Source organism: Salipiger sp. PrR003, assembly GCF_010500785.1.
Lineage (GTDB): Bacteria > Pseudomonadota > Alphaproteobacteria > Rhodobacterales > Rhodobacteraceae > Salipiger > Salipiger pacificus_A.
Map to the genome: position 1 here is coordinate 55,538 of NZ_JAAGOV010000031.1, position 55,196 is coordinate 110,733.

A 55,196-nucleotide genomic window follows, 5' to 3' on the forward strand; every position below is an offset into this window, starting at 1 on the left:
AGATTTGCGGTTGATATAGGGCCAGATTTCCGGATCCCGCGCGCCGCACGGAAAACGGGCCAAGGATAACGGGATTTTCTCGCGGCGCAGTGCCCGCGAATTGTGCAGCTTACCCCACTGCCCCCCGTGTACCTGCTGCATCCGCAGGCATCGCCCATTGCTGGAACGTGTCTTTTCCGCTCCGATCGACGGCGAGCCGGGCGCCTGACGTGACGGCCAAGCAAAAGCTCCGCAGACCATGACGGGGCAGCAGAACGGGAGAGACAAGATGACGATCAAGAAACGCCTGATGGGCGCGGCGGCTGCCGTGGCGCTGCTGGCCGGTGCCGCAAGCGCCGAAAGCATCACCGTGGGCTATTTCCTCGAATGGCCGATGCCCTTCGAATATGCCAAGGCCGAAGGCATGTATGAAGAGGCCATGGGCGTCGATATCAACTGGGTGAGCTTCGACACCGGCACCGCCATGTCGGCAGCGATGGCCTCTGGCGATGTGCAGCTCTCGGTCAGCCAGGGCGTGCCGCCCTTCGTGGTCGCCGCCTCGGCGGGGCAGGACCTGCAGGCACTCGACGTGGCGGTGAGCTACGCCGACAACGACAACTGCGTGGTCCGCTCGGAGTTGGAAATCGACAAGGACAGCGCCGGAGAGCTCGAAGGCAAGAAGGTCGCCGTGCCGCTCGGCACCGCCGCCCACTACGGCTTCCTGAAACAGATGGACCACTTCGGAGTGCCGCTCGAGAGCCTCGAGATCGTCGACATGGCGCCGCCGGATGGCGCGGCCGCCATCGCGCAGGGCGCGGTCGACATGGCCTGCGGCTGGGGCGGCTCGCTGCGGCGCATGAAAGAGCATGGCAATGTGCTGCTCACCGGCGCCGAGAAGGAAGAGCTGGGCATCCTCGTCTTCGACGTGACCTCCGGCCCCGCGGGCTGGGTGGCAGAGAATTCGGATCTTGTCGCCGCCTTCCTGAAGGTAACGGCCGAGGCGAATGCCATGTGGGCGGATGAGGCCAATCAGTCCAAGATGCTGCCGGTCATCGCCAAGGACGCGGGCATGGACGAGGCCGCCACCGCCGAGACCATGGCCACCTTCGTTTTCCCGACAGCAGAAGACCAGCTTTCGGCCAAATGGCTGGGCGGCGGCGCGGCGGACTTCATGAAGGGCGTCGCCGACGTCTTCGTCGAGGCGGGCTCGATCGACGCGGCGCTCGACAGCTACGCCGACCACGTGAACACCGGGCCGCTCGCGTCGGCAGGCTCGATGTAAGGTCATCGGGCCATCCGTCCCGGCGGCGGCGGTTGCCGCCGGGGACCTTGGCATCAGAATGACACGTTGGGGGAGGCCCCCCGAACCGCGGTGTCAGGCCGCGAAAGGCAGATCATGAGCGGATTATCCATCCAGAACCTGTCGATGCGCTTCGACCTGCCCAACGGCAGCTCGGTGCAGGCGCTGAAGGACGTCTCTCTGGACCTCGCGCAGGGAGAGCTCTTGTCGGTACTGGGTCCGTCGGGCTGCGGCAAGACCACGCTGCTCAACATCGTCGCGGGCTTTCTCGCGCCGACCGAGGGCAAGATCATCTTGGGCGGTCGCGAGGTGCGCGGCCCCGCTGCCGAACGCGGCATGGTGTTCCAGCAGGGGGCGCTTTTCGAGTGGATGAACGTCCGCGACAACGTCAGTTTCGGCCCGCGCATGGCCGGAAAGCGTGAGAAGGACTACGGCGCGAGCGTCGATCATCTGCTTGAGGTGGTGGGCCTGCGCGACTTCAAGGAAAAGGCGGTCTACGAGCTTTCGGGCGGGATGCAGCAGCGCGTGGCCTTGGCCCGCTGCCTTGCCAATGATCCCGACGTGATCCTCATGGACGAGCCGCTGGGGGCGCTCGACGCGCTCACGCGCGAGAAGATGCAGAGCCTCGTGCTGGAGCTCTGGAAGGAAACCGGCAAGACCATCATCCTCATCACCCACTCGGTCGAGGAGGCGCTGCTGCTGGGCGAGCGGCTGCTGGTCATGGCGCCGCGCCCGGGCCGCATCCACCGTGAGTACCGTCTGCCCTTTGCCGATCTCGGCGCCGGGCAGGACTTGCGTGCGGTGAAGAAGCATCCCGATTTCGCGACAACGCGCGAGGAGATCCTCGGGATGATCTGGGACATGGAGGAAGAGATCATGGGCCGCAGCGAAACCGCGGGGGCCGCGTCATGATCGTCTTTGCCCTCTACATCGCCATCTTCGTGGCAAGCTGGCTGCTGGTGAAGCTGCTGGTGCACCGCGCGCTGAACGATTTCACCGCCCGCAAGACCGTCACCTTCGGCGACGAAAGTGCGGTGCGCCCGAGCCGTATCGCCAGCGTGGTGTCGATCCTGACCATCTTCCTGCTCTGGGGGGCCTTCACCGGCTCGACCTGGGTGCCGAAGTTCCTGCACGCGCCCGGGCCCTTCGTCGGGGATGCCAGCTTCACCTATACCGCCGAGGCGGAGGGCGTCGCGCCCGACGAGGCAACGGTCACCGTACGCGTCTTCCCGGTGGGGGAAGAGACCGAAGACCCCGAGGTCGACCCCGGGGATGGCTGGGCGAAGAACGACAGCGCCAGCGTCGGGGCCTGGCGCTCGGGGCTGGTGCGGGTCGATCAGAACGACGCGCATGGGCGCGACGAGGGGCACAGGGTCGTCGCCGTCAACGGTCAGCCGATCGCGCCGGGTGGCGAGGTCATCACCGACTATGGCCGCGTCGGCATGTCGCCCAAGGGCACGCTCACCTTCGAGCCCGCCAAGGGCTGGCAGATGGAGCCGATCTGGCTGCCCGCGCCCGAGGCCGTGCTTGCCCGGCTTGCCGAGATCTCGCGCGACGGCTACCGCGACAGCACGCTCTGGGAGCACCTTGGCTGGTCGCTCTTCCGGGTCATCGCGGGGTTCTTCTTCGGCGCGCTGATCGGCATTCCGCTCGGCTATGCCATGGGCCTGTCGGACTGGTTCCGCGGCTGGTTCGATCCCATCGTCGAGTTCATGCGCCCTGTGCCGCCGCTGGCGCTCATTCCGCTGGTGATCATCTGGGCGGGCATCGGCGAGACCGGCAAGATCATCCTGCTGTTCCTCGCCGCGCTCTGGATCATGGCCATCGCTGCGCGCTCGGGCGTGTCCGGGGTCAAGATCTCCAAAGTGCACGCGGCCTATTCGCTGGGCGCCTCGAAGGTGCAGATCCTGCGCCACGTGATCATCCCCAACTCGCTGCCCGACATCTTCACCGGCGCGCGGGTGGCCATGGGTGTCTGCTGGGGCACCGTGGTGGCCGCCGAGCTTGTCGCCGCCGAGAAGGGGGCGGGGATGATGATCATGGTCGCCTCGAAGTTCCAGCTCACCGACATCGTGATCATGGGGATCATGTTGATCGGCGTGATCGGCTTCGGCATCGACATGCTGATGCGGCTGGCCGAGCGCAAGCTGGTGCCCTGGAAGGGCCGGGGCTGAGCGTAGGCCGGACGGGGGCGCCAGGGGGCTGCTTGCTCCCTTGCTCCCCCGTAGATACTTCTGCCTGTAGCGAAAGGCCGGGCGCGGAGGCTCAGCTCAGCAGAGCGGTGAGCTGCGCGTCGAGCCAGAGCCGCAGGCCGTCTACTGTTGCGACATAGGGATCCAGCAGCGGGGCGAGGGCGGGCACCGCGGCGGTGAGCGCCGGTGCCAGCGCATAGAACAACAGTGCCAGCGCCGCCAAGATCAGCACCACGCCGAAGCCGCGGGCAAAGCCGCTGCTCTGCAGTTCGTCCTCCTCGGCGGCCCGCGCGCGGCCCTGCGGCGTCTCCATGCGGCGCGGCTCGGGGACGACGCGCAGCGTCTGGTTGATTTCCTCGATGTCCGGCAGCAGGTCTCGGCGCGAGGGTGCAACGGAAGGGTGCTCGGGTTCAGAGGTCACGAACTCGGCGCGCTCGGGTGCCTCGGGGGCCGGCTCGGCTGCGCCGGCGGGCTCGGGTGTGGGCTTTCCGGAGGGTGGGGCATCGCCACGGCTGCGGGTCATGTGGGCGCGGGCGACACGCGCGCGGTGCGCGGCGCTTTCCTCGGCGGGCTCCGCGAGGCCGAGGTCAGGCTGGCTCTCGAGCGGTTCGGGATCGGTGCGGCGGCGGGCCTCGCGTTCGGCCTCCTGGCGCAGCACCTCGGCGACCGAGGGATCGAGCCCGCGGGCGCGAACCGGGCGGCGCGGTACCGGCGTGGCGAGTGGCTCGGAGTCCGGCGTCTCGTCGGGCTCGGGATCGGGGAAGGGCACGTGCTCGGCCTCGGCTTCGGTGGGCGGCGCAAAGGCACCCTCATCCATCTCTTCCCAGAGTTCGTCGTCCTGCGGGGCCTCGGCGGGCGCCTCTTCGGGGAGGGGCGCATCCAGCGGGTGCAGTTGGAACCAGGTGTGGCCGCAGCTCGAGCATTGCACGTCGCGCCCGCCCGCGGGGATCGCGTCGACCGGCACCTCGTATTGCGCGCCGCAATTGGGGCAAATCAGCCGCATATTGTCCTTAGCTTTCCATCTGTTCTGGCCACCATCCCTTTGCTGACAATAGGTTGCCGGGGTGCGGCGGGAAAGCCCATTTTCGGGCCGGGGGGCGGATTGCAACTGCGCCGCGGCTCGGGCACAACAGGGCAACGTTTTTACCGGGGGCGCGCAGGCGTGATCGAACTGGATAATGTGGCCTACAGCTACGGTGGCGGAGAGCTGCTGAGCGGGCTCACGCTGCGGCTTGCGCCTGGGTCCTTCCACTTCCTGACCGGGCCCTCGGGCACCGGCAAGACGACGCTGCTGAAGCTCTGCTACGGCGCGCTGGTGCCCACCGCCGGCCACGCGCGGCTGTTCGGCGAGGACGTGCGGCGCATGGACCGTGACGCCATCGCGCTGAGCCGCCGGCGCATCGGCGTGGTGCACCAGGACTGCCAGTTTCTCGACCATCTGTCGGTCGCCGAAAATGTCGCCCTGCCGCTCACCGTGGCGGGCGAAGCCGGCAGCGATCTCGAGCAGAACCTCATCGAGCTGATGACCTGGGTCGGGCTGAAGAGCCGCGCCGATGCCCTTCCGCCAGAGCTTTCGGGCGGCGAGCGGCAGCGCGCGGCACTGGCCCGCGCGGTGATCATGTCGCCCGAGGTGATCCTCGCCGACGAGCCCACGGGCAACGTCGACTGGGAGATGTCGCAGCGGCTTCTGCGGCTGCTGGTCGAGCTCAACCGCATGGGCAAGACGATCCTCATCGCCACGCACGACCTCGGGCTCATCCGCTCGGCCAAGACCCAGGTGCAGGCGCGGGTGCTGCGCATCTCGAACCGCAGGCTGCAAGCGGCGGGGGTCGACCTGTGAGGCTGATCCGCGACTCCTTCGGGGCCTTCACCGGCTCTGACACCGGCGCCGACCGGGTGGTGCCGCCCACGGGTTTCACCGCCTCGCTCACGCTGTTTGCCGCCGGGGCCATGGCCTTCCTCGCGGTCTTCGCGCTGGCGCTGTCGCTGGCCGCCGGGCGGCTTGCCACAAGCTGGGGCGAGGAACTGGCGCGCGCCTCGACCCTGCGCATCTCTGCCCCCGCCGGGCAGCAGGCGCAGCAGACCGAAGCGGCGCTGCGGCTGCTGCAGCAGACGCCGGGCGTTGCCTCGGCCCGGGCGCTGTCCGAAGAGGAGCAGCAAGCGCTGCTCGAGCCCTGGTTCGGTCCGGACCTTCCGCTGGCGGATCTGCCGGTGCCGCAGCTGATCGAGATCATCGAGGAGGGTGGAGGCTTCGACGGCGCGGGGCTGCGGCTGCGGTTGCAGGCCGAGGTGCCGGGTGCGGTGCTCGACGATCACACGAGATGGCGGCGCCCGCTGGTGGCGGCTGCGGGCAAGCTGCGGCTGCTGGGGGCGGTGTCGATCCTGCTCATCGCCGGTGCGGTGGCGGCGATGGTCACGCTGGCGGCCAATGCCGCGCTGGCGGCCAATGCGCAGGTCATCGCGGTGTTGCGGCTGGTGGGGGCGACCGACGGCTTCATCGCCCGCGCTTTCGTGCGGCGCTTCACCCTGCGCGCCCTCGGCGGCGCGACCCTGGGCGCCCTGGCCGGCGCCGGCGCGCTGCTGCTGCTGCCCTCGGCGGGCGAGACGGCGGGTTTCCTCACCGGCCTGTCCTTCGTCGGCTGGCACTGGGTCTTCGCGCTACTGGTGCCGTTGCTGACCGCGGCGGTGGCCTTCGTGGCGACGGCGATGGCGGCGCGGCGGGTGCTTGGAGATTTGAGATAATGCTATACGCCCTGCAATGGATCCGCTCGCTGCTCTTCGTCGGACAGGTCTACTTGGCAATGGCGGCGGTTGGCCTGTTGTTCTTCCCGCTGGCGCTGTTCTCCGACCGGGGAGCGCGCGCAGCCTGCCGGGCGTGGTGCCTCTGGGTGCGCTGGACGGCCTCCTGGATGGTGGGGCTCAAAAGCGAGATCCGCGGCGAAGTCCCCTCGGGCGAGCTGCTGATCGCCGCCAAGCACCAGAGCTTCTTCGACATCATCCTGCTGTTCGGCGCGGTGCCTGCGGGGAAGTTCGTGATGAAGCGCGAGCTGCTCTTCACCCCGGTGCTCGGCCAATATGCCACCCGCATCGGCTGCATCCCGGTGAACCGCGGCAAGCGCGGTGCGGCGATCTCGAAGCTGGTGGCCGACGTCAAGAAGAGCGCCGAAGAGCACCCCGGCCAACTGATCATCTACCCGCAGGGCACCCGCGTGCCGCCAGGCGTAAAGCTGCCCTACAAGGTCGGCACGGCGATCCTCTACAGCCAGAGCGGTGAGCCCTGCGTGCCGGTGGCGACCAACGTCGGCGTGTTCTGGCCCAAGCGTGGCATCTACCGCAAGCCAGGCACGGCTGTGATCGAATTCCTGCCGGTGATCGAGCCCGGCATGCCAAGCAAGGTCTTTCTTGCGAAGATCGAGGCGGATGTGGAGGCGGCCTCGAACCGCCTGATGGCGGAGGCCGGGTTCCCTGCGGAAGATTGAGAACATCGACGCGCTCGAGGCGCTCTACGGCACGGCGGCTGGTGCGTCGATCGACAAGGTGGTGCGGCGCATGACGCCGCTCTATCGCAGGTGGATCGCGGCCTCGAAACTCTGCGTGCTGAGCACCGTGGGGCCGGCGGGCACCGATGCCTCGCCGCGCGGCGACGACGGCCCGGTGGTGCTGGAGCTCGATCCGGGCACACTGGCCATGCCCGACTGGCGCGGCAACAACCGGCTCGACTCGCTGCGCAACGTGGTCGAGGACGGGCGGATCTCGCTGATGTTCTTCGTGCCCGGCAGCAACAACGTGGTGCGGGTGAACGGGAACGGTTGGCTGACCGATGACGAGGCCCTGCGCGGGCGTTTTGGCAAGGACGGCAAGCTGCCCGCGACCGTGCTGATCGTCGAGATCGCCGAGATCTACACCCAATGCGCCCGCGCGCTGCTGCGCGCCGGAACCTGGGTCTCGGGAGACGAGAGCGCTGGGCTGCCGACCATCGGTCAGTTCCTGGCCGAAGCCACGCAGGGCGCGACCGATGGAGAGGCCTACGACCGCGAATGGCCGGAGCGCGCCGCAAAGAGCCTGTGGTGAGCGACTGAGGGCTTCCATCAAATCTGGTCTCACCCAGCGCCTTGCTGACGGGGCTCGGATGCTTCTCCGGTAACGTACGCGCTGGCCTCTGGACGTTCAGCGGCCGAGCGCGTCCTTGCCGGCGAGGATGAGCGGTCGAAGTTTCTCGAGACGCGCCACCCGGGTGTCGGCCTTTTTCGCGCCGCCGATCTGCAGGGCGTGGCTCTTCTGCCGCCCCGGGGTGAGCGCATGGAAGGCCTCGGCCAGCTCGGGGTCCGCATCGAGCGCGGCGACGAGCTCCTCGGGCAGCTCCAGCGCGACCTCCTCCTTCGGCGGGCGGAGCCCCTGCGCGGCATAGGCCCGCGCCTCGGCCAGATAGGCTTCGAGCACCGGGCGCATCTCGCCGACCTGCGCCGCCGACGCGAAGCGGATCACGTTGGGATGGCGGGTGTTGGGGCCTTGCCGCTCGAGCACGCGCTCGGGATCTTTCATCAGGGCCGGGTTGAAGAAACTGAGCGTGAAATCATCCCGGAAGGCACCGATCAGCGCGACGTTGCGCTCTGCTTCCACATAGACCGGATGTCCCCATTTCGCGGTTTCCCCAAGACCCGATGCGAGGCAGATGGTACGCAGCTCGGCCAGGCCCTCGGCCCAGATGCGGGTGGCGCAGTCGGCGGTGGCAAAGCGCGCGCAGCGGCCGCAGCCTTGGGTAAAATAGGCGGTGCTGTCGGTGATCATCGCGGCCTCCTTCCCGGGGATGCCGCGGAGCCTAGCAGGCGGTGCGAGCTCGGGGGAGGGGGAAACGGAAAAGGCCCCCAAGCGTTGCTCGGGGGCCTTTCCTGCTGTTGCAGATCCGATCAGGCGTGGATCGCGCCGTCGCCGCAGGCCAGGGCCGCCTCACGCACCGCTTCCGAGAAGGTCGGGTGCGCGTGGCAGGTCAGCGCGACATCCTCGGCCGAAGCGCCGAATTCCATTGCCACGCAGATCTCGTGGATCAGGTCGCCAGCCGCCGGGCCGATGATGTGGCAGCCGAGCACGCGGTCGGTGTCCTTGTCGACGATCAGCTTGACGAAGCCGTCACCGGCGAAGACGGCCTTGGCACGGCCGTTGCCCATGAAGGAGAACTTGCCGACCTTGTAGGCGCGGCCCTCTTCCTTGAGTTGCTGCTCGGTCTTGCCGACCGAGGCGACTTCGGGATGGGTGTAGATCACGCCCGGGATCACGTCGTAGTTCACATGGCCCGCCTTGCCGGCGATGACCTCGGCGCAGGCCATGCCTTCGTCCTCGGCCTTGTGGGCCAGCATCGGGCCCTCGATGGCGTCGCCGATGGCGTAGATGCCCTTGACCGCGGTCTGCCAGTGGCCGTCGGTTTCGATCTGGCCGCGCTTGGTCAGCTTCACGCCGAGCGCCTCGAGGCCGAGCCCGTCGGTGTAGGGCGCGCGGCCGGTCGCGCAGAGCACCACGTCGGCTTCGGTGCTGTGCTCGCTGTCGTCCTTGCGCAGCTTGTAGCTCACGGTGGCCTTGCCGTCCTTGGTCTCGACCTTGGAGACGGCCGCGCCCATGGTGAACTTCAGGCCCTGCTTGCTGAGCAGCTTCTGGAAGGTCTTCTGCACCTCGGCGTCCATGCCGGGGGTGATGGCGTCGAGGAATTCGATCACCTCGACCTCGGTGCCGAGGCGGGCATAGACCGATCCCATCTCGAGGCCGATCACGCCGGCGCCGATGACCACCATCTTCTTGGGGATCTTGCCGAGCTCGAGCGCGCCGGTGGAGGTGACGACGATCTTTTCGTCGACCTCGACCTCGGCGCCGGGCACGGAGGCGGGCACGGAGCCGGTGGCGATGATGATGTTCTTCGCCTCATGGACCTCGTCACCGACCTTGACCTTGCCGGCCTCGGGGATCGAGCCCCAGCCCTTGAGCCAGTCGATCTTGTTCTTCTTGAACAGGAATTCGATGCCCTTGGTGTTCTGGCCGATCACGTCGTCCTTGTAGGCGAGCATCTGCTTCCAGTCGACCTTGGGCGCGGCGCCCTTGAGGCCCATCTTGGCGAAGTTGTGCTCTGCCTCGTGCAGCTGGTGCGAAGCGTGCAGCAGCGCCTTCGAGGGAATGCAGCCCACGTTCAGGCAGGTGCCGCCGAGGGTCTCGCGGCCCTCGACGCAGGCGGTCTTGAGGCCGAGCTGTGCGCAGCGGATGGCGGCCACGTAGCCGCCCGGGCCGGCGCCGATCACGATGACGTCGTATTGTGCCATTGGGGTCTCCTATCGGGTATTTCTGAAGGCACGGGGCATGCACACGGCATGCGCAAACCATGCAGATGAGGATGCGGGGCGGGCGCTGGCGCGGAGGGGGCTCTGCCCCCGTCCACCTGCGGTCGGCGCCCTCTGGATGCTTCGGCCTGAAAGACGCCTCATGGGGTCACCAAGGCCGCGATCAGCAGGGCGGCGGTCGCCAGGAAGCCGACGAACCAGATGAGCGAGCGCCAGGGCGTCCAGCCGAAGAGGTAGGCGGGCAGGTAGACGATCCGGGCCAGCAGGTAGAGCAGCGCGCAGGCGGCGGTGACGCTGTTGCCCTTGTCGGTGTAGGTGACGACCATCACCGCGATGGCAAAGAGCAGCAGGCCCTCGAAATGGTTGTTCATCGCCCGCTGGGCGCGCCCGGCGAGACCGGTGAGCTCGCGGCCCTCGTCGCGCGGCGAGGCGGCGTAGCGCGGGCCGACCTGGCGTTGCGCCAGAACCGAGAAGAGCGCCATCTGGGCCATCTGCAGCAGGCTCGCGAGGGTTAGTGCAAGCAGTTCCGGCGTCATGCGGTGCTCAGCATGTGGGACGCGGAGGGGCCGTGGCCGAGGGCGGTTTCCTGGTCGATCCAGGCCCGCGCCTTGTCGGCGTCGTTGACGGTGAAGAGCGCCCAATGCGCGGCGCTGCCTTCGATCCAGAGCTGCAGGAGGGTGAGCCCGGCCTGGGCCCGGGATTCCGCCTCGGTGTCGAAGCGGTCTGCGTCGAAACGGTCGTAACGGAGAAGTAGCTGCTGGCTCATCTTGCTCTCCCTTCGGGATCACGCGGGGCTCTGGAAGGCCGCGCCCGGGCAGGTCCGGGCGCGGCAATGTCTTGGGCGGGGCGCGGGCGTGGCGCCCCGGGGCCGAGGATCAGAGATCCATCAGCAGGCGGCGCGGATCCTCGAGGGCTTCCTTGACGCGGACCAGGAAGGTCACGGCGCCCTTGCCGTCGACGATGCGGTGGTCGTAGCTCAGCGCCAGATACATCATCGGGCGGATTTCGACCTTGCCGTTGATCGCCATCGGACGATCCTGGATCTTGTGCATGCCGAGGATGCCCGACTGCGGGGGGTTCAGGATGGGCGAGGACATCAGCGAGCCGTAGACACCGCCGTTGGAGATGGTGAAGGTGCCGCCCTGCATCTCGGCCATCGAGAGCTTGCCGTCACGGGCGCGCTTGCCCTTCTCGTTGATCTCCTTCTCGATCTCCGCAAAGGACTTCTGGTCGACGTCGCGCAGCACCGGAACCACGAGGCCCTGCGGCGTGCCGGCGGCGATGCCCATGTGCACGAAGTTCTTGTAGACCACGTCGGTGCCGTCGATCTCGGCGTTCACCTCGGGGACTTCCTTGAGCGCGTGGACGCAGGCCTTGGTGAAGAAGGACATGAAGCCGAGGCGCACGCCGTGCTTCTTCTCGAAGAGGTCCTTGTACTGGCTGCGCAGCGCCATCACCTCGGTCATGTCCACCTCGTTGTAGGTGGTCAGCATGGCCGCGGTGTTCTGCGCGTCCTTGAGGCGCTTGGCGATGGTCTGGCGCAGGCGGGTCATCTTGACGCGCTCTTCGCGGGCGGCGTCCTCGGCGGCAACCGGCGCGCGCGGCGCGGCGGCCGGGGCAGCGGCGGCCGGGGCCGACTTGGCGGCAGCAAGCGCGGCGGAGACGTCATGCTTCATGACGCGCCCATCCTTGCCCGAGCCCTGCACCTGGTCGCGGCTGATGCCGGCCTCGGCCATGGCCTTCTTGCCGGCGGGAGAGTCCTCGATGTCCTTGGAGCCGTTGCCATCGCCGGCGGGCGGCGTGTCGTACTGGGTCGGCGCCTCTGCGGCGGGGGCGGCGGCACCCGATGCGCCGCCAAGCACGGCGAGCTGGCCGCCGGCCTGCACGGTGGCGCCTTCCTCGGCGAGGATCGCGGTCAGCGTGCCCGCGGCGGGCGCCGGCACTTCGACCGAGACCTTGTCGGTCTCGAGCTCGCAGAGCATCTCGTCGGCGGCGACGGTGTCACCGACCTTCTTGAACCAGGTGGCGACGGTGGCTTCGGAGACGGATTCGCCCAGCGTGGGGACCATCACCTTGACCTCTTCGCCGCCCGAGGAGGCGGGGGCCTCGTCGGACTTTTCGGCCTTGTCGGACTTGGCCGAGGGGCGTTCCTCGACCTGCTCGGCGCCGGCTTCGCCCGCGGGGGCGACATTGGCGAGCAGGGCGTCGACGCCCACGGTGTCGCCTTCCTTGGCCACGATGTCGGCGAGCACACCGGCGACCGGGGAGGGAACCTCGACGGTCACCTTGTCGGTCTCGAGCTCGCAGAGCATCTCGTCCACGGCGACGGAGTCACCGGGCTTCTTGAACCAGGTGGCCACCGTGGCTTCGGTCACGGATTCGCCCAGCGTGGGGACGCGCACTTCGGTCGTCATCGCTTCATTTCCCTTCGATGGTCAGCGCTTCGTTCACAAGCGCCTCTTGCTGTGCCTTGTGCTGGCTGGCCAGACCCGTGGCGGGCGAGGCCGAGGTGGCGCGGCCGACGTAGACCGGCCGCTTGTGCGTGGCGTCGATCCGGCCAAGCACCCATTCGATATTGGGCTCGATGAAGGTCCAGGCGCCCTGGTTCTTGGGCTCTTCCTGGCACCACACCATCTCGGCGCCCTTGAAGCGTTCCAGTTCCTTGACCAGCGAGATCGCCGGGAAGGGATAGAACTGCTCGATCCGCAGCAGGTAGACATCGTCGATGCCGCGGGCGTCGCGCTCTTCGAGCAGGTCGTAATAGACTTTGCCCGAGCACATCACGACGCGCTTGATCTTGTCGTCGGCCACCAGCTTGGTCGCGCTCTCGCCCGATTCCGCGCTGTCCCAGAGGACGCGGTGGAACGAGGAGCCGGTGACGAAGTCCTTGGCCTCGGAAACCGCCAGCTTGTGACGCAGAAGCGATTTCGGCGTCATCATGATCAGCGGCTTGCGGTAGCTGCGGTGCAGCTGGCGGCGCAGGATGTGGAAGTAGTTGGCCGGGGTCGTGACGTTGGCCACGATCCAGTTGTCCTGGCCGCACATCTGCAAGAAGCGCTCGAGACGGGCCGAGCTGTGCTCGGGGCCCTGGCCCTCGTAGCCGTGCGGCAGCAGGCACACGAGGCCCGACATGCGCAGCCACTTCGATTCACCCGACGAGATGAACTGGTCGAACATGATCTGCGCGCCGTTGGCGAAGTCGCCGAACTGGGCTTCCCAGAGTACGAGCGAGTTGGGCTCGGCCAGCGAGTAGCCGTATTCGAAGCCCGAGACCGCGTATTCCGACAGCGCCGAGTCGATGACCTCGTAGCGGGCTTGGCCCTCGCGGATGTTGTTGAGCGGGTAGTAGCGCTCTTCGTTGTCCTGGTTGATGAGGCCCGAGTGCCGCTGCGAGAAGGTGCCGCGGGTGGAGTCCTGCCCCGCGAGGCGGACCGGGTAGCCCTCGGTCAGCAGCGAGCCGAAGGCCAGTGCCTCGCCGGTGGCCCAGTCGAAGCCCTCACCGGTCTCGAACATCTTCGAGCGCGCGTCGAGGAAGCGGCCCACGGTTTTGTGCAGCGGGAAGCCCTCGGGGACGGTGGTCAGCCCCTTGCCGACATCGGCCATGGTCTCGGGCGCGATCGCCGTCTCGCCGCGCTGGTAGTTGCCTTCCTTCTGCGCGTCGAGGTGCGACCAGCGGCCGTCAAGCCAGTCTGCCTTGTTCGGCTTGTAGGTCTTGCCGGCCTCGAACTCCTCGTTGAGGTGCGCCTGGAAGGCGGCCTTCATGTCCTCGATCTCGCCCTCGGGGATGAGACCGTCCTTGACGAGGCGATCGGTGTAGAGCGTCAGCGTGGTCTTCTGCTGCTTGATCTTCTTGTACATGATCGGGTTGGTGAACATGGGCTCGTCGCCCTCGTTGTGACCGAACCGACGGTAGCAGAACATGTCGATGACCACGTCCTTGCCGAACTTCTGGCGGAACTCGATCGCCACCTTGGCGGCGTGGACCACGGCCTCGGGGTCGTCACCGTTGACGTGGAAAATCGGCGCCTCGACCACCAGCGCGTTGTCGGTGGGGTAGGGCGAGGAGCGCGAGAAGTGCGGTGCGGTGGTGAAGCCGATCTGGTTGTTCACCACGATGTGGATGGTGCCGCCGGTGCGGTGGCCGCGCAGGCCCGAGAGCGCAAAGCACTCGGCCACGACGCCCTGGCCGGCAAAAGCCGCGTCGCCATGCAGCAGCACGGGCAGAACTTGCGTGCGCTCGGTGTCGCCGAGCTGGTCCTGCTTGGCGCGGACCTTGCCCAGAACCACCGGGTTCACCGCTTCGAGGTGCGAGGGGTTGGCGGTCAGCGACAGGTGCACCTTGTTGCCGTCGAACTCGCGGTCCGAAGAGGCGCCGAGGTGGTATTTCACGTCGCCGGAGCCGTCCACGTCCTCGGGCTTGAACGAGCCGCCCTGGAATTCGTTGAAGATCGCGCGGTAGGGCTTTTGAAGCACGTTGGCGAGCACCGACAGGCGGCCGCGGTGCGGCATGCCGAAGACGATCTCCTTGATGCCGAGGCTGCCGCCGCGCTTGATGATCTGCTCCATCGCCGGGATCAGCGACTCGCCGCCGTCGAGGCCGAAGCGCTTGGTGCCCATGTACTTGACGTGCAGGAACTTCTCGAAGCCCTCGGCTTCCACCATCTTGTTGAGGATCGCCTTGCGGCCCTCACGGGTGAATTTCACTTCCTTGCCGTAGCCCTCGATGCGCTCCTTGAGCCAGGCGGATTGTTCGGGGTCCGAGATGTGCATGTACTGCAGCGCGAAGGTGCCGCAGTAGGTGCGCTTGAGCACGCCCATGATCTCGCGCATCGAGGCGACCTGCAGGCCGAGCACGTTGTCGATGAAGATCGGGCGGTCCATGTCGGCCTCGGTGAAGCCGTAGGCCTTGGGGTCGAGCTCGGGGTGCGGATCCTTGCCGTGCAGGCCCAGTGGGTCGAGATCGGCGGCGAGGTGGCCGCGGATCCGGTGCGCGCGGATGATCATCAGCGCGCGGATCGAGTCGAGCACTGCCCGCTTGATCTGATCGTCGGTGACCGCGACGCCCTTCTCGGCGGCTTTCTCGGCGATCTTCTTGCCGGCGCCCTTGGTCTCGGCAACGGGCATCAGCGGCCACTCGCCGGTGATCGCGGCGGTGAGGTCGTCGTTCGGGGTCGGCGGCCAGTCGGCGCGTTCCCAGGAGGCGCCCTGCGCCTCGGCCTTCACGCTGGTCTCGTCGTCGCCGAGCTGTTTGAAGAACTCGCTCCACGCCTCGTCCACCGCGGAGGGGTCGTTCGCGTAGCGGGCGTACATCTGTTCGAGATATTCCGCGTTCGCACCCTGCATGAAGCTGAGGGCGTGGAACTGGTCATTCGAGCCTTGATCCGTCATCGCGCGTATTCCTTTCTGACCGATCGTTGAAGCAGCAGGAGGGGGGCCTTCGGGAAAGGCCCCCGTCATGATGCTCCGGGCGGTGTTCGGGCCGGAACCCTTGAGGGGGCGCGGGGCGGGCAATGCCGCCCCGCTGAGTGCTACTTAGGCTTTGATGGCCTTCATTACAGCCTCACCAAGCGTTGCCGGGCTGTCCGCGACCACGATACCGGCGGATTTCATCGCCTCGATCTTGGACTCGGCGTCGCCCTTGCCACCGGCGACGATCGCGCCAGCGTGGCCCATGCGGCGTCCCGGAGGAGCGGTGCGGCCCGCGATGAAACCGGCGGTCGGCTTCCAGCGGCCCTTTTTCTTTTGCTCGGCGAGGAACTCTGCGGCTTCCTCTTCCGCCGAACCACCGATCTCACCGATCATGATGATCGACTGGGTTTCCGGATCGTCGAGGAACATGTCCAGCACGTCGATGTGCTCGGTGCCCTTGATGGGGTCGCCGCCGATGCCGACGGCCGTCGACTGGCCGAGGCCCATGTCGGTGGTCTGCTTCACGGCTTCATAGGTCAGCGTGCCCGAGCGCGAGACCACGCCGACCGAGCCACGCTTGTGGATGTGGCCGGGCATGATGCCGATCTTGCAGGCGTCGGGGGTGATGACACCCGGGCAGTTCGGGCCGATCAGGCGCGACTTGCTGTCGACCAGCGCGCGCTTCACCTTCATCATGTCGAGGACGGGGATGCCCTCGGTGATGCAGATGATCAGCTCGATCTCGGCGTCGATGGCTTCGAGGATCGAGTCCGCTGCGAAGGGCGGCGGCACGTAGATCACCGAGGCGTTGGCTTCGGTCACGTGCTTGGCTTCATGGACCGAGTTGAACACCGGCAGGCCAAGGTGCTCCTGGCCGCCTTTGCCGGGGGTCACGCCGCCGACCATCTTGGTGCCGTAGGCGATGGCCTGCTCGGTGTGGAAGGTGCCCTGCGAGCCGGTCAGGCCCTGGCAGATGACTTTGGTGTTTTCGTTGACGAGGACTGCCATTGTGGCGTTCTCCTGATTGTCGCTGCGACGGGCGCAGCCTGAATTCCGGGAAGGGAGCGCCGCGGCGCCCCCAGACGCATCAGCCCTTGACCGCTTTCACGATCTTCTCGGCGCCGTCGGAGAGGTTGTCGGCAGCGATCACGTCCAGGCCGGACTCGTTGATGATCTTCTTGCCAAGCTCAACGTTGGTGCCTTCGAGGCGGACGACGAGCGGAACCTGCAGGCCCACTTCCTTGACCGCGGCGATCACGCCCTCGGCGATCACGTCGCAGCGCATGATGCCGCCGAAGATGTTCACGAGGATGCCTTTGACGTTCTTGTCCGAGGTGATGATCTTGAACGCCTCGGTCACCTTCTCCTTGGTGGCGCCGCCCCCCACGTCGAGGAAGTTGGCCGGCTCGGCACCGTAGAGCTTGATGATGTCCATGGTCGCCATGGCAAGGCCCGCGCCGTTCACCATGCAGCCGATCTCACCATCCAGAGCGATGTAGTTGAGGTCGTACTTGGAGGCTTCGAGTTCCTTGGCGTCTTCCTCGGTCTCGTCGCGCAGGTTGGCGATGTCGGGCTGGCGGTACATGGCGTTGCCGTCGAAGCCGAGCTTGGCGTCGAGCACCTTGAGGTTGCCGCCGGGCATGAGGATCAGCGGGTTGATCTCCAGCATCTCCATGTCCTTCTCGATGAAGGCCTTGTAGAGCTGACCCATCAGCTTCACGCACTGCTTCATCGCCGGGCCTTCGAGGCCGAGCGCGAAGGCGACGCGGCGGCCGTGGAACGGCTGGTAACCGGTGGCCGGGTCGACGGAGAACGACAGGATCTTCTCGGGGGTCGAGGCTGCGACTTCCTCGATGTCCATGCCGCCCTCGGTGGAGCAGACGAAGGACACGCGCGAGGTGACGCGGTCGACGAGCAGGGCGAGATAGAGTTCGCGCTCGATGTCCGAGCCGTCTTCGATGTAGATGCGGTTGACCTGCTTGCCGGCCGGGCCGGTCTGGTGGGTCACCAGGGTCTTGCCAAGCATCTTCTTGGCTTCCTCAGCCGCCTCTTCCACCGACTTGGCAAGACGGACGCCGCCCTTCTCGCCAGCTTCGGCTTCCTTGAACTTGCCCTTGCCGCGGCCACCTGCGTGGATCTGTGCCTTGACGACCCAGAGCGGACCGTCGAGCTCGCCGGCAGCGGACTTGGCTTCGTTGGCGCTGAGCACGACGCGGCCGTCCGAAACCGGGCAGCCGTATTCGCGCAGGAGCGCTTTCGCCTGATATTCATGGATGTTCATGGAAGACTCTTCCCGTCTTGCTGCGATTTCGGGGCCGGTATACGCGCCTCAATCGCGCGGCGCGAAGGGATTTTTGGCTTTCGGCGAAGATTTGCGAGATTTTTTTGCCGTTGTGATCACGGGCCAAAAAAGCGTGATCACAAACTCGACTGCGCTGGAATTGCGTTAGCGCCCGAGGTCCAAAGAATCAGCAAGCTGCCGCTGCGGAAGGCGACATGCAAAGCCCGAAAAAGCATGGGCCCCGGCGATGTTGTCACCGGGGCCCGAAGATTTCTGGTGCCCCACGGGGCTGCGGCAGGGCTTACGCCAGGCTGCTGTCGATGCCCTTGCAGGCCTCGACGAGACCGTTCACCGCGGCGACCGACTTGTCGAACATCTCCTGCTCTTCCTTGTTGAGCTTGATGTTCACGATCTTCTCGATGCCGCCGGCGCCGATCACGGTGGGCACGCCCACGTACATGTCCTTCAGGCCAAACTCGCCGTCGCAGTAAGCGGCGCAGGGCAGCACGCGCTTCTGGTCCTTGAGGTAGGCTTCGGCCATCTCGATGGCCGAGGTCGCGGGCGCGTAGAAGGCCGAGCCGGTCTTCAGCAGGCCGACGATCTCGGCGCCGCCGTCACGGGTGCGCTGCACGATGGCGTCGAGCTTCTCCTGCGTGGTCCAGCCCATCTCGACCAGGTCGGGCAGCGGGATGCCGGCGACGGTCGAGTAACGGACGGAGGGGACCATGGTGTCGCCGTGGCCGCCGAGCACGAAGGCGGTGACGTCCTTCATCGACACGTCGAATTCCACCGACAGGAAGTGGCGGAAGCGCGCCGAGTCGAGCACGCCGGCCATGCCGCAGACCTTGTGCGCGGGCAGGCCCGAGAATTTCTGCAGGGCCCAGACCATCGCGTCGAGCGGGTTGGTGATGCAGATGACGAAGGCGTCCGGAGCGTTTTCCTTGATGCCTTCGCCGACCGATTTCATCACCTTGAGGTTGATGCCCAGCAGGTCGTCGCGGCTCATGCCCGGCTTGCGGGGCACGCCGGCGGTGACGATGCAGACGTCCGCGCCCGCGATGTCGGCGTAATCCTGGGTGCCCTTGAGCTTGGCGTCAAAGCCTTCGGAGGGGCCGGATTCCGCGATGTCGAGCGCTTTGCCTTCCGGGGTGCCTTCCGAGATGTCGAAGAGCACGACGTCGCCGAGTTCCTTCAGGGCCGCGAGATGTGCAAGCGTGCCGCCAATCTGTCCCGCGCCGATGAGGGCAATCTTGGGTCTGGCCATGGATCTGTTCTCCGCTCCATTTGTGAAGTCCGCCGCTTGCGTAAGGTCTCTGCCGCCGACGCGCAAGGGCGCTGCAGGGCAGCATCACGGAAGCTCGATTGCTGACCACGCGGCATGGTTGCGATAAAGTCTTTAATTATCGGTGTGTTAGTGCCGGTATGCGAACGTATGCTTTCTGTGATTAGCGAAGCCCGAGGGGCAGCGAGGTGCTGCAACCTGCGGGCGCAAATTGCCGCATTCACAGGCAATCGGGCGATTCTCTTTGGCGTCATCTGCGCCCGCTGCGCCGCGCGAGATATTTCTCGAGCTGCACCAGCGCGTCGTGGATCAGCACCGCGAAGAGCCCGACGATCAGCCCGCCCTGTAGCACGAAGGCGGTGTTGCTGGTCAGCAGCCCGGCAATGATCACCTCGCCCAGCGTGCGCGCGGCCACCGTCGATCCGATGGTCGCCGTGCCGAGGGCGATCACCACCGACAGGCGGATGCCACCGAGGATCACCGGCATGGCCAGCGGCAGCTCGACCCGCCAGAGCCTCTGCCAGCGATCGAGCCCGATGCCGCGTGCGGCCTCCATCGTGCTGGCGGGCAGGGTTGAAAGGCCGGTCATGGCGTTCTCGAAGATCGGCAGGAGGCCATAGAGGAAGAGCGCCACCAGCGTCGGGCCTGCACCGAAGCCGAGCGCAGGGACGGCGAGCGCCAGCACGGCGACCGGGGGAAAGGTCTGCCCGACATTGGTGATGGTGCGCGAGAGCGGGCGGAATGCGGCGCCGGCGGGGCGGGTGACGAGGATCGCCAGCGTGACGGCGACCACGGTCGCTGCGAGAGAGGCCATGGCAACGAGTCCGAGGTGGCTCAGCGAGAGCGAGAGCAGCGAGCTGCGGGTGTAGATCACCGGGCCATTTTCGGGCGCGAAGGGGGCGAAGGCCGGGGTGAAGGCTTCCGGCTTCAGCACCAGCGCCAGCAGCAGCGCGACGAGCGCCACGCGCAGGAGCATCCCCGGTTTCACGCGTGGCGCTCCGCCCGCGCGCGGATGGCCGAGAGCGTGACCCGCCCGGCAGGGCCGCCCCCGTTCAAGACAGGCACGGCCTCACGCCCGGTCCAGAGACAAGCCGAAAGCGCCTCGCGCAGGGTCGCATCCTCGGGCAGAGCCGGGCCTTCGGCCGCGCCGGGCTCGATCAGCTCGGAGACGGGGATCAGCGAGAGCAGCCGCATGGGCCGCTCGGTATCTCCCACCATGTCGGCGACGAAATCGGTGGCGGGCTGCGCGACGATCTCTTCCGGTGGCCCGTATTGCACCAGCCTGCCGCCATCCATCACCGCGATGCGGTCGCCAAGGCGGATCGCCTCGTCCATGTCGTGGGTGACGAGCATGATCGTAGAGCCGAGCTTGCGCTGGATGGCGCGCAGATCGTCCTGCGCGCGGGTGCGGATGATCGGATCGAGCGCGCCGAAGGGTTCGTCCATCAGCAGAAGGTCCGGGCGAGAGGCCAGCGCCCTAGCGACGCCGACGCGCTGCTGCTGCCCGCCCGACAGCTCCAGCGGCAGGCGGTCGCGAAACTCGTCAGGCTCCATGCCGAAGAGGGTAAGCAACTCGTCCACCCGGGCGACGATCTCCTCCTTCGGCCAGCCAAGCAGCTCGGGGACGGCACCGATGTTGCGCGCAACCGTGTGGTGCGGAAAGAGCCCGTGGCCCTGGATCGCGTAGCCGATGCGGCGGCGCAGGAGGTGGGGTTTTACCGCGTGGGTGGGCTCGCCGTTGATCCGCACCTCGCCCGAGCTGGGCTCGACCAGCCTGTTGATCATCCGCAGAAGCGTGGTCTTACCCGAGCCCGAGGTGCCCACGATCGCGGTGATCGTGCCGGTTTCGGCGGTGAGAGAAACGGCATCGACGGCGCGGGTCTCGCCGTAAAGTTTGGTGATCTTGTCGATCTCGATCATGTCTGGCGCTCCGGCAGGCGGCGGGTGAGGTCGACGAGGATGTCCATGACGATCGCCGCGACGAGGGCCATGAGGACGGTGGGCAGGGCGCCCAGCAAAATGAGGTCGGTGGCGGTCTGGTTGAGGCCCTGGAAGACGAAGCTGCCGAAGCCGCCGCCGCCGATCAGCCCGGCGATGACCGCAAGGCCGATGTTCTGAACCAGCACGATGCGCAGGCCCGCGAGGATCACCGGCATGGCCAGCGGCAGCTCGACCTTCCGCAGGCGTTGCATGGCAGTCATGCCCATGCCGCGGGCGGCCTCGATCGCGGCGGGAGGAGTTGCGGCGAGCCCGGTCACGGTATTGGCGACCACCGGCAGCAACGAATAGAGCACCAGCGCGAGGAAGGCGGGGGCAAAGCCGATGCCAGCGATGCCGAATGCCTGCGCGGCGGGGTAGGTCGCGGCCACCCAGCCGAGGATCGGGATCATGATGCCGAACATGGCGAGCGAGGGGATCGTCTGGAGAAAGCTCAGGACCGGCAGCATCGCGCCGCGCAGAGCGCCATTACGGTGGCACAGGATGCCGAGCGGGAAGCCGATCAGCGCCGCCGCGCCGAGCGAGCCGAGCGCGAGCGCGACGTGGCGCAGGCTGGCAGTGCGGAACGCGTCCTTTCGGCTGGCGTATTCCTGCATCACCGAGAGGTCCGACAGGGCGCCGGACCAGAGCAAGGCCGCGAGGGCGGCGAGAAGCACCGCCAGCAGCCCGGCGCGGGCGCGGGGGCCGGGGCGGAGCTGAGAGAGCGCGTCCGCCATCAGCAGCATCAGCACCAGCAGCAGGCACCACGCGCCCGCTCCGGGCGACACGCGCGCAAGATCCCCCGCCCCTTGAAGCTGCGCCGCCGCCCCCTGCGCCATCAGAAAGACGAGGCCGGCAAGGCCGATCAGGCTACCACCGAGGCGGCGCAGTGGCAGGGCAGAGGGGATGCCGAGCGCCAGCCCGGCGGCCAATGCGAGCGCGCCAGGTACGATCGCGCTCGGTGGGGCGCTGTCCCAGAGCATCACGCTTTCTCCGGCGACGATCCGGTTGGCGCGCAGCGTAAGGAGCGGCAGGGCCAGTGAAGCCAGCCCCAACGCGGCGAAAAGCAGGCCGGGCGCAGAGAGACCCCGCCCGGCACGCATCATCTGCCGCTCCGCGAGCGCGATCAGTCCAGCACCCCGGACTTGGTGAGATAATCACGGGCCACCGCCTCGGCAGGCTCGCCGCCGACCTGGATGCGACCGTTGAGCTCCTGCAGGGTCTCCATCGTCAGGCCTTCGAAGATCGGGTTCAGCACCTCGGGGATCGAGGGATATTCCTCGAGCACGGCGTCGCGGACGATGGGGCTGGGCTCGTAGACCGGCTGCACGCCCTTGTCGTCCTTCATCACCTTGAGCCCGGTCGCGCCGACGCCGCCGTCGGTGCCGTAGACCATGGCGGCGTTGACACCCGAGGTGCCCCTGGCCGCGGCCTGGATCGTCGCCGCGGTGTCGCCGCCCGAGAGGATCACGGTCTGGTCCTCGGACAATTCGAAACCGTAGGTCTCTTGCATGGCGGGCAGCACCGCGGGGGAGGAGACAAACTCGGTCGAGGCGGCGAGCTTCACGTCGCCGCCGCCCGACACCCAGGCACCGAAGTCACTCATCGTGTCGAGGCTGTTCTCCTCGGCCAGCGGCCCGGTCACGGCGATGGCCCAGGTGTTGTTGGCGGGGGCAGAGCTGAGCCAGGTAATGCCGTTCTCTGCGTCCAGCTCCTTGGCGCGGTCGTGCGCCGCGGCGGCGTCCTTCCAGGTGTCTGCGTCGGCTTCGTTGAAGAAGAAGGCCGCGTTGCCTGTGTACTCGGGGTAGATGTCGATCTGACCCGCCAGGATCGCCTCGCGCACCACTTGGGTTCCGCCCAGTTGCAGGCGCCGCTCGACGGGCAGGCCTGCATCCTCGAGTGCTAGGGCGATCATGTTGCCGAGCAGCCCGCCCTCGGTGTCGATTTTCGACGAGACGGTGATGTCGGCCTGTGCTGTGCCGGCAAACCCCGCGGCGAGGCTGGCGGCGGCGAGAATATGTGTGCGGATCATGGCGCGTCGGGCTCCCTTCCGTTGCGTCCTGTCGACTATGACAGAGTTCCGCTTAGAAACTAGGATAGGACGGGCCGAGGCCAAGTCTTCCGCGGAATTTCCGGGGGCGTGGGGGCTTCGGGTCGTGCGCCTCAGGCATCGCTTTCCTTTGGTGGGAGATGTTCGGCAAGGGTTTCAAAAGCCTGCCCGCTGGCGACAAGACATGTGACGCCTTGGCTGGAGGTGATGGTGATCGTCCATGTGCCGGTCTCGTCGGAGGCGAAGACCTCCATCACCGCGTTGTCGCTGCCGAGGCCGATGGACTGCCGCGTCTCGCCATAGGTTTCTGCGAGTCGGGCAATCACCACGTCGCGCGGGCCGCAAGCGCGGCTCTGGGCGGCTCCGGCAGAGGGCAGGGCGGCGAGCGCCACGCAGAGACCTATCAGGAGCAGGCTGCGCCGTGAGCAGCCGGGCCCCGGTGCGTGGCTGGTGGGGGTGGGATGTGCCGTCATCGGCTTTCCTTTCAGCGGGATGGTCCTTTCAGCGGGGGATGCCGGTGCGACTGGATCGGCGCTGCCAGCCGAGGGCGTTGGCAGGGCGCTGCCCTTGATTTCCGAGCCTGCGCGGCAATCCCGAAGGATTGGTAAAGGATGCGGCCGTGGTTAAAATGCGTTGTTCTTCTGCGCCGCGGCATGAACGCGCTTGCAGTTTTTGGAAAACAATTGCATCACTGACGCAATATTATTGCTCTACGGAGGAAGGCATGGATCTCGCGCTGCGGCCCTATCGCTCGGTACTTTACATCCCCGGCTCGAAGGAACGGGCGCTGGACAAGGCGCGTGGCCTCGCGGTGGATGCGATCATCTTCGACCTCGAGGATGCCGTGGCCCCGTCGGAAAAGCCCGCCGCGCGCGAGACGCTGGCCGCCGCGCTGGGCGTGGGGGGGTATGGCAAGCGCACGCGGATCGTGCGCATCAACGGGCTCGACACCGACTGGGGCGAGGCCGATGCGCGTGCTGCAGATAGCATGGATTGCGACACCGTGCTGTTGCCCAAGGTCGAGGACCCCGCACAACTCGACGCGCTGGCGGAGCTTACCGCAAAGCCGCTCTGGGCGATGATGGAGACGCCGAAGGGCATGCTCAACGCACAGGCGATCGCTGCGCATCCGCGGCTGGCAGGTATGGTCATGGGCACCAACGATCTGGCCAAGGAACTGAACTCGCGCTTCCGCGCCGACCGGCTGCCGATGCTCACCTCGCTGCAGCTCTGCCTGCTGGCGGCCAAGGCCTCAGGCTGCGTGATCGTCGACGGCGTCTACAATGCCTTCAAGGACGACGAGGGGCTGCGGGCCGAATGTGATCAGGGCCGCGACATGGGCTTCGACGGCAAGACGCTGATCCACCCGGCGCAGGTCGAGATCGCCAATGCCGCCTTCGCGCCCACCGAGGGTGAGATCGATCTGGCGCGGCGGCAGATCCACGCTTTCGAAGAAGCCGAGGCCGCGGGGCAGGGGGTTGCCGTCGTCGACGGCAAGATCGTCGAGAACCTGCATGTCTTCACGGCGAAATCGGTGCTCGCCAAGGCGGAAGCCATTGCCGCCATGGGGGCTTGAGGGCAGGCTCGGGCCGAACCCGGCACAAGGAGACCCCCAATGCTGCTTCTGATTCTCGGCGTCGCGCTCTGGTGGGCGGCGCATCTGTTCAAACGCTTTGCTCCCGACGCGCGGGCCAAGATGGGCGACAAAGGCAAGGGTGCGGTTGCGCTTGCGCTCGTTGCCAGCGTGCTGCTGATGATCTTCGGCTATCGCATGGCCGATGGTGCCTTCTTCTACGGGCGCACCCCAGCCACCGTCGGCATCAACAACCTGCTGATGCTGGCGGCGCTCTACTTCACCTCGCCCGGCCCCAAGAAGGGCGCGCTCTTTTACAAGATGCGCCACCCGATGCTGACCGGCTTCCTGCTCTGGGCCATCGCGCACCTGCTGGTGAACGGCGACGTGCCCTCCTTCGTGCTTTTCGGCGGGCTCGGGATCTGGGCGGTGGTCGAGATGAGCACGATCAACCGCAGCGAGCCGAATTGGACGCCGCCCGCCAAGGGGCCGATCAAGAAAGACCTGATCTTCCTTGCGGCCAGCGTCGTGCTGCTCTTCGTGATCGGCGCGATCCACACCTGGCTCGGCTATCCCACCTTTGGATGACAACTACCGGAACTGACCCCATGAAAATCTACCGACTGCTGACCGAAGACGACACCTCTGCCTTCTGCCACAAGGTCTCCGAGGCCCTGAGCAAGGGCTGGGAGCTTTACGGCAGCCCGACCTATGCCTTCGATGCCGCCAACGGCGTGATGCGCTGCGGGCAGGCCGTGACCAAGGACGTCGACACGCCCTACACCCCGGACATGAAGCTGGGAGCGCAGTGATGGCCAAGACCAACCTCGGTCGTTTCTTCGAGGAGTATCGCATCGGCGAGGTCATAGACCACGCCGTGCCGCGCACCGTGTCGGGCGGGGAAAGGGCGCTTTACCACGCGCTCTACCCGGCCCGGCATGCGCTTTACTCGTCGGATGACTTCGCCCGGAGCGTTGGTCTGCCCGGCGCGCCGCTGGATGATCTGGCGGCGTTCCATCTGGTGTTCGGCAAGACTGTGCCGGATGTCTCGCTGAACGCGGTGGCCAACCTCGGCTATGCCGAGGGGCGCTGGCTGAAGCCGGTTTATCTGGGGGACACGCTGCGCGCCTCCTCCGAAGTGATCGGGCTCAAGCAGAACTCGAATGGCAAGTCCGGCGTCGTCTGGGTCCGCACGCGCGGCACCAACCAGCGCGGCGAGACCGTGCTCGAGTATTGCCGCTGGGTGATGGTGCGAAAGAAAGACCTCGACGCGCCTGCGCCCGAGACGGTGCTGCCCCAGCTGAAAGAGGTTCTGGCGCCCGAGGATCTGGTGATCCCCGAGGGGCTCGACTTCACAAACTATGATTTTACCCTCGCCGGAGAGCCGCACCGCTGGGGCGATTACGCGGTCGGAGAGCAGATCGACCACGTCGACGGGGTGACCATCGAGGAGGCCGAGCACATGCTCGCCACCCGCCTCTGGCAGAACACCGCCAAGGTGCATTTCGACGCCACCCACCGCGAGGACGGCACGCGGCTGATCTATGGCGGGCACGTGATTTCGTTGGCGCGGGCGCTCAGTTTCAACGGTCTGGCGAACGTGCAGATGATCGCCGGGCTCAATGGCGGGGCGCATGCAAACCCTTGTTTCGCCGGGGATACGGTCAAAGTATGGTCCGAGGTTCTGGATCGCGCCGAGACCCCGGCGCCGGGCGTCGGTGCGCTGCGGCTGCGTTTGGTGGCGGCCAAGGGCGGCGCGCCCTTCGCGCTCAAGGGCGAGGACGGAAGATACCTGCCGGAGGTCCTGCTCGACCTCGACTACTGGGCGCTGATCCCGCGCTGATCTGACGCCTCGGCGCGACTGCGCGCGGTGCTTGAGTCGCGGTCCTGCCCTGCAAAAATCCGAGTTAAATACTTGGGAATAGGGCGACTCCGCGGAAGCCTCCGTTAGCGCCAGAAATGTGATCACACTTGAAAAAGCGTGATCACATATTCCGATCATTTTTTGGAATTGGGTGGAAAAAACACACTCCTGCGCCGTGCACCCGCGTGACAGGGCGGGGCAAGAGGCGCTAGAACCCGGCCACAAGGGAACCGAAAAGGACAAGCCATGGCTGAAGAGAACCGGATCCAGCGCCCGCTCTCCCCCTTCATGATCGGGCCGTATTACAGACCGCAGCTCACCTCCATGAGCTCCATCCTCACCCGCATCACCGGCAACGCGATGATCGTCGCGGTCTTCCTCATCGTCTGGTGGCTGCTCGCCCTGGCCGCAGGGCCCGAGGCCTTCGCCACAGCCGAATGGTGGATTACCAGCTGGGTGGGCAACCTCGTGATGTTCCTCTCGCTCTGGGGCATCTGGTACCACTACCTCGCGGGCCTGCGGCACCTCATCTTCGACGCGGGCAAGGGGCTCGACATTCCGACCGCCGAAAAGCTCGGCTGGGTCTGCATCTACGGTTCGGTGGTTCTGACCATCCTGACCGTGATCATCTACTGGATCTGAGGGAGGCGACAGACATGCGTTATCTGACCGACCGCAAGCGCGCCGTTGGCAAGGGCTCGGCCCATTCCGGCGCGGAACACCATTGGCACATGATCGTCAGCGCCGTCGCGCTCGCCTTCTTGGTTCCGACCTTCCTCTTCATCTTCGGCAACGCGCTCGGCTCCGGCTACGAGGCTGCGCTGGCGACCTTCCAGAAGCCCTTCGTGGCGATCCTGACCGGCCTCGTGCTGGTCGTCGGCCTGCAGCACTTCCAGAAAGGGGCCCGCGTCATGCTCGAGGATTACACCTCGGGGACCACGCGCAAGCTGCTGCTCATGCTGGTTGTCGGCCTGTGCTGGTCGCTGACCGCCGCCGGCCTCTTCGCGCTCGCCAAGATTGCCCTCTGAGAGAAAGACTGAAAGATGGCTGCATACGAATACGAGACGCATGATTATGACGTCGTGGTCGTGGGGGCCGGCGGCGCCGGCCTGCGCGCCACCCTCGGCATGGCAGAGCAGGGCCTTCGCACTGCCTGCGTGACCAAGGTCTTCCCGACCCGCTCGCACACCGTCGCGGCGCAGGGCGGCATCGCCGCCTCGCTGGCCAACATGGGCCCCGACAACTGGCAGTGGCACATGTACGACACGGTGAAGGGCTCCGACTGGCTCGGCGACACCGACGCCATGGAATACCTCGCCCGGTCCGCCCCCGCCGCGGTTTACGAGCTCGAGCATTACGGCGTGCCCTTCTCGCGCACCGAGGAAGGCAAGATCTACCAGCGCCCCTTCGGCGGCCACACCACCGAGTTCGGTGAAGGCCCCGCCGTGCAGCGCACCTGCGCCGCGGCCGACCGGACCGGCCACGCCATCCTGCACACGCTCTATGGCCAGTCGCTGAAGAACAACGCCGAGTTCTACATCGAATATTTCGCCATCGACCTGCTGATGGAAGACGGCGTCTGCAAGGGCGTGCTGTGCTGGAAGCTCGACGACGGCACCTTCCACGTCTTCAACGCCAAGATGGTCGTGCTGGCCACCGGCGGTTACGGCCGGGCCTACTTCTCGGCCACCTCGGCGCACACCTGCACCGGTGACGGCGGCGGTATGGTGGCCCGTGCGGGCCTGCCCCTGCAGGACATGGAATTCGTGCAGTTCCACCCGACCGGCATCTACGGCTCGGGCTGCCTGATCACCGAGGGCGCCCGCGGTGAAGGCGGCTACCTGACCAACAAGGACGGCGAGCGGTTCATGGAGCGCTATGCGCCCCAGTACAAGGACCTCGCGCCGCGCGACTACGTCTCGCGCTGCATGACCATGGAAATCCGCGAAGGCCGCGGCGTGGGCGAGCATGGCGACCATATCCACTTGAACCTTGCGCACCTGCCCAAGGAAGCGCTCGCCGAGCGTCTGCCGGGCATCTCGGAAAGCGCCAAGATCTTCGCCGGCGTGGACGTGACGAAAGAGCCGATCCCGGTTCTGCCGACCGTGCACTACAACATGGGCGGCATTCCCACGAACTACTGGGGCGAGGTGCTGAACCCGACCGCCGAGAATCCGAACGCTGTCGTGCCGGGCCTCATGGCCGTGGGCGAGGCGGGCTGCGCCTCGGTGCACGGAGCGAACCGCCTCGGCTCCAACTCGCTGATCGACCTCGTGGTCTTCGGCCGCGCCGCCGCGATCCGCGCCGGCGAAGTGGTGGACCGTTCGGGCGCCGTGCCGACCGCGCCGCAATCGCAGATCGACAAGGCCTTCGACCGGTTCGACGGCGTGCGCAACGCCTCGGGCGCGATCCCGACCGCCGAGCTGCGTCTCGAGATGCAGCGCACCATGCAGGCAGATGCCGCCGTGTTCCGCGCCTCCGAGACGCTGAAGGACGGCAAGGAAAAGATGACCGAGATCGCCGGCAAGATGGGCGACATCAAGGTCACCGACCGCTCGCTGATCTGGAACTCGGACCTGATGGAAAGCCTCGAGCTGACCAACCTCATGCCGAACGCGATCGCGACCATCGTGGGTGCCGAAGCGCGCCACGAGAGCCGCGGCGCCCACGCGCACGAGGACTTTGCCAACCGGGACGACGAGAACTGGCGCGTGCACACCATCAGCCGCGTCGAGGGCAACAAGGTCGAACTCAGCTACCGCCCGGTGGTTGTCGACCCGCTGACCACCGAAGCCGAGGGCGGCATCTCGCTGAAGAAGATCGCGCCGAAGGCACGGACGTTCTGATGCGCGCGGCTCTCGGCCTCGTCCTCGTGCTGGCGGCCTGTTCGCCCCAGACGCAAGACCAGATTGCGCGGCAGGCCGCGAAATCGACGGTCGCCCGCGTCGTGGCGGACAAGTACCCCGGCCTGCCGGTGGAACCGGCGCTGGATTGCGTGATCGACAATGCGTCGTCCACGCAGATCTACGCGCTGGCCGCCGACAGCGTCACCGGGCCGACCGCGAGCACCGTCGAGGTGGTTTCCGACATCGTCTCGAAGCCCGAGACCCTGACCTGCCTGGCAGCCGAGGGGCTGCCGGCCCTCATCCGATAGGAGAGCGACATGGTTCAATTCACACTTCCCAAGAACTCCAAGATCCGCACCGGCAAAACCTGGCCGAAGCCCGAGGGCGCGACCAACGTGCGGGCGTTCAAGATCTACCGCTGGAACCCCGATGACGGTGAGAACCCGCGGGTCGACACGTATTTCCTCGACATGGACAAATGCGGTCCGATGGTCTTGGACGCGCTGATCAAGATCAAGAACGAGATCGATCCGACGCTGACCTTCCGCCGCTCCTGCCGCGAAGGGATCTGCGGCTCTTGCGCGATGAACATCGACGGGATCAACACCCTCGCCTGCATCTACGGCCTCGACGAGGTCAAGGGCGACGTGAAGATCTACCCGCTGCCGCACATGCCGGTGGTCAAGGACCTGATCCCCGATCTGACGCATTTCTATGCCCAGCACGCCTCGATCATGCCCTGGCTGGAAACCAAGACCAACCGTCCCCAGAAGGAGTGGCGGCAGTCCATCGAGGACCGCAAGAAGCTCGACGGTCTTTATGAGTGCGTCATGTGCGCCTCGTGCTCGACCGCCTGCCCGAGCTACTGGTGGAACTCCGACCGCTACCTCGGCCCGGCGGCACTGCTGCACGCCTACCGCTGGATCATCGACAGCCGCGACGAAGCCACCGGCGAGCGCCTCGATCAGCTCGAGGACCCGTTCAAGCTTTATCGCTGCCACACGATCATGAACTGCGCCAAGACCTGCCCGAAGGGTCTGAACCCGGCGAAAGCGATCTCCGAGATCAAGAAGATGATGCTGAACCGGCACGTCTGAGCCAGAGCGCCGCGCAATCCCGAAACGCCGTGCCCGCAGGGCGCGGCGTTTTTTCGTGCCCGGTCTCGCGGTGCACCGTTGCGCTGAGCGCAGAGCGTGGTTGCAGCATCGGCGGGTGTGCCACCCTGCGCGAAGCCCTATCTAGGGAAGCGGACGGGAGGAGATCGAGAGATCAAGGATTGACGCTATGACCAGCACCGCTGCAAAGACCGATACCACCGCCCGTGAAGCCCTCGACGCGCTCGAGCAGGCCTTCGCCTACTACCAGCCCGAGCCCGTGCTCGTGCAGGTCGCGCACAAGGATGTGACCGCCGATCTGGGCACGCTGGACTATTACCGCGCCGCCTGAGGGTGGTTGCCGGCCGCGCCTCGCGTTAGGGTTTTGACCATGCGCCTTGCCTGCCAATCAAGCTCGACTGACCGAGGCCCCCGATGATCTTCGCGGGGGTCTTTGTCGTTGCGGTGATCGTGCTGCTGGTCTTCAACTACCGCCACGGCGACACGCGCAAATGCCGCTGGCGCGAGCGCCGCGGCGCGGGCGAGAGCAGCTGGACCTGCGTGCAGTGCGGCGCCACCACCACGGGGCCGCGCGGCCAGACCCCCGACATTTGCCTGCGCCAGACGAGCTGAGGCCGACGACGGTCGGGGCAGGGGTGCCGGCGCAGGGCGCGAGCGACAGAGCGAGCACTGCCGCCGTCCCCTTTCGGGGCCTCCCCCGTGATATTTGCGCCTAGGAGGTGGGGCAGGCTTGCGCCTCGCGGGGGCGGCGGGTCTTCTGACGGCAAAGAGGAGCCACAGGATGACCAAGACCCCAATCGCACCGCCGAAGGACGCCGAGGCCCGCCGGGCTGTGGCCCCGGTGATCTGCTATCCCACCGAGACACTGCCCGTGCCGGACATGGCGCTCTACCGCGCGGCGCTGGCGCAGGCGGAGCTGGTCGAGACCGTTGTCGCTGCGCCGCGCGAGGCTTGTGCCTTCCGGGTGCCCGCGGGAGGCTTCTTTCGCATCCGCAGCGTCGAGGCGCCGCAGGTGGGCGATCTCAACCTGTGGAATGCCGCGGACCTCTCGGAGCGCTTCTATTCGGGCAAGACGCGCGCGCTGCATGGCACGCATCTGACCACGGGCGCGCGTATGTGGTCGAGCTTTCCCGACCTGAGGCCCATGGCGACCATCGTCGAGGACAGTCTCGGCTGGTATGGCATCGATGAATACGGCGGCTCGGTGCATGACGTGATCGGAACGCGCTGCGATCCGCACACGCATCACCTGCTGAGCGGCGGCGAGCAGTACCACCAATGCTGCCATTCCAACCTGACACGGGCGCTGGCGGGGGCGACGGGGCTCTCGGCCGAGGCGGCGGCGCGCGAGGTGCATGACGTGCTGAACGTCTTCATGTGCACCGGCTTCACCCGCGACACCGGCCAGTACTTTATGAAGGCGAGCCCGGTGCGCCCCGGAGATTTCCTGACGTTTTTCGCCGAGATCGAGCTGTTGGGCGCGCTGAGCGCCTGCCCAGGTGGCGATTGCGCCAGCGAACACAGCTCGGACAGGGCGCGTTGCGCGCCGCTGGAGGTGGACATCCTCAGAGCGCCAGAGGGGGCGCTGGAGGGCTGGCAGCCGCCCGCGCGCAACGGGTACGACCGCAGCCACGGCATGTGACCAGGCCCTCGGGGAAAGCTGGCAGGTAAGGCTGGGAAGGATCAGCCGGGCGGGCGCTCTGTCCCGCCCGCACCTCAGGCGAAGGCTGCCTCGAGCGCGATCTCGACCATCTCGGCGAAGGAGCTTTGGCGCTCTTCCGCCGGCAGGGCCTCATGGGTGAGGAGATGGTCCGAAACGGTGAGCACGGCAAGCGCGCGCACGCCGTGGCGCGCCGCGAGATTGTAAAGCTCGGCCGCTTCCATCTCGACGCCGAGGATCCCGTGCCGAGTCATGATCTCGGTCAGATCGGGGCGTTCGTCGTAGAACACGTCGGCGGAGTAGATCCCGCCCACATGGGTTTTCGCTCCGATGCGCGCTGCGGCCTCGGCGGCGGCGCGCAGCAGGCCGTAATCGGCGCAGGGTGCGAAGTTCACCTCGCGGAAGATGCCGCGCGACGGGGTAGACAGGCTGCTGGCCGTCATCGCAAGGATGACGTCCCGCACCGAGACACTCTGCTGCATCGCGCCGCAGGAACCGATCCGGATCAGGGTCTTCGCCCCGTAGTCCCGGATCAGTTCGTTGGCGTAGATCGACAGGCTCGGCATGCCCATGCCGGAGCCATGGACGGAGACCCGGTTTCCTTTCCAGAACCCGGTGAAACCGTACATGCCGCGCACCTGGTTGACGCAGTCCGCGTTTTCCAGAAACGTTTCAGCCACCCATTTCGCGCGCAGTGGATCGCCGGGCATCAGAACCGTTTCGGCGATATCGCCGGGCTTTGCTCCGATATGGATGGTCATCAGAGCGCGAGATCTTCGAGCGATTTGCCCTCGTCAAGCGCTTCGATCACCCAGTTCGGTTTGCGACCACGACCGGTCCAGGTCTGCGCCGGATCGGACGGGTTTGCGTATTTAGGGGCGCCTTTGGAGCCCTTGGTGCCGCCAGCGGCAATGATTTCGTCCAACGAGTAACCGAATTCCTTGGCGACCTGCTCGGCTGCGCGCTTTGCTTCCGCCTTGCGGCGCGCGTCTATGGTAGCCAGAGCTTTATCCACGTCGGCCTTTAGCTGCTTCAACTCGTCCTTGGACAGGGTATCAAGGTCAATATTCACGATTGTCTCCGTTTTCTGTGCCAATAAAATTGGCTATCCGGAGCTATTCCGCAAGTGCACGCTTTGTGTCAATTCTAGATTTTGTATAAAGAGGCTATTGACCACTCACAATCACCGTGAGCCGCCTGTTCTTTTTGCTCTTCTCCTGCGGGATTTTACGCTATTGCGCGGCGACGCTCTCGGGATCCGCGAGGGTGATGATGTCCTGCATTATCTTGTTCAGCTCAAAGTCCTTGGGCGTGTAAACGCGCGCAACGCCGCAGGCGAGAAGCCTTTTGGCGTCTTCGTCGGGGATGATGCCGCCAACCACCACCGGAATATGCGCAAGCCCTTCAGTGCGCATTTTTTCCAGAATATCGGAAATCAACGGAATGTGACTACCCGAAAGAATGGAAAGCCCTATGACATGCGCGCCGGTGTGGGCTTGCGAAACAATCTGTTCAGGAGTTAACCGAATTCCGTCATAGTCTATCTCCATGCCGCAATCGCGCGCCCGGAAAGCGATCTGCTCGGCGCCGTTCGAATGCCCGTCGAGACCGGGTTTTCCAACGAGAAAGCGCAGGCGGGTGCCCAGTCGGTCGCTGACCGCATCGACTGCGGCACGCAGGTCCTCAAGCCCCTCCGTGCGGTTGGAGACGGCCTTGGCGACGCCGGTCGGGCCGCGATATTCCCCATGTACGGCGCGCATTTCCCCCGCCCATTCGCCGGTTGTGACCCCCGCCTTTGCGCAGGCGATCGAGGCGGGCATGATGTTTTCCCCCGTCGAGGCGGCGCGGCGCAATTCGGCCAGCGCATCGGTCACGGCACCGGCATTGCGGGCGGCACGCCAGTCTCCGAGCCTAGAGATTTGCTCGTGCTCGACCGCGGGGTCCACCACCATGATTCCACCGTCTTCGCCAACCAGCGGGGAAGGTTCGGCATCCGTCCAGCGATTCACGCCCACCACGGTGGTCTCATTGCGCTCGATACGCCCGAGCCGGTCCGCATTGGCGTCGACGAGCCGGGCTTTCATGTAGTCGATGGCGCCGATGGCGCCGCCCATCGAGCCGATATTCGCCAGCTCGGCCCGCGCGCCCTGCTTCAGTTCCTCGACCTTTCGATCCACCGCGGGATTGCCGTCGAAGAGATCGTCGTATTCGAGCAGGTCGGTCTCATAGGCCAGGATCTGCTGCATCCGCATCGACCACTGCTGGTCCCAGGGACGGGGCAGGCCGAGCGCCTCGTTCCAGGCGGGCAATTGCACGGCGCGCGCGCGGGCTTTCTTCGACAGGGTGACGGCCAGCATTTCAATGAGAATGCGGTAGACGTTGTTTTCCGGCTGCTGCTCGGTCAACCCGAGGCTGTTGACCTGCACGCCATAACGGAAACGCCGGTATTTCGGATCGGCGACCCCATAGCGCTCTTGCAGGATTTCGTCCCAGAGATCGACGAAGGCGCGCATCTTGCACATCTCGGTGACAAACCGGATCCCGGCGTTGACGAAAAAGCTGATGCGTCCGCAGAGCGCCGGGAAATCCTCGGCGGCGACCCGCGGTCTCAGCTCGTCCAGCACCGCGCAGGCGGTGGCGAGGGCAAAGGCCAACTCCTGCTCGGGTGTCGCGCCAGCCTCTTGCAGATGATAGGAGCAGACATTCATCGGGTTCCACTTGGGCACATGGTCATAGCAATACTCGGCCACGTCCCCGATCATCTTGAGCGAAGGTTTCGGCGGACAGATATAGGTGCCCCGGCTGAGGTACTCCTTGATCAGGTCGTTCTGCACCGTGCCCTGAAGGTTCGCGATCTCCGCGCCCTGTTCCTCCGCGACGGCGATATAGAGCGACAACAGCCAGGGCGCGGTGGCGTTGATCGTCATCGAGGTGTTCATCTGCTCGAGCGGGATCTGGTCGAACAGTGCGCGCATGTCGCCGAGGTGGCAGACCGGCACGCCAACCTTGCCGACCTCGCCGCGGGCCAGCACGTGATCGCTGTCGTAGCCCGTTTGGGTCGGCAGATCGAAGGCCACCGAAAGCCCGGTCTGCCCCTTGGCGAGATTGGACCGGTAGAGCGCGTTGGAGGCGCTGGCGGTGGAATGTCCGGCATAGGTGCGGATCAGCCAGGGGCGGTCGGGCTGGCGCGGGCTGGTGCTGTCCTTCATATCATCCTCCCTTGAGCTGCTCGAATCTCGCGAGCAATCATCTTGCTGTTTGGAGTGGATATTGGAAATAAAATGTCCAGTCAATTCGCCGCATCGCGGCGGAGAGCCTCAGCTGCGCTGCAGCAGGGGCGGGATCTCGGAAACCCCAGTATACATGCGTTTCGAGCGAATGCAGGCTCACGGCTGCGCATCAACTAAGTTATAAAATTTCTCAAAGATAGCTATCAGAGTTGCAATGTTGCGCGTTGAATTGTATCTCGAAGGGGAGGAGCCCCGCGATTCTGCACTGCGGCGCGGGCGACGCAGGAGTGAGGAAGGAGGCCATGATGGCACTCGACAGCAAGACCGAGATCGCGCCCTACAACGCACCGGTGAAGGACCTCTACGAGATCGGCGAGATGCCGCCCCTCGGCCATGTGCCGAAGCAGATGTACGCCTGGGCGATCCGCCGCGAGCGTCATGGCGAGCCCGACCAGTCCTTCCAGAAGGAGGTGGTCGACACCTGGGAGATCGACAGCTCCGAGGTGCTGGTTCTCGTGATGGCGGCCGGGGTCAACTACAATGGCGTCTGGGCCGGGCTCGGCGTGCCGATCAGCCCCTTCGACGGCCATGGCGCGCCCTATCACATCGCGGGCTCCGACGCCTCGGGCATCGTTTGGAAGGTGGGCGACAAGGTCACCCGCTGGAAGGTCGGCGACGAGGTGGTCATCCACTGCAACCAGGACGACGGCGACGACGAAGAGTGCAACGGCGGCGACCCGATGTTCTCGCCCAGCCAGCGCATCTGGGGCTACGAAACGCCGGACGGCAGCTTCGCCCAGTTCACCCGCGTGCAGGCGCAGCAGCTGATGCCGCGACCCAAGCATCTGACCTGGGAAGAAAGCGCCTGCTACACGCTGACGCTGGCCACCGCCTACCGGATGCTCTTTGGCCACCACCCGCATGAGCTCAAGCCCGGGCAGAACGTGCTGGTCTGGGGCGCCTCGGGCGGGCTCGGCTCCTATGCGATCCAGCTGATCAACACTGCCGGCGCGAACGCCATCGGGGTGATCTCGGACGAGAGCAAACGCGAGTTCGTCATGTCGATGGGTGCCAAGGGGGTCATCAATCGCAACGAGTTCAAGTGCTGGGGCCAGCTGCCCACGGTCAACACGCCCGAGTACAACGACTGGCTCAAGGAGGCGCGCAAGTTCGGCAAGGCGATCTGGGAGATCACGGGCAAAGGCGTGAGCGTCGACATGGTCTTCGAGCACCCGGGCGAGGCGACCTTCCCGGTCTCGGCGCTGGTGTGCAAGAAGGGCGGCATGGTGGTGATCTGCGCCGGCACCTCGGGCTTCAACTGCACTTTTGACGTGCGCTACATGTGGATGCACCAAAAGCGCCTGCAGGGCTCGCATTTCGCCCACCTCAAGCAGGCCTCGGCGGCCAACAAGCTGATGATCGAGCGCCGGCTCGACCCGTGCATGTCCGAGGTCTTCGGCTGGGAAGAGATCCCCGCGGCGCATGTGAAGATGCGGCGAAACGAGCACAAGCCGGGCAACATGGCGGTGCTTGTCCAGGCGCCGCGCACCGGGCTGCGCACCTTCGAAGAGGCGCTTACCGTAATCTGATTGCCGCCGTCTGATCTGGTGCGGGCGTGGCCAAGAGGATGCCTGCTGCGCTGCCGAAGGTCGGCGCGGCGGTCTCGCGGTGGGCGGCTTCTTGAACAGACGAAGCCGGGTCGAAGAGGGGACGGGGCGGGAGGCCCTGTCCCTTTTTTGTGTCAGAACGGCGCGCCACGTCCGCAGGCCCGCGCTGATATGCTACACTGCGCATGTGTCGCGGGACATTTTCCCGACTGCGCCCTCCCTGCACGGCGGGTCACCCCGAGTTTTCCGAGTCAATTTCTTTCTAGGACATTTGAGCCCAACAAATTGAGGAGAACACGCCATGACCCCCTGGGAGCTTCACGGCTACGAGCTGGGAAACTGCAATTGCGCCCCCGGCTGCCCCTGCCAGTTCATGTCCCTGCCCACCTATGGCAACTGCGAGGCGGTAGCGGGGTTCGAATTCCATTCCGGCCATCACGGTGAAACCGATCTTTTGGGCACCCGCGCCGCCATGCTGCTGCATTGGCCGGGTCCGATCCACGAAGGCGGGGGCACCATGCAGGTCGTCATCGATGACGGCGCAAGCCCGGCGCAGCGCAGGGCACTCGAGCGCATCTTCGTTGGCGAGGACACCGAGGACATGGCGACCATGTGGTGGGTGTTTTCCGCGATGTCGCCGAACAAGTTGCAGACGCTTTACAAGCCGATCGCCTTCGAACTCGACATGGAGAGCCGCAGCGCGCAGCTCTCGGTCCCCGGGGTGGTCGACTGTGTCGCCGAGCCGATCACCAACCCGGTCACCGGGGCTGCGCATCGGGCGCGGATCAACCTGCCGCATGGCTTCGAGTATCGCGTCGCCGAAATCGCCCGGGGCACGGCCAGCACCAGCGGCGAGATCCGCCTCGAGAACAACAAGGCCAGCCACGCCCATCTGCTCGAGATCCATCTGTCAGGGCAGGGCGTGCTCGAGGCCGCCTGAGCCGAGTCGCCTCAGATCGGAGATGTCAGGATGCAAGAGAGCCTTGCCGAACGCGCCCTGCGCCGCGACCGGCTGATCGTTGCGGGTCTGCTGGGGCTGCTGTTCCTGCTGGCGGCGCTCTACACGGTCAGCGGCGCCGGCATGGAGATGTCGGCGCCGAAGATGACCGGCATGTCGGGCGAGGCCGGTCCGTCGGGCATGGACATGGACATGGCCGGGGGCTGGTCCTCCGGGCAAGCGCTGCTGGTCTTCCTGATGTGGTGGGTGATGATGATCGCCATGATGCTGCCGAGCGTGGCGCCGGTGGTACTGCTCTACGCCGCGCTCGGGCGGCGCGGGGCGCAGGCCTTGGCGGTGCCGCGCAGCTGCGCGGCGTTCGTCCTAGGCTACCTCGCAGTCTGGGCGCTGTTCAGCGCGCTGGCGACGGCGCTGCAATGGGGGCTCGAGGCGGGCGGGCTGGTCTCGGCCAGCATGATGTCTCTCACCAGCAGCAGGGCCGGGGCGTTGGTGCTGATTGCCGCCGGGGCCTTCCAGTTCACCCCGCTCAAGCAGAGCTGTCTCAGCCAGTGCCGGTCGCCGGCGGAGGTCCTGACCCGCCACCGGCGCTCCGGGATGACGGGGGCCTTCCGCATGGGGGTGGAGCACGGCTGGTACTGCCTCGGCTGCTGCTGGTTCCTTATGGCACTGCTCTTTGTCGGCGGCATCATGAACTTCGCTTGGATCGTCGGCCTCGCGCTCTGGGTCGCGGCCGAGAAATACCTTCCGCACGGGCCACAGATCAGCAAGCTCGCCGGGGCGGCGCTGGTTCTCTGGGGCGCCGCGATCCTGGCCGGAGCGCTGTGAGGCTGCTCAGGCGGGGTAGAAGCGCCCGCCCTTGCGTGCCATCTCGGCAAGCGTCTCGGGGCAGGTGAAGCGCCGCCCGTGGCGATCGGCGAGTTCAGAGGCACGCTCCGCGGCATAGGGGGCGCCGAGCATGTCGAGCCAGGAGAACGGCCCGCCCGACCAGGGCGCGAACCCCCAGCCCAGCACGGCGCCCACATCGCCTTCGCGCACTCCCGGCAGCACGTGGCGCTCGAGCGCCCGAACGGCCTCCAGCGCCTGCACGAAGAGCAGCCGGTGTTGCACCTCCTGCAGCTCCGGCTGCTCTTCCGCTTCGGGCCATTCGACCGCCAGCCCCTCCCAGAGTCCGAGCCGCTTGCCGCCCTCGTAGGTATAGAAACCCGCGCCCGCCTTGCGTCCAAGCCGCCCCAGGTCGGCCATGCGCTGCAGCACCTCGTCGACATCCGCGTCCCGATAGCTCTCGCCCATGGCGGCACGGCTGGCCTGGGCGATCTTCAGTCCCAGCTCGATCGAGGTCTCGTCGACCAGCTGCAGCGGACCGAGCGGCATGCCGGTCAGCTTGGCTGCATTCTCGATCAGTGCCGGGGCGACGCCCTCTCGCAGCAGGCGCAGCCCCTCGTTGAGATAGGGGATGATGCAGCGGTTGGCATAAAAGAAGCGCGCGTCGTTCACGACGATCGGCGTCTTGCGGATCATGCGGGCGAAATCCAGCGCCTTGGCCACGGCGCGCGGGCCGGTGCGGACCCCCTTGATCACCTCGACCAGCTGCATCTTCTCGACTGGTGAAAAGAAATGCAGGCCGACGAAATTCTCGGGCATCAGCGAGGCCTCGGCCAGTTTCGACACGGGCAGGCTCGAGGTGTTGGTGGCGAAGATGCAGCTCTCGGGTACGTGGCGCAGCGCGGTGCGGGTGACCTCGGCCTTCACCTCTGGATCCTCGAAGACCGCCTCGATGATCATGTCGCAGCCGGCCAGCGCGTCGAACTCGGTGGGGGCGCTCAGCCGCTGCAGCACCGCCTGCTTCTGCGCGGCGCTGGTCTTGCCGCGCTTCACCCCTTCGTCGAGATAGGCCTCGGCGTGGGCGCGGCCCTTGTCCGCCGCCTCCTGCGTGCGGTCGAGCAGCACCACCTCGACCCCCGCCTGCGCCGCGACCAGCGCGATGCCCGCGCCCATCATCCCAGCGCCAAGCACGCCGAGCTTCTTCACGCTCTGCGGCGGCACGCCTTCGGGTCGGCCCGCGCCCTTGTCCAGCGCTTCCTTGCCGACGAAGAGCGTGCGGATCATCGCGCTCGAGCTGGGGTCGAGCATGACATGGGTGAACCAGCGCGCCTCGATCCTGAGCGCGGTGTCGAAGGGCACCTGTGCGCCCTCGTAGACCGCCGAAAGCAGCGCCTTTGCGGCCGGGTAAGCCCCCTTGGTCTTGCCGTTCACCATGGCCGAGGCGCCGAGAAAGGTCATGAAGCCCGCCGGGTGATACGGCCCGCCGCCGGGCAGCTTGAAGCCCTTGCGGTCCCAGGGTTTCGCCAGCGCCTCGGGCGCGGCCTGCAACACCCAGGCGCGGGCGGCCTCTTGGGGGTCCTCGGCGATCTCGTCGATCAGCCCCGCGGCCTTCGCCTTTTCGGGGGACAGAAGCGTGCCCTCCAGCAGGTAGGGCGCCGCGCCCATGGCCCCGAGCCTGCGCACCAGCCGCGTGGTACCGCCGGCGCCGGGAAAGAGCCCGAGCTTGATCTCCGGCAGGCCGATCTTCGCACCGTGGGTCGGCGCGGCGAAAATCCGATGACAGGCCAGCGCCAGCTCGTAGCCGAGCCCGAGCGCTGTGCCGGGCAGGGCGCAGGCGATGGGCTTGCCACCCTCGTTCGCCGCGTTCATCCCGGCGCGCTCGATCCGTCGCAGCGCCGCGTGCAGCGCCATGATCCCCTCGAAGATGCCCTTGGCCGGGTCGTCCCCGGCGGCCTCGCGCATTGCCGCCAGCGTCTTCAGGTCCATGCCGCCGGCAAAGCTGCCGGGCTTGGCGGAGGTGATCACGATGCCTTTCACGCGCGCATCTTCCAGCGCCGCGCTCACCAGCGCGTCGAGCTCGGCGAGCGCCTCGAGGCTCATGACGTTCATCGATTTGCCGGGCGTGTCCCAAGAGATGGTGCAGACGCCGCCCTCGGTGTTGGCCGAGAAATCGGTCATGTCTCATCCTCCCCTTCGTGCCGCCCCACCTCCGAGCCGTCGCGGCGGCGGTAGACGCGGGCCGCGCCATGGGTTTCGGTCACCAGGTCATGATCGCTGTAGTGGATGACGTCCGCGCCGCTGCGGGTGCCGATCACAAGGTAGCGGGCCGGTGCGTCCGATCGGTTTTCAAGCCGGTGCCCGATGCCCTGACCGGCGGGCCAACAGGCGCAATCGCCCGGACCCATCGCCACCTCTTCGTCCTCGACCAGCACCAATGCGCCGCTCAGCACGTAGACCATCTCGTCCTCGCGCTCGTGCCAGTGCCGCCAGCCCGAGGCCGAGCCGGGCGGCAGTTCCTCGATGAAGGCGCCGAATTGGGTCAGCCCGCCCGGATCCGACAGGAGCTGGCAGCCATAGGGGCCGGGACCGTCACCGAGCACGCGATGGCGGCTGGCGCGATGGGTGGTGACGGGTTGGGGGTGGAGTTTTGGCATCATACCCTCTCGAGGATCATGGCCACGCCCATGCCCGAGGCGACGCAGAGCGTGACAAGGCCGGTGGATTTGTCCGCGCGCTCGAGCTCGTCCAGAAGCGTGCCGATCAGCATTGCCCCGGTGGCGCCGAGCGGGTGGCCCATGGCGATGGCGCCGCCGTTGACATTGACCTTGCCCGGGTCGGCGTCGAAGGCCTGCAGAAAGCGCAAGACCACCGAGGAGAAGGCCTCGTTCACCTCGAAAAGGTCGACGTCGCCGATCTCCATCCCCGCCTGCTCGAGAACCCTTTCGGTGACGGGGAGCGGGCCGGTCAGCATGATCGTCGGCTCGCTGCCGATGCGGGCCATGGCGCGGATGCGGGCGCGGGGCGCCAGCCCCATCGCCTCGCCGAAGCCCTTCGAGCCGAGCAGCACGCCCGCCGCCCCGTCGACGATGGCGGAGCTGTTGCCCGCATGGTGAATGTGATCGATGCGTTCCAGCTCGGGGTAGCGCATCAGCGCCACCGCATCGAAGCCGGGCATCTGCGCGCCCATCTCCCTGAAGGCGGGCGTCAGCCCCGCGAGAGCCTCGAGCTCCGTGCCGGGCCGCAGCGCCTCGTCACGCGCGAGAATGGGCAGCCCGTTGATATCGGTGACCGGCAGGATCGAGCGCTCGAAGCGGCCCTCCTCCCAGGCGCGGGCGGCGCGCGCCTGGCTCTCCGCCGCGTAGCCATCGGCGGCCTCGCGCGTGATGCCGTGCTTCGTGGCGATGAGGTCCGCGGCAATGCCCTGCGGCACGAAATGTCGGGGGATGGCAAGCGAGGGATCGACGGCGATCGCCGCCCCGTCCGAGCCCATGGGCACGCGGCTCATCATCTCGACCCCGCCGGCCAGATACGCTTGCCCCAATCCGCCCTGCACCTGCGCGGCGCCAAGCATCACCGCCTCGAGCCCCGAGGCGCAGAAGCGGTTGATCGACAGGCCCGGAATTGTCTCGTCCAACCCCGAGGCCAGGACGGCGGAGCGCGCGAGACAACCGCCCTGTTCGCCGATCTGGGTGGCATTGCCCCAGATCACATCCTCGAGCACCGGCCCATCGAGTCCGTTCCGCTCCCGGAGCCCATCCAGCACAAGCGCCGAGAGCCGCAGGGCCGTCACCTCGTGCAGCGCGCCATCCGGCCGCCCCCGCCCGCGCGGGGTGCGGATCGCGTCATAGATATAGGCCTCGGACATGGCTCCTCCTTCCATGGTCGGCCGGGATGTGTGGCGCCTCTAGGCCCGGTCGGCGGGCGAGCCGGGCATCAGCTCATAGGGGTGCTTCCAGCCCGGCAAGGCTTCGAGACCACTTAGCCAGCGGTCGATGTTCGGCCAGTCTGCCCGGACAAAGCCGAAGGGCTCGGGATAGAAAAGATAGCCGCAGCAGCAGAAATCCGCGTGGGTCGGCCCGTCGCCGACGATCCAGTCGCGGCCGCCGAGGTGCGCGTCGAGCACCTGGTAGGCGGCCTTGAGCCGCCCCTGTGTGAAGGCGCTCACCTCGGCCGGGCGCTTGTCCTCGGGGAGGAAGTTCATCAGGAAACGCGTCATTCCGGCCGGGCTGCTGAGCTTGTGGTTGTCCCAGAACTGCCAGCGCAGCACCTCGCGCGCCTCCTCGGGCGTGGCGCCGCCGAACTTGCCGGTCTTCTCGGTGATATAGTGCTGGATCACCCCCGATTGGGTGAGGGTGATGTCGCCATCGACCAGCACCGGCACCTCGCCCATCTCGTTGACCTCGGCGCGGTACTCGGGCGTGCGGGTGGCGCCATTGAAGAAATCCACCTTCACCGGTTCCCAATCCAGCCCCGCGAGCTGCAGCGGCAGTGCCGCCTTGTAGGCATTTCCGGATTCTCCGAAACAGTAGAGCTTGATGGTCATGCGCGCGGTCTTTCCCTGTGCGTTGCGGCGCGGGCAGTGGCGGGGGCTTCGCGCCCCCGCATTCCCGCGGGATACTCGATCCTAGAAGAAACCAGTTTCGACGCCAGATGTAACCCGTTCTTAACCTCGCGGCGGAAAGACTGTCGGCGCGGTACAGGCTGGGACGCCGATGACCGCCCTAGCAGCAACCCCGCCGCCAAGCCGGAGGCCCTTGCAGGCCGGTGCCGCGGTGGGGCGGACCGAGTGCAGTCCCGCGTGGCCCGGCTCCTGGTGATCCGTCTGGTGATCCGCCCGGTGACCGGGCTCGACGTGGCGTGGACCCGATGTGCGGCTCCGGTATGTCTTCTAGGCGGAACCATCCCGCGGGGGTCCGGGGGTGCGACACCCCCGGTCCTTCGCCCGCCGCCCGCGCGGTCGAGGGGGGCGGAGGTCTGGCTCATCGCTTGCGCGCCTCGAGCTCGGCGTTGAACAGCCGCAGCCGGTGCGAGAGCACCTCGGCATCGGTCACGCTGCCGAAATTCTCGAAGAGGAAAGACAGCGCCTCGCCCTCGTCGAGCCCCGCCGCCGCCGAGAAGCTGCGCAGGCCGCGGTAGCCGTCCTCTGTCATCGCGACCGAGAAGCGTCGGGTGAGACGAAAGCGCTTGGGCATGGGCGGCTCCTTTTCGGTAACTTTCGCAACAGGGTTTCATTCTGCGGCCCCGGGCCTCGGCGCGCCGAGCCACCGCGGTCAGGATCGCGGCGCAGGTGCCGCGGTCCGCAGATGCAGAAACGCCCCGGTCGATCCGCGGTACGTCGCGAAGGACGAACAGCAGATCCGCGACCGGGGCGGTATACTTGGGCTGTGCAGCTTGTATTGCGCCTGGCATGGGGCCTCCTCTCCCGTCCGCCAAGGCCTCGCGATGGTCCGCTGGGGGATCAGCCGGCCTTGCGCTCCAACTCGCCGAGCATCTGTTCGCCCCAGGCAAGCTGTTCTTTCAGTTCCTCGATCGCCATGGTCAGATCATCGCGCTGACGGATCATGTCGGCAAGACGTTCCTGGCCGATCTCGTAGCTGCGCGCGATCTGGGTCCGCTGCTGGTCACCCTTGTCGTAGAGCTCCAGAAGCTGGCGGATCTCTTCGAGGCTGAAGCCGAAGCGCTTGCCGCGCAGGATCAGTTTCAGCCGCGCCCGGTCACGCCGGGTGAAGAGGCGCTTCTGTCCTTCACGGATGGGAAAGAGCAGTTCCTTCTGCTCGTAGAAACGGAGAGTCCGCGGCGTCACCTCAAACAGGTCGCACATTTCGCGGATCGTCATAAACTGGTCGTCACTCATGTCAGGTCTTCTACCTCACTTCGCGTCAAGATGACGGGTGAACTGCGCCTTTCATGACAATCCTACAACTGCCCCCTATCCTTTTGAGACCGCTACGCAACGTCATTTCCGAAATTACGTAACTTCGTTAAGCGTCACGCGATGGCGGGAAGAACTTTCTTTCCCCGGTTGCGCGTGACGCAGCCATTCCGGGGCTCGAATGTATGCAGCCGGGTACGAAATCAAAGCGTTTCAACACGCCCGCGGCGGGTGATTCGCCTTATTCACCCAGCTCTTTGAGGGTCACATCCCGAAGCGCTTTGAGTTCCTCGATCGCCGAATCGAGCTGCGCGCGCTGCTCGCCGAGCTGCACGAGCTGCCGGTCCGCCATCTCCACCCAGGTGCGCATCTGTGCCTCGGTGCCGTCGCGTTCGTACATCTGCAGCCATTGCCGGATCTCCTCGAGCTGGAATCCGAACTTTCGCCCGCGCAGGATCAGCGTCATCCGCGCCACCTCGCGCGGGCCGTACCAGCGCGATCGCCCGTCACGATCGGGGGTGAGCAGCTCGATGTACTCGTAGTAGCGCAAGGTGCGTGGGGTGACCTCGAACCGTGCGCACATTTGCTTGAAGCTGAGACGTGTCTCGCTCATTGGGCCTCCTGACGTGGCGAAAGGTAATGCGGCACCGCGGCGAGGGCAATGGCCGCGCGGCTTGCGGTGCGCGATCCGTCGCCGCATAAAGACGCGAGACGAGAAAGGGATATCGCCATGTCCACGGATGCGGAGTCGGTTTTCGACCCGGCGGTTGCGGCCGAGCTGATCCTGCGGCTACCGCAGGCGCGCGCGCTGGGTCTGAAGATCACCGGTTTCGGCGATGGCTGTGCCGAGATTCACATGCCCTTCGCGGCGCAGCTCGTCGGGGACCCCGAGACCGGGGTGATCCATGGTGGTGCGGTCTCGACGCTGATGGACACCTGCGGCGGCGCCTCGGTCATGGCGCACCGCCAAGTCGAGGGGCACACCGCCACCATCAGCCTGCGCATCGACTACCTGCGCGCCGCCACGCCGGGGCAGGGGATCACTGCCCGGGCCGAATGCCACCACGTGACCCGCTCGGTCGCTTTCGTGCGCGCCGTGGCGCTGGACGAGGACACGGAGCGCCCCGTCGCCATGGCCACCGGCACCTTCACCGTCCCGCAGCTGCGCGGCGACACGCCGGAGGACACCGCATGAGCCATCGCAAGCCCGAACCCGTCCAGGTGGTGAAGCAGCGCCGCGACACCGCGCTTCGCGCGCTGGCCGGCGGCGTGCCTTACGTGAATTTCCTCGGCATCACCTTCGACCGCCGCGGCGACGAGCTGACCGGGGTGCTGAACTTCGACGAGAAGCTGATCGGCAACCCCGACCTGCCAGCGCTGCACGGCGGGGTGACCGCCGCCTTTCTCGAGGTGACCTCGATCATCACCCTGAGCTGGATGAGCCTCTGGGGCGAGGTCGAGTCCGGTCGGCTCGATCTCGAGACGCTGGAGCAGGGTCGGCTGCCGCGCCTGCCCAAGACCATCGATTTCACGATAGACTACCTGCGCCCCGGCCTGCCGCGCGACGCCTATGCCCGGGCCCGTGTCACCCGCTCGGGTCGGCGCTACGCCTCGGTCCATGCCGAAGCCTGGCAGGACAACCGCGACCGGCCGATCGTTCAGGCGGTGGGGCACTTCCTGATGCCCTGGGACGAGAGATGAGCAGGCCCCTTCGCAGCGTCGCCTCCGTGCCCTTCGTCCCTCTCTGAAGAAACCATGCGCTCCCAGAACCTCCCCCTGACCCATGGCCGCGTGCTGAAGATTGCGCTGCCGATCCTGCTCTCGAACGCCACGGTGCCGATCCTCGGCGCGGTGGACACCGCCGTGGTCGGCCAGATCCCCAGCCCCGAGCCGATCGCCGCGGTCGGCATCGGCGCGGTGGTGCTCTCGGCGATCTACTGGATCTTTGGCTTCCTGCGCATGGGCACCACCGGGCTCACCGCCCAAGCGCTCGGCGAGAATGATCGCTGCGAGGTCTCCGCCCTGCTCGCGCGGGCGCTGCTGATCGGTCTTGCCGGGGGCGTGCTGCTGATCGCGCTGCAGGCGCTGATCTTCCGCATCGCCTTTGCCGCCTCCCCGGCCTCGCAAGAGGTCGAGCAAATGGCGCAGAGCTACATGCAGATCCGCATCTGGTCGGCACCGGCGGCGGTGGCGATCTACGGGCTCACCGGCTGGCTGATCGCGCAGGAGCGGACGCGGGCAGTGCTGGTGCTGCAGCTTGGCATGAACGCGGTGAACGTGGTGCTCGATCTGGCGCTGGTGCTCTGGGTCGGCATGGGGGTCGAGGGCGTGGCGCTGGCCACCTTCGTCGCCGAATGGTCGGGTCTGGGCCTTGGCCTCTGGCTCTGCCGCGACGGCTTTGCCGAGGCCGGCTGGCGGAACCGGGCGCGGGTCTTCGATCCGGCGCGGCTGCGCCGCATGGCCGCGCTCAACGGCGATATCCTGATCCGCTCGCTGCTGCTGGAGGCGATCATCGTCTCGTTCATGCTGGTCGGCGGACGCTTCGGCGACGAGACCCTCGCGGCAAACCAGGTGCTGATGCAGTTCATGATGATCACCGCGCACACGATGGACGGCTTCGCCTTTGCCGCAGAGGCGCTGGTCGGCCAGGCGGTGGGGGCGCGCAATCTGCCGCACCTGCGCCGCAGCGCCCGGCTCGCGGGCCTTTGGTGCGTGGTGGCGGCGCTTCTGCTGGCGGGGCTCTTCTGGCTCGTCGGACCTCTGCTGATCCGTGGCATCGCCGCCGACGAGGCCGTGCGCGCCGCGGCGATTGCCTTCCTGCCATGGATGGTCGTCTCGCCACTGCTGCAGGCGTTGCCCTTCACGCTCGACGGCATCTTCATCGGTGCGACGCGCTCGGCGGACATGCGCAACATGATGGCAGTCTCGGCGGTGATCTACGCGGCGGTGCTGCTGCTGGCGCTGCCGGGGATGGGCAACCACGGGCTCTGGCTGGCCTACCAGGTCTCCTTCCTTGCACGCGGGCTGACGCTGGCGCTGCGCTACCCGGCGCTGGAACGCTGGGTGGCCAAGGGCGGCTGAAGCGGGGGCTCCGCCCGCCGCGTCGCTGCCTGGGGACCCGCTTCCGAGACGCCGCGCGCGTCTCCCCCCGGGATTTTCCGGCCCAAAAGATAAACCGGAGGCAACGCGCACCTCCGGCTTCTTCTCTTTCCAAATACGTGTATCCGGCGCACGCGCGAGAGGCGCACCGTCGCAAGCGAGGCTCAGCCGGCGGCGGCCTGGACCTCGGCGACGATCCCGTCGACCACCTGCGTCAGCAGCGCTTCGTCCTCGCATTCTGCCATCACCCGGATCAAAGGCTCGGTGCCCGACTTGCGGATCAGCAGGCGGCCGCGTCCCGAGAGCTGCGCCTCGGCCTCGGCGATGGCGCCCTGTACGCTGGCGGCGTCAAGCGGTGTCTGCCCGGCACCGAAGCGCACGTTCTTAAGCAGCTGCGGCACCGGCTCGAAGTTGCGCGCGAGGCGGCTGGCGGGCTGCCCGGTGCGGACCATCTCGGCGAGGAACTGCAGCCCCGCCATGAGACCATCGCCGGTCGTGGCGTAATCGGTCATCACGATGTGGCCCGACTGCTCGCCGCCGAGGTTGAAGCCACGCGCCCGCATCATCTCGACCACGTAGCGGTCGCCGACCTTGGTGCGGGCGAGGGTGAGCCCGCGATCGCCGAGGTAGCGCTCGAGCCCGAGGTTCGACATCACCGTGGCGACCAGCGTGCCACCGGCAAGCCGGTCTTCCTCGGCCCAGCGGCCGGCCATCAGCGCCATGATCTGATCACCGTCCGCCACGGTGCCTTTCTCGTCGATCAGGATCACCCTATCGGCATCGCCGTCGAGGCAAATGCCGACATCGGCGCCATGCGCCACCACGGTCTCGGCGGCGGTCTGCGGCTTGGTCGAGCCGCATTGGTCGTTGATGTTGAGCCCGTTGGGATGGGTGCCCACCGGGATCACCTCGGCGCCGAGCTCCCAGAGAACCTCGGGCGCGGCGCGGTAGGCGGCGCCATTGGCGCAGTCGATCACCACCTTCATGCCGTCAAGCCGCATGCCGTGCGGGAAGCTCGATTTCACCCGCTCCTGGTAGCGGAAGCGGCCATCGTCGATCCGCTTGGCGCGGCCGATGTTGCCGGCCTGGGCCGGCTCGACGCCCGCCTCGACCAGCGCCTCGATCTCGGCCTCTGCCTCATCCGAGAGCTTGAAGCCATCGGGGCCGAAGAACTTGATGCCATTGTCATGCGCGGGATTGTGCGAGGCCGAGATCATGATCCCGACGTCGGCGCGCATCGAGGGCGTCAGAAGCCCCACCGCCGGGGTCGGCACCGGGCCGAGCAGCAGCACGTTCATGCCGGTCGAGGTGAGCCCCGCCGTCAGCGCGGTCTCGAACATGTAGCCCGAGAGCCTTGTGTCCTTGCCGATCACCACGCGGTGCGTGCCGCCCGCCTCGCGGCGGAAGTAGCGCCCGGCGGCGGCGCCGATGGCCAGCGCCATCTCGGCGGTCATCGGGTGCATGTTGGCGGTGCCGCGCACCCCGTCGGTGCCGAAAAGCTTGCGGGTCATTCTTGGCCTCCTTCTTCGACGGCCTGCCAAAGCGTCAGGGCCTGGCGCGTCTCGCGCACGTCGTGCACGCGGATGATCTGGGCCCCTTGCGCCACGCCTGCAAGGGCGGTGGCGATGGAGCCGGGGAAACGTTTCGCGGCCTCGGTCTCGCCCGAGAGCTTGCCGATGAAGCCCTTGCGCGAGACGCCGAGCAGGATCGCGCAGCCAAGGCCGTGGAACAGCGACAGCCCGTGCAGCAGCGCGAGGTTCTGATCGAGGGTCTTGGCAAAGCCGATGCCGGGATCGACCACGATCTTTTCGCGCGGCAGCCCGGCGTGCTCCAGCGCATGCACCTGCGTCTCGAGGAAGTCGTAGACGTCGAGCAGCACGTCGGCGTAATCGGTCTCGGCGCTCATCGTCTCGGGCGTGCCGCGCATGTGCATGACGCAGACGGGCAGGCGGGAGGAGGCGCAGAACTCGGTCATCTCGGGATCGAAGACCAGCCCCGAGACATCGTTGATCAGCGTGGCACCGGCCTCGGCGGCGGCGCGGGCGACGGCGGCCTTGCGGGTGTCGATCGAGATCGGCACGCCCTTCAGTGCCTCGGTGACCGGCACGACGCGGGCGATCTCTTCGTCGACCGGCACTTCCGGCGCGCCGGGGCGCGTGCTCTCGCCGCCTATGTCGAGGATGTCGGCGCCCTCTTTAAGCATCCGATGGGCGCGGGCGATGGACTCCTGCGCCGAGGCATCGGTGCCGCCGTCGGAAAAGCTGTCTGGGGTAACATTGAGAATGCCCATGATCCGCGGGCCGTCCATCGACAGGCCGGCGACGGGCTCGCGCGGGGCGGTGAGCCGGGCCAGCACATCCTGTGGCACCTCGCAGACGGAAACCACCGTCACCGCCTCGCCGCGGGTGTGGCGCACGCACTGACTGAACCAGCGCGGACCCCCGGCAAGCGGCAGGGCGTCATCTGGGCGGGCGTGTCCGCACTGGACGAGGGGGCGGTATCGGGCAGTCATTGAGCGTCTGTGCCCGATGCGCGCCCGCTTGGCAAGCCGGGCGGCGACGGGCTCAGAGCGTGGTATTTCCGACTGTTACAGCCCTCGCTGGAACCGTCAGACCGGCGGGCGGCTCTTCGCCGATCATCACCAGCTCGCAGGCCTCCATCAGCCCGGCGAACCAGCCCGCCAGCTCGGCGGGGTCTTCGGGGTGGGCTTCCTGACCGGTCGGCGTGTCGAGCACGATCTTCGACGGCGCCCAGATGCAGCTCTGGCCGTTCTTCATCGCCCAGTCGAGCTCGGTGCGCGTGGCGACCACCTTGGCGCGCGGGTCGCGGGCCGCAAGCATCCAGGCGTTCTGTTCGATCGCCAGCAGGTCGATGCGGCGCTGCGCCAGCGGGTGGCTGGCCTGAGGTCGCGCCCCTTCGGGCAGGCCGACGCAGAGGATCACCGGCGCGCCAAGGGTCTCGGCCTGGTCGAGCCAGCCCGAGAGCGCGGTGTCGGCGATGGCGGCGTTCGACAGGTAGATCACCCGCGGATGCGGGCGCTCGCGGGCGCCATCCTGCGCCGCGCCCACCGGTTCGCCGTCGCGGGCGCGGACGATCTCGACCCCCAGCGCGCCGGGACCGCGGTCGAGCTTCTCGATCCGCACGAAGACCCGCAGCGCCTGCGGCTCCAGCAAGATGCGTTCGGCGATGCGCTCGGCGAGGGTCTCGAGCAGGTTCAGCCGCTCGGCGGCCAGCTCGGCGGCAATCGCTTCGGTCACCGTGTCATAGGAGAGGATGAGATCGACGTCGTCCTCGAGCGCGCCCTTGCCGGGGGCCACCTCGACCACGACGTTGAAGCGCACCCGCTGGGTTTGCCCGCGCTCGGCCTGGAAAGCGCCGATCTCGACCTCGACAACGTGGTCGCGCAGTGAGATGCGGTCGCGCGGGGTCTCGCCGGCGGTGGCGATGGCCCGTTCGTCGGGATGGGCGAAGGCGAGGCGGATTTCATCGGCCATGGCAGCGGCTCCGGAAGCGAAAACTGCCGCCTCTCTAGCAGGGGCCTGACGCAGGGGCGACCCCGACAACGGCGTGCCGGGGGAGAAAAGCGGCGCTCAGTTGCTGGTGCTGATACGGTAGTTCGCGCCGCGGTAGAAGTAATGCGCGCCGATGGTGGCCGTCTTGGTGAACTTGCGGGCCCAGCTCGGGCGCACGGCGCGGGTGTGATAATAGGTGGCGCCCTGGGTCAGCGCCCGCGGCGCGCCCGAGATCACCGCCTTGGCCACCTTGGCAACGCGGTCCCAGGCGGCCTTTTCGCTGACGTGCTCGGGGCGGCCGTCGCAGGTGTAGGAGAACTGGCAGGCGTGCAGACGCCCGGTGCCCTGGTTGATCACCCCGCAGACCGAGTCCGGGAAGCGCGGGCTGTCGACGCGGTTCATGATCACCTCGGCGACAGCGAACTGCCCCTGCAGGCTCTCGCCGCGGGCCTCGAAGTAGAGCGCCTCGGCCAGGCACTGGAACTGAGCGCCGCCGGTCGCCTTGGGCTGGGTGGCGAGCCAGGCGCGGTCGTAGTGGGGGACCTTCGAGCTGCCGGCCGAGACCGGCGTGATCATGCTGCGCAGATGCGAAGAATTTGCGGAACGAAGCGCGCTCTGTTCGAGTTTGACGAGGTGACGGATGCTGTCATGCTGGATGTCAGCGCGGACGGGAAGCGCCGCAAAACATGCGGCGATGACGATCGCGGTGGCACGAAACATTAAGGGCTCTCACAGCTCGGGGGGGCACCCCGAGGGATGCCGAAATCCGAGGCGATTTACAAAAAAGTCGCCAATTCGTCCACCCAAGTAAGTCCGCGCAAAAGGACAGTGTCCTTATCCCTTGTGGAAAACGGCTCTTTTTAGGCGAATCTCGGCCTTTTTCCCCCGATTTTCTCTTTTAGCGCGAGTTGCGCAGCGGCAAGTCTTGCAACCGGAACGCGGAATGGTGAGCAGCTCACGTAGTCGATTCCGGCCTCCCTGCAGAAGGCAATCGAATCAGGGTCGCCGCCATGTTCGCCGCAGATCGAGAGCATGATTCCGCGGTTGCCGTGTCTGCCACGCTCGACCCCGATCTTGATCAGCTCGCCCACCCCTTCGGGGTCGAGCCGGTGGAACGGGTCCTCGGCAAAGACCCCTTGCTGCACGTAATGCGACATGAACCGCCCGGCGTCGTCGCGCGACAGCCCGTAGGTCATCTGCGTGAGATCGTTGGTGCCGAAGGACATGAAATGCGCATGCTGGGCGATCTCGTCGGCGCGCAGGCAGGCGCGCGGGGTCTCGACCATCACGCCGAGCGAATAGTCGAAGTCCCGGCCACGCTCGTTGCGCACCGCGGCGGCGACGGCGTCGATGCGGGTCTTCACCAGCTCGACCTCCTTCATCGCCGAGACCAGCGGCAGCATGATCTCGGGCTCTACCGGGGCGCCGTCTTTCGACGCATCCAGCGTCGCCTCGAAGATGGCCCGGGCCTGCATGTCGTAGATCTCGGGCACGGCGATGCCGAGCCGCACGCCGCGCATGCCCAGCATCGGGTTGTATTCGCCCATCGACTCGACCCGTCGGGTCACGTCGCTGACCGGGAGGTCGAGCGCCTCGGCCAGATCGCGCAGCCCGGCGCGGTCGGTGGGCAGGAACTCGTGCAGCGGCGGATCGAACAGGCGGATGCAGACGGGCATGCCCTCCATGATCCGGAAAAGTTCCGTGAAATCGGCACGTTGCATTGGCAGAAGCCGGGCAAGCGCGGCCTTCCGGTCCTCGGGGCTGTCGGCGAAGATCATCTCGCGCATCGGGGTGATGCGGTCGGCCTCGAAGAACATGTGCTCGGTCCGGCACAGGCCAATCCCCTGCGCTGCGAAGTTGCGCGCGGTGGCGGCATCGGCGGGGGTGTCGGCATTGGCGCGGATGCCGATGTCCCGGGCGTCGTCAGCCCAGGACATGAAGGTGCGGAAGGCGTCGTCCAGCGCCGCCTCGACCATCGCCGGAGCCCCTGCGAGGATTTGCCCCGAGGTGCCGTCGACGGTGATCGTGTCACCCTCGTAGAACCGGCGACCATCCTGTGAAATCAACACCTTGTCGTTCAGACGAAAGCCCATGTTGGCGGCGCCCACTACCGAGGGCAGGCCGAGCCCGCGGCCGATCACCGCCGCGTGGCTGGTCATCCCGCCGCGCTCGGTCAGCACCGCGGCGGCCACATGCATGCCGCGCACGTCCTCGGGCGAGGTCTCGCGCCGGACAAGGACGCAGGGCTCGCCGCGCGCAGCCGAGGCCTGCGCCTCGGCGGCACTGAAGACGATCTTGCCGGTGGCGGCGCCGGGCGAGGCCGCGACGCCCTTGCCGATCACGTCGCGCTCTGCCTCGGGCGAGACCTGCCGGTGCAGCAGTTCCGACAGCCCGCGCGGTTCCACCCGCATCAGCGCCTCTTCCCGGGTGATGATCCCGTCTTCGGCGAGCCGCACGGCAATGCGCAGCGCACCGCGGGGCGAGCGCTTCACCCGCACCCCGTCGAGGATATGAACCCTGCCGTTCTCGAGCGTGAATTCGATCTGCATCTCGGCGCGCAGGCGCTGGCGCATCAGCCGCGCGTGGGCCTTGAGCTGCTCGAAGGCCTCCGGCGCCAGCTCCTCCAGCGAGGGTCCGCGCGGATCGCGTTCGAGAAACAGCGCCGCGCTCTCGTCGTGCAGCGCGTCGCGGCCCTGGCTCTGGTGCAGGTAGCGTCCGGTGATCTGCGGCAGGCCGGTGTCGGAGTTGACCAGTTGCAGAACGCCAGAGCCGCATTCGCCGATGCCCAGCCCCAGCGCCATCTCCTGCACGATGAGCCCCAGCCCGGCATCCACCGGCGCCCCCTTGGCTTGGCGCAGCAGCCGGGCGGTGGTGCCTTCCCAGGCGCGGGCCATGGTGCGCAGAACGGCGGTGAGCTGAACGGCGGGATCCTGCGGGAAGGGCTCCTCGGCCTCTTCCTCGTAGGCGCGCAGCGCGTCCGACAGGCCCTGCTGGCCTTCGGTGTCGATCTCTTCAAAGACATCGGGGTCGAGCCGTGCCACGTGGATCGCGTAGCCGGTGACAAAACGCTTGTAGAGCGCCGAGGCCGCCTCCGCCCCGATGCGGTCGGAATAGTCGATGAAGGTGGCGTCGTTCATGCCGATGTTGAGCACCGAGCCCGGCCCGCCCCAGTCGGGATCCTCGGAGGAGGGGCGCACGCAGAGAAGCGTGCCGGGGGTGAACTGGCCGAGAATCAGCGCGGGCGGCGGCACCTCGCCCTGCGCGATGCGGTGCACCGTGTCGAAGCTCAGCGCAACGGTGCGCGGCACCGGAAGATCGAGTCGGACCAGCCGCTGCAGGCACTTAGCACGGCCGCCATGGCTCGGCGTCGTGATCGGCGCCGAGGGAGTGATGAGCGTGACATGCGGATCATCGGCCTGCATGTCTTTCCGGTAGGTGTCGGGCATGACGGGGCCCCTGTTTCTCCGCAATGCAGCATATCCCGAAAAGGGTGTGCCGCACTAATACCTTTTGAAAGGCCCGGTGCCATGACGGGGCGTAACGAGGCGGCACCGGTCCCGAAATGATCGCCCCGGCGCGCCGCCGGGGCGTCGGCGCTAGCCTTCGACGCGGGTCAAATCGGCCACCTGCAGGCAGGTCTGGCGGATCCGCGACAGCAGGTTGAGCCGGTTGCGGCGCACCACCTGGTTGTCCGAGTTCACCTGCACCGCCTCGAAGAAGGCGTCGATCGGTCCGCGCAGCGCGGCCATGGCGGCCATCGCGGCGGCGAAATCCTCCTTGGCCATCGCCGGGGCGATCTCGGCCTCAGCGGTGTCCAGCGCGGCGAAAAGCGCCTTCTCCTCGTCGCTCTCGGCGAACTTGGGGTCGGCACCGAAGCTGTATTCGACCCCGTCCTTCTCTTCGGCCTGCGTCAGGATGTTGTTGGCGCGCTTGAAGCCCTGAACGAGGTTGCCGCCGTCCTCGGTCGCCAGCGTCTCGCTCAGCGCCGTGGCGCGGGTCACCAGCAGCGCGAGGTCGTCGCGGTTCGGCATGGCGAGGCAGGCATCGATCACATCGTGGCGGATGCCCTCGTCGCGCAGGTGCACCTTCAGGCGGTCATGGATGAAGGCCAGCAGGTCGTCGCTGAGATCGTTGGAATGCTGCTCGACCTCGGCGATCCACTCCGGCGCGTCACCCTCGATCTGGTCGATCACCGCGCGCACCGCCGCACCGAAGACCCCGTGATGCGCGATCTCGCGCAGCAGCTCG

Annotated in this window: 56 protein-coding genes (1 of these 56 cut by a window edge); 25 read left to right on the top strand and 31 right to left on the bottom strand. The window is 66.9% G+C overall.

Features of this window, described 5'->3' with window-relative positions:
* Window positions 1-268: 268 nt before the first annotated feature.
* The 3 genes from G0D83_RS07395 to G0D83_RS07405 all read left to right on the top strand — a co-directional run bounded on the left by G0D83_RS07395 (window position 269) and on the right by G0D83_RS07405 (window position 3,453).
* Window positions 269-1,261, top strand: coding sequence for an ABC transporter substrate-binding protein (locus G0D83_RS07395; protein WP_164191349.1), 993 nt, complete (start codon window positions 269-271; stop codon window positions 1,259-1,261).
* A gap of 114 nt (window positions 1,262-1,375) precedes the next feature.
* Window positions 1,376-2,191 (top strand): ABC transporter ATP-binding protein, encoded by an 816-nt coding sequence (locus G0D83_RS07400; RefSeq protein WP_164191352.1) that lies wholly within the window; start codon window positions 1,376-1,378, stop codon window positions 2,189-2,191.
* Entirely contained in the window at window positions 2,188-3,453 is a 1,266-nt protein-coding gene (locus tag G0D83_RS07405; protein ID WP_164191357.1) for an ABC transporter permease, read from the top strand. The genes G0D83_RS07400 and G0D83_RS07405 overlap by 4 nt, the downstream gene beginning before the upstream one ends.
* Window positions 3,454-3,544: 91 nt before the next feature.
* Here G0D83_RS07405 and G0D83_RS07410 read toward each other — a convergent pair whose 3' ends face one another.
* On the bottom strand, window positions 3,545-4,474 hold the full coding sequence (locus tag G0D83_RS07410) for a zinc-ribbon domain-containing protein (protein ID WP_164191360.1): 930 nt from the start codon (window positions 4,472-4,474) through the stop codon (window positions 3,545-3,547).
* Window positions 4,475-4,633: 159 nt separating this feature from the next.
* Between G0D83_RS07410 and G0D83_RS07415 the strand changes: the two genes are divergently transcribed.
* The 4 genes from G0D83_RS07415 to G0D83_RS07430 are packed head-to-tail and all read left to right on the top strand — an operon-like array spanning window position 4,634 to window position 7,542.
* Window positions 4,634-5,311: an ATP-binding cassette domain-containing protein gene (locus G0D83_RS07415; protein ID WP_164191378.1), complete on the top strand. Its 678-nt coding sequence runs from the start codon at window positions 4,634-4,636 to the stop codon at window positions 5,309-5,311.
* Window positions 5,308-6,213 (top strand): ABC transporter permease, encoded by a 906-nt coding sequence (locus G0D83_RS07420; protein ID WP_254694392.1) that lies wholly within the window; start codon window positions 5,308-5,310, stop codon window positions 6,211-6,213. Before G0D83_RS07415 ends, G0D83_RS07420 begins: the two co-directional genes overlap by 4 nt.
* The gene (locus G0D83_RS07425) at window positions 6,213-6,950 is read left to right on the top strand and encodes a 1-acyl-sn-glycerol-3-phosphate acyltransferase (protein WP_164191381.1); all 738 of its coding nucleotides are present in this window, start codon (window positions 6,213-6,215) and stop codon (window positions 6,948-6,950) included. Before G0D83_RS07420 ends, G0D83_RS07425 begins: the two co-directional genes overlap by 1 nt.
* Complete coding sequence (locus G0D83_RS07430) at window positions 6,937-7,542, top strand: pyridoxamine 5'-phosphate oxidase family protein (protein ID WP_164191544.1); 606 nt, start codon at window positions 6,937-6,939, stop codon at window positions 7,540-7,542. Before G0D83_RS07425 ends, G0D83_RS07430 begins: the two co-directional genes overlap by 14 nt.
* Before the next feature lie 96 nt (window positions 7,543-7,638).
* On the opposite strand, the gene G0D83_RS07435 is transcribed toward G0D83_RS07430, so the two are convergent.
* The 14 genes from G0D83_RS07435 to G0D83_RS07500 all read right to left on the bottom strand — a co-directional run bounded on the left by G0D83_RS07435 (window position 7,639) and on the right by G0D83_RS07500 (window position 23,263).
* Window positions 7,639-8,259 carry a YdeI family protein gene (locus G0D83_RS07435; protein ID WP_164191384.1) on the bottom strand — a complete coding sequence of 207 codons (621 nt, stop codon included), beginning with the start codon at window positions 8,257-8,259 and terminating at the stop codon, window positions 7,639-7,641.
* 119 nt (window positions 8,260-8,378) lie between these two features.
* A complete protein-coding gene (lpdA, locus tag G0D83_RS07440; protein ID WP_108966837.1) occupies window positions 8,379-9,773 on the bottom strand; it encodes a dihydrolipoyl dehydrogenase in 1,395 nt (464 codons plus the stop codon).
* A 158-nt stretch (window positions 9,774-9,931) separates the two neighbouring features.
* Entirely contained in the window at window positions 9,932-10,327 is a 396-nt protein-coding gene (locus tag G0D83_RS07445; RefSeq protein WP_164191386.1) for an MAPEG family protein, read from the bottom strand.
* Window positions 10,324-10,557, bottom strand: a complete 234-nt coding sequence (locus tag G0D83_RS07450) for a hypothetical protein (protein ID WP_164191389.1) — start codon at window positions 10,555-10,557, stop codon at window positions 10,324-10,326. Before G0D83_RS07450 ends, G0D83_RS07445 begins: the two co-directional genes overlap by 4 nt.
* Window positions 10,558-10,666: 109 nt before the next feature.
* Complete coding sequence (gene odhB, locus G0D83_RS07455) at window positions 10,667-12,205, bottom strand: 2-oxoglutarate dehydrogenase complex dihydrolipoyllysine-residue succinyltransferase (RefSeq protein ID WP_164191408.1); 1,539 nt, start codon at window positions 12,203-12,205, stop codon at window positions 10,667-10,669.
* A gap of 4 nt (window positions 12,206-12,209) precedes the next feature.
* Window positions 12,210-15,179: a 2-oxoglutarate dehydrogenase E1 component gene (locus G0D83_RS07460; protein ID WP_164191420.1), complete on the bottom strand. Its 2,970-nt coding sequence runs from the start codon at window positions 15,177-15,179 to the stop codon at window positions 12,210-12,212.
* A gap of 144 nt (window positions 15,180-15,323) precedes the next feature.
* Window positions 15,324-16,208 carry a succinate--CoA ligase subunit alpha gene (sucD, locus tag G0D83_RS07465; protein ID WP_108966828.1) on the bottom strand — a complete coding sequence of 295 codons (885 nt, stop codon included), beginning with the start codon at window positions 16,206-16,208 and terminating at the stop codon, window positions 15,324-15,326.
* A gap of 79 nt (window positions 16,209-16,287) precedes the next feature.
* Complete coding sequence (gene sucC, locus G0D83_RS07470) at window positions 16,288-17,481, bottom strand: ADP-forming succinate--CoA ligase subunit beta (RefSeq protein WP_095880430.1); 1,194 nt, start codon at window positions 17,479-17,481, stop codon at window positions 16,288-16,290.
* Between the two features lie 301 nt (window positions 17,482-17,782).
* Complete coding sequence (gene mdh, locus G0D83_RS07475; protein WP_108966826.1) at window positions 17,783-18,745, bottom strand: malate dehydrogenase; 963 nt, start codon at window positions 18,743-18,745, stop codon at window positions 17,783-17,785.
* A 268-nt stretch (window positions 18,746-19,013) separates the two neighbouring features.
* Entirely contained in the window at window positions 19,014-19,751 is a 738-nt protein-coding gene (locus tag G0D83_RS07480) for an ABC transporter permease (RefSeq protein ID WP_164191424.1), read from the bottom strand.
* Window positions 19,748-20,683, bottom strand: a complete 936-nt coding sequence (locus G0D83_RS07485; RefSeq protein WP_164191427.1) for an ABC transporter ATP-binding protein — start codon at window positions 20,681-20,683, stop codon at window positions 19,748-19,750. Before G0D83_RS07485 ends, G0D83_RS07480 begins: the two co-directional genes overlap by 4 nt.
* Window positions 20,680-21,846, bottom strand: coding sequence for an ABC transporter permease (locus G0D83_RS07490; RefSeq protein ID WP_164191430.1), 1,167 nt, complete (start codon window positions 21,844-21,846; stop codon window positions 20,680-20,682). Before G0D83_RS07490 ends, G0D83_RS07485 begins: the two co-directional genes overlap by 4 nt.
* A 20-nt stretch (window positions 21,847-21,866) precedes the next feature.
* Window positions 21,867-22,772 (bottom strand): ABC transporter substrate-binding protein, encoded by a 906-nt coding sequence (locus G0D83_RS07495; RefSeq protein ID WP_164191435.1) that lies wholly within the window; start codon window positions 22,770-22,772, stop codon window positions 21,867-21,869.
* Between the two features lie 131 nt (window positions 22,773-22,903).
* Entirely contained in the window at window positions 22,904-23,263 is a 360-nt protein-coding gene (locus G0D83_RS07500) for a hypothetical protein (protein WP_235940021.1), read from the bottom strand.
* A 251-nt stretch (window positions 23,264-23,514) separates the two neighbouring features.
* Here G0D83_RS07500 and G0D83_RS07505 point away from each other — a divergent pair, with 251 nt between their 5' ends.
* The 12 genes from G0D83_RS07505 (at window position 23,515) to G0D83_RS07555 (ending at window position 31,830) form a co-directional block, all read left to right on the top strand.
* Window positions 23,515-24,366: a CoA ester lyase gene (locus tag G0D83_RS07505; RefSeq protein ID WP_164191438.1), complete on the top strand. Its 852-nt coding sequence runs from the start codon at window positions 23,515-23,517 to the stop codon at window positions 24,364-24,366.
* A 39-nt stretch (window positions 24,367-24,405) separates the two neighbouring features.
* Window positions 24,406-24,951, top strand: coding sequence for an NnrU family protein (locus G0D83_RS07510; RefSeq protein WP_108966813.1), 546 nt, complete (start codon window positions 24,406-24,408; stop codon window positions 24,949-24,951).
* Between the two features lie 20 nt (window positions 24,952-24,971).
* On the top strand, window positions 24,972-25,175 hold the full coding sequence (locus G0D83_RS07515; protein WP_108966811.1) for a DUF1737 domain-containing protein: 204 nt from the start codon (window positions 24,972-24,974) through the stop codon (window positions 25,173-25,175).
* Window positions 25,175-26,206 (top strand): MaoC family dehydratase, encoded by a 1,032-nt coding sequence (locus G0D83_RS07520; protein ID WP_164191442.1) that lies wholly within the window; start codon window positions 25,175-25,177, stop codon window positions 26,204-26,206. The genes G0D83_RS07515 and G0D83_RS07520 overlap by 1 nt, the downstream gene beginning before the upstream one ends.
* Window positions 26,207-26,473: 267 nt before the next feature.
* The gene (gene sdhC / locus G0D83_RS07525) at window positions 26,474-26,869 is read left to right on the top strand and encodes a succinate dehydrogenase, cytochrome b556 subunit (RefSeq protein ID WP_108966807.1); all 396 of its coding nucleotides are present in this window, start codon (window positions 26,474-26,476) and stop codon (window positions 26,867-26,869) included.
* Between the two features lie 14 nt (window positions 26,870-26,883).
* Entirely contained in the window at window positions 26,884-27,255 is a 372-nt protein-coding gene (sdhD, locus tag G0D83_RS07530) for a succinate dehydrogenase, hydrophobic membrane anchor protein (RefSeq protein ID WP_108966805.1), read from the top strand.
* 15 nt (window positions 27,256-27,270) lie between these two features.
* Window positions 27,271-29,073, top strand: a complete 1,803-nt coding sequence (sdhA, locus tag G0D83_RS07535; protein ID WP_164191445.1) for a succinate dehydrogenase flavoprotein subunit — start codon at window positions 27,271-27,273, stop codon at window positions 29,071-29,073.
* Window positions 29,073-29,381, top strand: a complete 309-nt coding sequence (locus G0D83_RS07540) for a hypothetical protein (protein ID WP_108966800.1) — start codon at window positions 29,073-29,075, stop codon at window positions 29,379-29,381. Before sdhA ends, G0D83_RS07540 begins: the two co-directional genes overlap by 1 nt.
* 9 nt (window positions 29,382-29,390) lie before the next feature.
* Complete coding sequence (locus tag G0D83_RS07545) at window positions 29,391-30,170, top strand: succinate dehydrogenase iron-sulfur subunit (RefSeq protein ID WP_108966798.1); 780 nt, start codon at window positions 29,391-29,393, stop codon at window positions 30,168-30,170.
* 187 nt (window positions 30,171-30,357) lie between these two features.
* Window positions 30,358-30,519, top strand: coding sequence for a hypothetical protein (locus tag G0D83_RS31850; protein WP_193989033.1), 162 nt, complete (start codon window positions 30,358-30,360; stop codon window positions 30,517-30,519).
* Between the two features lie 83 nt (window positions 30,520-30,602).
* Window positions 30,603-30,800 (top strand): hypothetical protein, encoded by a 198-nt coding sequence (locus G0D83_RS07550; RefSeq protein WP_164191449.1) that lies wholly within the window; start codon window positions 30,603-30,605, stop codon window positions 30,798-30,800.
* Between the two features lie 169 nt (window positions 30,801-30,969).
* Window positions 30,970-31,830, top strand: coding sequence for a DUF1989 domain-containing protein (locus G0D83_RS07555; protein ID WP_164191452.1), 861 nt, complete (start codon window positions 30,970-30,972; stop codon window positions 31,828-31,830).
* Window positions 31,831-31,904: 74 nt separating this feature from the next.
* Here the strand turns inward: G0D83_RS07555 and deoD are convergent, their stop codons facing one another.
* From deoD to G0D83_RS07570, 3 genes are all read right to left on the bottom strand, one after another.
* Window positions 31,905-32,609, bottom strand: a complete 705-nt coding sequence (gene deoD / locus G0D83_RS07560; protein WP_164191456.1) for a purine-nucleoside phosphorylase — start codon at window positions 32,607-32,609, stop codon at window positions 31,905-31,907.
* Window positions 32,609-32,920 (bottom strand): H-NS family nucleoid-associated regulatory protein, encoded by a 312-nt coding sequence (locus G0D83_RS07565; RefSeq protein WP_095883690.1) that lies wholly within the window; start codon window positions 32,918-32,920, stop codon window positions 32,609-32,611. The genes deoD and G0D83_RS07565 overlap by 1 nt, the downstream gene beginning before the upstream one ends.
* A gap of 160 nt (window positions 32,921-33,080) precedes the next feature.
* Window positions 33,081-35,057: a protein meaA gene (locus G0D83_RS07570; protein WP_164191459.1), complete on the bottom strand. Its 1,977-nt coding sequence runs from the start codon at window positions 35,055-35,057 to the stop codon at window positions 33,081-33,083.
* A 326-nt stretch (window positions 35,058-35,383) separates the two neighbouring features.
* Here G0D83_RS07570 and ccrA point away from each other — a divergent pair, with 326 nt between their 5' ends.
* The 3 genes from ccrA (at window position 35,384) to G0D83_RS07585 (ending at window position 38,468) form a co-directional block, all read left to right on the top strand.
* On the top strand, window positions 35,384-36,667 hold the full coding sequence (gene ccrA, locus G0D83_RS07575) for a crotonyl-CoA carboxylase/reductase (RefSeq protein ID WP_164191477.1): 1,284 nt from the start codon (window positions 35,384-35,386) through the stop codon (window positions 36,665-36,667).
* 319 nt (window positions 36,668-36,986) lie between these two features.
* A complete protein-coding gene (locus G0D83_RS07580) occupies window positions 36,987-37,625 on the top strand; it encodes a DUF1326 domain-containing protein (RefSeq protein WP_164191480.1) in 639 nt (212 codons plus the stop codon).
* Window positions 37,626-37,655: 30 nt separating this feature from the next.
* Window positions 37,656-38,468 (top strand): DUF2182 domain-containing protein, encoded by an 813-nt coding sequence (locus G0D83_RS07585; RefSeq protein WP_164191483.1) that lies wholly within the window; start codon window positions 37,656-37,658, stop codon window positions 38,466-38,468.
* Between the two features lie 6 nt (window positions 38,469-38,474).
* Here the strand turns inward: G0D83_RS07585 and G0D83_RS07590 are convergent, their stop codons facing one another.
* The 7 genes from G0D83_RS07590 to G0D83_RS07620 all read right to left on the bottom strand — a co-directional run bounded on the left by G0D83_RS07590 (window position 38,475) and on the right by G0D83_RS07620 (window position 44,950).
* Window positions 38,475-40,643, bottom strand: a complete 2,169-nt coding sequence (locus tag G0D83_RS07590; protein ID WP_164191486.1) for a 3-hydroxyacyl-CoA dehydrogenase NAD-binding domain-containing protein — start codon at window positions 40,641-40,643, stop codon at window positions 38,475-38,477.
* Window positions 40,640-41,119: a cupin domain-containing protein gene (locus G0D83_RS07595; protein ID WP_164191490.1), complete on the bottom strand. Its 480-nt coding sequence runs from the start codon at window positions 41,117-41,119 to the stop codon at window positions 40,640-40,642. Before G0D83_RS07595 ends, G0D83_RS07590 begins: the two co-directional genes overlap by 4 nt.
* The gene (locus tag G0D83_RS07600) at window positions 41,119-42,330 is read right to left on the bottom strand and encodes an acetyl-CoA C-acetyltransferase (protein ID WP_164191493.1); all 1,212 of its coding nucleotides are present in this window, start codon (window positions 42,328-42,330) and stop codon (window positions 41,119-41,121) included. Before G0D83_RS07600 ends, G0D83_RS07595 begins: the two co-directional genes overlap by 1 nt.
* A 39-nt stretch (window positions 42,331-42,369) precedes the next feature.
* Window positions 42,370-43,008, bottom strand: coding sequence for a glutathione S-transferase family protein (locus G0D83_RS07605; RefSeq protein ID WP_164191496.1), 639 nt, complete (start codon window positions 43,006-43,008; stop codon window positions 42,370-42,372).
* A 436-nt stretch (window positions 43,009-43,444) separates the two neighbouring features.
* Window positions 43,445-43,657: a hypothetical protein gene (locus tag G0D83_RS07610; protein WP_164191499.1), complete on the bottom strand. Its 213-nt coding sequence runs from the start codon at window positions 43,655-43,657 to the stop codon at window positions 43,445-43,447.
* Window positions 43,658-43,923: 266 nt separating this feature from the next.
* Window positions 43,924-44,319, bottom strand: a complete 396-nt coding sequence (locus tag G0D83_RS07615; RefSeq protein WP_108966772.1) for a MerR family DNA-binding transcriptional regulator — start codon at window positions 44,317-44,319, stop codon at window positions 43,924-43,926.
* Window positions 44,320-44,578: 259 nt separating this feature from the next.
* On the bottom strand, window positions 44,579-44,950 hold the full coding sequence (locus tag G0D83_RS07620) for a MerR family DNA-binding transcriptional regulator (protein WP_108966770.1): 372 nt from the start codon (window positions 44,948-44,950) through the stop codon (window positions 44,579-44,581).
* Between the two features lie 117 nt (window positions 44,951-45,067).
* On the opposite strand from G0D83_RS07620, the gene G0D83_RS07625 reads away from it, so the two are divergent.
* Genes G0D83_RS07625 through G0D83_RS07635 form a run of 3 tightly spaced genes read left to right on the top strand, consistent with a single transcriptional unit; the run spans window position 45,068 to window position 47,418 of the window.
* Window positions 45,068-45,532, top strand: coding sequence for a PaaI family thioesterase (locus G0D83_RS07625; protein WP_164191503.1), 465 nt, complete (start codon window positions 45,068-45,070; stop codon window positions 45,530-45,532).
* Entirely contained in the window at window positions 45,529-46,038 is a 510-nt protein-coding gene (locus tag G0D83_RS07630; protein WP_164191506.1) for a PaaI family thioesterase, read from the top strand. The genes G0D83_RS07625 and G0D83_RS07630 overlap by 4 nt, the downstream gene beginning before the upstream one ends.
* 54 nt (window positions 46,039-46,092) lie before the next feature.
* Complete coding sequence (locus G0D83_RS07635) at window positions 46,093-47,418, top strand: MATE family efflux transporter (RefSeq protein ID WP_164191509.1); 1,326 nt, start codon at window positions 46,093-46,095, stop codon at window positions 47,416-47,418.
* 182 nt (window positions 47,419-47,600) lie between these two features.
* On the opposite strand, the gene glmM is transcribed toward G0D83_RS07635, so the two are convergent.
* The 6 genes from glmM to glyS all read right to left on the bottom strand — a co-directional run.
* Window positions 47,601-48,947, bottom strand: a complete 1,347-nt coding sequence (gene glmM / locus G0D83_RS07640) for a phosphoglucosamine mutase (RefSeq protein ID WP_164191513.1) — start codon at window positions 48,945-48,947, stop codon at window positions 47,601-47,603.
* A complete protein-coding gene (gene folP / locus G0D83_RS07645; RefSeq protein WP_164191516.1) occupies window positions 48,944-49,948 on the bottom strand; it encodes a dihydropteroate synthase in 1,005 nt (334 codons plus the stop codon). The genes glmM and folP overlap by 4 nt, the downstream gene beginning before the upstream one ends.
* Before the next feature lie 52 nt (window positions 49,949-50,000).
* Complete coding sequence (locus tag G0D83_RS07650) at window positions 50,001-50,930, bottom strand: dihydroneopterin aldolase (protein WP_164191520.1); 930 nt, start codon at window positions 50,928-50,930, stop codon at window positions 50,001-50,003.
* Window positions 50,931-51,026: 96 nt separating this feature from the next.
* On the bottom strand, window positions 51,027-51,668 hold the full coding sequence (locus tag G0D83_RS07655) for a cell wall hydrolase (RefSeq protein WP_108966757.1): 642 nt from the start codon (window positions 51,666-51,668) through the stop codon (window positions 51,027-51,029).
* 140 nt (window positions 51,669-51,808) lie between these two features.
* A complete protein-coding gene (locus G0D83_RS07660; protein ID WP_164191523.1) occupies window positions 51,809-54,394 on the bottom strand; it encodes a putative PEP-binding protein in 2,586 nt (861 codons plus the stop codon).
* 150 nt (window positions 54,395-54,544) lie between these two features.
* Window positions 54,545-55,196, bottom strand: partial view of a glycine--tRNA ligase subunit beta gene (glyS, locus tag G0D83_RS07665; RefSeq protein WP_164191526.1) — the 3' portion only. Its footprint extends 1,571 nt past the window's final position; 652 of the gene's 2,223 nt are visible here — the last part of the coding sequence; the start codon falls outside the window, past its right edge; it ends in the stop codon at window positions 54,545-54,547.

Bases quoted from the DNA above. Each gene is read 5' to 3' on its own strand.
- G0D83_RS07395 (WP_164191349.1), top strand. From the start codon at position 269: ATGACGATCAAGAAACGCCTGATGGGCGCGGCGGCTGCCGTGGCGCTG.
- G0D83_RS07400 (WP_164191352.1), top strand. From the start codon at position 1,376: ATGAGCGGATTATCCATCCAGAACCTGTCGATGCGCTTCGACCTGCCC.
- G0D83_RS07405 (WP_164191357.1), top strand. From the start codon at position 2,188: ATGATCGTCTTTGCCCTCTACATCGCCATCTTCGTGGCAAGCTGGCTG.
- G0D83_RS07410 (WP_164191360.1), bottom strand. From the start codon at position 4,474: ATGCGGCTGATTTGCCCCAATTGCGGCGCGCAATACGAGGTGCCGGTC.
- G0D83_RS07425 (WP_164191381.1), top strand. From the start codon at position 6,213: ATGCTATACGCCCTGCAATGGATCCGCTCGCTGCTCTTCGTCGGACAG.
- G0D83_RS07435 (WP_164191384.1), bottom strand. From the start codon at position 8,259: ATGATCACCGACAGCACCGCCTATTTTACCCAAGGCTGCGGCCGCTGC.
- lpdA (WP_108966837.1), bottom strand. From the start codon at position 9,773: ATGGCACAATACGACGTCATCGTGATCGGCGCCGGCCCGGGCGGCTAC.
- G0D83_RS07445 (WP_164191386.1), bottom strand. From the start codon at position 10,327: ATGACGCCGGAACTGCTTGCACTAACCCTCGCGAGCCTGCTGCAGATG.
- G0D83_RS07450 (WP_164191389.1), bottom strand. From the start codon at position 10,557: ATGAGCCAGCAGCTACTTCTCCGTTACGACCGTTTCGACGCAGACCGC.
- odhB (WP_164191408.1), bottom strand. From the start codon at position 12,205: ATGACGACCGAAGTGCGCGTCCCCACGCTGGGCGAATCCGTGACCGAA.
- G0D83_RS07460 (WP_164191420.1), bottom strand. From the start codon at position 15,179: ATGACGGATCAAGGCTCGAATGACCAGTTCCACGCCCTCAGCTTCATG.
- sucD (WP_108966828.1), bottom strand. From the start codon at position 16,208: ATGGCAGTCCTCGTCAACGAAAACACCAAAGTCATCTGCCAGGGCCTG.
- sucC (WP_095880430.1), bottom strand. From the start codon at position 17,481: ATGAACATCCATGAATATCAGGCGAAAGCGCTCCTGCGCGAATACGGC.
- mdh (WP_108966826.1), bottom strand. From the start codon at position 18,745: ATGGCCAGACCCAAGATTGCCCTCATCGGCGCGGGACAGATTGGCGGC.
- G0D83_RS07485 (WP_164191427.1), bottom strand. From the start codon at position 20,683: ATGATCGAGATCGACAAGATCACCAAACTTTACGGCGAGACCCGCGCC.
- G0D83_RS07490 (WP_164191430.1), bottom strand. From the start codon at position 21,846: ATGATGCGTGCCGGGCGGGGTCTCTCTGCGCCCGGCCTGCTTTTCGCC.
- G0D83_RS07495 (WP_164191435.1), bottom strand. From the start codon at position 22,772: ATGATCCGCACACATATTCTCGCCGCCGCCAGCCTCGCCGCGGGGTTT.
- G0D83_RS07500 (WP_235940021.1), bottom strand. From the start codon at position 23,263: ATGACGGCACATCCCACCCCCACCAGCCACGCACCGGGGCCCGGCTGC.
- G0D83_RS07505 (WP_164191438.1), top strand. From the start codon at position 23,515: ATGGATCTCGCGCTGCGGCCCTATCGCTCGGTACTTTACATCCCCGGC.
- G0D83_RS07510 (WP_108966813.1), top strand. From the start codon at position 24,406: ATGCTGCTTCTGATTCTCGGCGTCGCGCTCTGGTGGGCGGCGCATCTG.
- G0D83_RS07515 (WP_108966811.1), top strand. From the start codon at position 24,972: ATGAAAATCTACCGACTGCTGACCGAAGACGACACCTCTGCCTTCTGC.
- G0D83_RS07520 (WP_164191442.1), top strand. From the start codon at position 25,175: ATGGCCAAGACCAACCTCGGTCGTTTCTTCGAGGAGTATCGCATCGGC.
- sdhC (WP_108966807.1), top strand. From the start codon at position 26,474: ATGGCTGAAGAGAACCGGATCCAGCGCCCGCTCTCCCCCTTCATGATC.
- sdhD (WP_108966805.1), top strand. From the start codon at position 26,884: ATGCGTTATCTGACCGACCGCAAGCGCGCCGTTGGCAAGGGCTCGGCC.
- sdhA (WP_164191445.1), top strand. From the start codon at position 27,271: ATGGCTGCATACGAATACGAGACGCATGATTATGACGTCGTGGTCGTG.
- G0D83_RS07540 (WP_108966800.1), top strand. From the start codon at position 29,073: ATGCGCGCGGCTCTCGGCCTCGTCCTCGTGCTGGCGGCCTGTTCGCCC.
- G0D83_RS07545 (WP_108966798.1), top strand. From the start codon at position 29,391: ATGGTTCAATTCACACTTCCCAAGAACTCCAAGATCCGCACCGGCAAA.
- G0D83_RS31850 (WP_193989033.1), top strand. From the start codon at position 30,358: ATGACCAGCACCGCTGCAAAGACCGATACCACCGCCCGTGAAGCCCTC.
- G0D83_RS07550 (WP_164191449.1), top strand. From the start codon at position 30,603: ATGATCTTCGCGGGGGTCTTTGTCGTTGCGGTGATCGTGCTGCTGGTC.
- G0D83_RS07555 (WP_164191452.1), top strand. From the start codon at position 30,970: ATGACCAAGACCCCAATCGCACCGCCGAAGGACGCCGAGGCCCGCCGG.
- deoD (WP_164191456.1), bottom strand. From the start codon at position 32,609: ATGACCATCCATATCGGAGCAAAGCCCGGCGATATCGCCGAAACGGTT.
- G0D83_RS07570 (WP_164191459.1), bottom strand. From the start codon at position 35,057: ATGAAGGACAGCACCAGCCCGCGCCAGCCCGACCGCCCCTGGCTGATC.
- ccrA (WP_164191477.1), top strand. From the start codon at position 35,384: ATGGCACTCGACAGCAAGACCGAGATCGCGCCCTACAACGCACCGGTG.
- G0D83_RS07580 (WP_164191480.1), top strand. From the start codon at position 36,987: ATGACCCCCTGGGAGCTTCACGGCTACGAGCTGGGAAACTGCAATTGC.
- G0D83_RS07585 (WP_164191483.1), top strand. From the start codon at position 37,656: ATGCAAGAGAGCCTTGCCGAACGCGCCCTGCGCCGCGACCGGCTGATC.
- G0D83_RS07590 (WP_164191486.1), bottom strand. From the start codon at position 40,643: ATGACCGATTTCTCGGCCAACACCGAGGGCGGCGTCTGCACCATCTCT.
- G0D83_RS07595 (WP_164191490.1), bottom strand. From the start codon at position 41,119: ATGCCAAAACTCCACCCCCAACCCGTCACCACCCATCGCGCCAGCCGC.
- G0D83_RS07600 (WP_164191493.1), bottom strand. From the start codon at position 42,330: ATGTCCGAGGCCTATATCTATGACGCGATCCGCACCCCGCGCGGGCGG.
- G0D83_RS07605 (WP_164191496.1), bottom strand. From the start codon at position 43,008: ATGACCATCAAGCTCTACTGTTTCGGAGAATCCGGAAATGCCTACAAG.
- G0D83_RS07610 (WP_164191499.1), bottom strand. From the start codon at position 43,657: ATGCCCAAGCGCTTTCGTCTCACCCGACGCTTCTCGGTCGCGATGACA.
- G0D83_RS07615 (WP_108966772.1), bottom strand. From the start codon at position 44,319: ATGAGTGACGACCAGTTTATGACGATCCGCGAAATGTGCGACCTGTTT.
- G0D83_RS07620 (WP_108966770.1), bottom strand. From the start codon at position 44,950: ATGAGCGAGACACGTCTCAGCTTCAAGCAAATGTGCGCACGGTTCGAG.
- G0D83_RS07625 (WP_164191503.1), top strand. From the start codon at position 45,068: ATGTCCACGGATGCGGAGTCGGTTTTCGACCCGGCGGTTGCGGCCGAG.
- G0D83_RS07630 (WP_164191506.1), top strand. From the start codon at position 45,529: ATGAGCCATCGCAAGCCCGAACCCGTCCAGGTGGTGAAGCAGCGCCGC.
- G0D83_RS07635 (WP_164191509.1), top strand. From the start codon at position 46,093: ATGCGCTCCCAGAACCTCCCCCTGACCCATGGCCGCGTGCTGAAGATT.
- glmM (WP_164191513.1), bottom strand. From the start codon at position 48,947: ATGACCCGCAAGCTTTTCGGCACCGACGGGGTGCGCGGCACCGCCAAC.
- folP (WP_164191516.1), bottom strand. From the start codon at position 49,948: ATGACTGCCCGATACCGCCCCCTCGTCCAGTGCGGACACGCCCGCCCA.
- G0D83_RS07650 (WP_164191520.1), bottom strand. From the start codon at position 50,930: ATGGCCGATGAAATCCGCCTCGCCTTCGCCCATCCCGACGAACGGGCC.
- G0D83_RS07655 (WP_108966757.1), bottom strand. From the start codon at position 51,668: ATGTTTCGTGCCACCGCGATCGTCATCGCCGCATGTTTTGCGGCGCTT.
- G0D83_RS07660 (WP_164191523.1), bottom strand. From the start codon at position 54,394: ATGCCCGACACCTACCGGAAAGACATGCAGGCCGATGATCCGCATGTC.